This is a genomic window from Barnesiella sp. B2-R-119, assembly GCF_023656675.1.
Taxonomy (GTDB): Bacteria; Bacteroidota; Bacteroidia; order Bacteroidales; family Barnesiellaceae; genus Barnesiella; species Barnesiella intestinihominis.
This window is the reverse complement of sequence record NZ_JAMOKL010000002.1, coordinates 461371-518298: the sequence shown is the minus strand read 5'-3', so window position 1 is coordinate 518298 and position 56928 is coordinate 461371. Positions and strand designations below refer to the sequence as shown.

At 43.2% G+C, this 56928-nt stretch carries 60 protein-coding genes and 2 tRNA genes (2 of these 62 cut by a window edge); 30 read left to right on the top strand and 32 right to left on the bottom strand.

All coding sequences use genetic code 11. From position 1 onward, the window contains the following. From NBH06_RS05450 to NBH06_RS05425, 6 genes are all read left to right on the top strand, one after another. Positions 1-417 carry the 3' portion of a terminase gpP N-terminus-related DNA-binding protein gene (locus NBH06_RS05450; protein WP_250793185.1) on the top strand. It extends 48 nt beyond the left edge of the window, so the window shows 417 of its 465 coding nt (coding positions 49-465); the start codon falls outside the window, past its left edge; the stop codon is at positions 415-417. A gap of 14 nt (positions 418-431) precedes the next feature. After that, positions 432-1991, top strand: coding sequence for a hypothetical protein (locus NBH06_RS05445; protein WP_250793184.1), 1560 nt, complete (start codon positions 432-434; stop codon positions 1989-1991). A 1-nt stretch (position 1992) separates the two neighbouring features. After that, entirely contained in the window at positions 1993-2223 is a 231-nt protein-coding gene (locus tag NBH06_RS05440; RefSeq protein ID WP_250793183.1) for a hypothetical protein, read from the top strand. Positions 2224-2240: 17 nt separating this feature from the next. Further along, on the top strand, positions 2241-2660 hold the full coding sequence (locus tag NBH06_RS05435) for a phage protein Gp36 family protein (protein WP_250793182.1): 420 nt from the start codon (positions 2241-2243) through the stop codon (positions 2658-2660). A gap of 5 nt (positions 2661-2665) precedes the next feature. Further along, entirely contained in the window at positions 2666-3982 is a 1317-nt protein-coding gene (locus NBH06_RS05430) for a phage portal protein family protein (protein WP_250793181.1), read from the top strand. Between the two features lie 125 nt (positions 3983-4107). Beyond that, positions 4108-5307, top strand: coding sequence for a phage head morphogenesis protein (locus tag NBH06_RS05425; RefSeq protein WP_250793370.1), 1200 nt, complete (start codon positions 4108-4110; stop codon positions 5305-5307). A 117-nt stretch (positions 5308-5424) separates the two neighbouring features. Here the strand turns inward: NBH06_RS05425 and NBH06_RS05420 are convergent, their stop codons facing one another. The 16 genes from NBH06_RS05420 to NBH06_RS05345 form a co-directional block, all read right to left on the bottom strand. Continuing rightward, positions 5425-5865 (bottom strand): hypothetical protein, encoded by a 441-nt coding sequence (locus NBH06_RS05420; RefSeq protein WP_250793180.1) that lies wholly within the window; start codon positions 5863-5865, stop codon positions 5425-5427. After that, positions 5862-6419 carry a phage virion morphogenesis family protein gene (locus NBH06_RS05415; protein WP_250793179.1) on the bottom strand — a complete coding sequence of 186 codons (558 nt, stop codon included), beginning with the start codon at positions 6417-6419 and terminating at the stop codon, positions 5862-5864. The genes NBH06_RS05420 and NBH06_RS05415 overlap by 4 nt, the downstream gene beginning before the upstream one ends. After that, on the bottom strand, positions 6412-6654 hold the full coding sequence (locus NBH06_RS05410) for a hypothetical protein (RefSeq protein ID WP_250793178.1): 243 nt from the start codon (positions 6652-6654) through the stop codon (positions 6412-6414). The genes NBH06_RS05415 and NBH06_RS05410 overlap by 8 nt, the downstream gene beginning before the upstream one ends. Positions 6655-6660: 6 nt before the next feature. Continuing rightward, entirely contained in the window at positions 6661-6852 is a 192-nt protein-coding gene (locus NBH06_RS05405; RefSeq protein ID WP_250793176.1) for a molecular chaperone DnaJ, read from the bottom strand. Continuing rightward, positions 6849-7403 (bottom strand): host-nuclease inhibitor Gam family protein, encoded by a 555-nt coding sequence (locus NBH06_RS05400; RefSeq protein WP_250793174.1) that lies wholly within the window; start codon positions 7401-7403, stop codon positions 6849-6851. Before NBH06_RS05400 ends, NBH06_RS05405 begins: the two co-directional genes overlap by 4 nt. Positions 7404-7426: 23 nt before the next feature. After that, entirely contained in the window at positions 7427-7624 is a 198-nt protein-coding gene (locus NBH06_RS05395) for a hypothetical protein (protein ID WP_250793172.1), read from the bottom strand. Beyond that, positions 7621-7809 carry a hypothetical protein gene (locus tag NBH06_RS05390; RefSeq protein WP_250793170.1) on the bottom strand — a complete coding sequence of 63 codons (189 nt, stop codon included), beginning with the start codon at positions 7807-7809 and terminating at the stop codon, positions 7621-7623. Before NBH06_RS05390 ends, NBH06_RS05395 begins: the two co-directional genes overlap by 4 nt. 5 nt (positions 7810-7814) lie before the next feature. Next, entirely contained in the window at positions 7815-8321 is a 507-nt protein-coding gene (locus NBH06_RS05385; protein ID WP_350449412.1) for a hypothetical protein, read from the bottom strand. A 75-nt stretch (positions 8322-8396) separates the two neighbouring features. Next, a complete protein-coding gene (locus NBH06_RS05380) occupies positions 8397-8714 on the bottom strand; it encodes a hypothetical protein (protein WP_250793167.1) in 318 nt (105 codons plus the stop codon). Further along, positions 8711-9004 (bottom strand): DUF4406 domain-containing protein, encoded by a 294-nt coding sequence (locus NBH06_RS05375; RefSeq protein ID WP_250793166.1) that lies wholly within the window; start codon positions 9002-9004, stop codon positions 8711-8713. The genes NBH06_RS05380 and NBH06_RS05375 overlap by 4 nt, the downstream gene beginning before the upstream one ends. Then, a complete protein-coding gene (locus NBH06_RS05370) occupies positions 9001-9177 on the bottom strand; it encodes a hypothetical protein (protein ID WP_250793163.1) in 177 nt (58 codons plus the stop codon). Before NBH06_RS05370 ends, NBH06_RS05375 begins: the two co-directional genes overlap by 4 nt. A 2-nt stretch (positions 9178-9179) precedes the next feature. Further along, positions 9180-9359: a hypothetical protein gene (locus NBH06_RS05365; RefSeq protein ID WP_250793162.1), complete on the bottom strand. Its 180-nt coding sequence runs from the start codon at positions 9357-9359 to the stop codon at positions 9180-9182. A gap of 2 nt (positions 9360-9361) precedes the next feature. Continuing rightward, entirely contained in the window at positions 9362-9982 is a 621-nt protein-coding gene (locus tag NBH06_RS05360) for a P-loop NTPase family protein (RefSeq protein ID WP_250793160.1), read from the bottom strand. Then, positions 9979-10857, bottom strand: coding sequence for an AAA family ATPase (locus NBH06_RS05355; RefSeq protein WP_250793157.1), 879 nt, complete (start codon positions 10855-10857; stop codon positions 9979-9981). Before NBH06_RS05355 ends, NBH06_RS05360 begins: the two co-directional genes overlap by 4 nt. Positions 10858-10883: 26 nt before the next feature. Continuing rightward, positions 10884-12899 carry a hypothetical protein gene (locus NBH06_RS05350; protein WP_407934807.1) on the bottom strand — a complete coding sequence of 672 codons (2016 nt, stop codon included), beginning with the start codon at positions 12897-12899 and terminating at the stop codon, positions 10884-10886. A gap of 9 nt (positions 12900-12908) precedes the next feature. Then, a complete protein-coding gene (locus NBH06_RS05345) occupies positions 12909-13280 on the bottom strand; it encodes a hypothetical protein (RefSeq protein ID WP_250793153.1) in 372 nt (123 codons plus the stop codon). Between the two features lie 73 nt (positions 13281-13353). On the opposite strand from NBH06_RS05345, the gene NBH06_RS05340 reads away from it, so the two are divergent. Then, the gene (locus NBH06_RS05340) at positions 13354-13689 is read left to right on the top strand and encodes a hypothetical protein (RefSeq protein WP_250793150.1); all 336 of its coding nucleotides are present in this window, start codon (positions 13354-13356) and stop codon (positions 13687-13689) included. A 160-nt stretch (positions 13690-13849) separates the two neighbouring features. Here NBH06_RS05340 and NBH06_RS05335 read toward each other — a convergent pair whose 3' ends face one another. After that, positions 13850-14299: a hypothetical protein gene (locus tag NBH06_RS05335; protein ID WP_250793148.1), complete on the bottom strand. Its 450-nt coding sequence runs from the start codon at positions 14297-14299 to the stop codon at positions 13850-13852. A 102-nt stretch (positions 14300-14401) separates the two neighbouring features. On the opposite strand from NBH06_RS05335, the gene NBH06_RS05330 reads away from it, so the two are divergent. Continuing rightward, positions 14402-15100: a S24 family peptidase gene (locus NBH06_RS05330; RefSeq protein WP_250793146.1), complete on the top strand. Its 699-nt coding sequence runs from the start codon at positions 14402-14404 to the stop codon at positions 15098-15100. A gap of 205 nt (positions 15101-15305) precedes the next feature. Continuing rightward, a complete protein-coding gene (locus NBH06_RS05325; protein WP_250793144.1) occupies positions 15306-15851 on the top strand; it encodes a hypothetical protein in 546 nt (181 codons plus the stop codon). Between the two features lie 414 nt (positions 15852-16265). On the opposite strand, the gene NBH06_RS05320 is transcribed toward NBH06_RS05325, so the two are convergent. Next, positions 16266-16505 carry a hypothetical protein gene (locus NBH06_RS05320; protein ID WP_195360660.1) on the bottom strand — a complete coding sequence of 80 codons (240 nt, stop codon included), beginning with the start codon at positions 16503-16505 and terminating at the stop codon, positions 16266-16268. 130 nt (positions 16506-16635) lie between these two features. Continuing rightward, the gene (locus tag NBH06_RS13520; protein ID WP_284703176.1) at positions 16636-16770 is read right to left on the bottom strand and encodes a hypothetical protein; all 135 of its coding nucleotides are present in this window, start codon (positions 16768-16770) and stop codon (positions 16636-16638) included. A 41-nt stretch (positions 16771-16811) separates the two neighbouring features. Between NBH06_RS13520 and NBH06_RS05315 the strand changes: the two genes are divergently transcribed. From NBH06_RS05315 to NBH06_RS05275, 9 genes are all read left to right on the top strand, one after another. Continuing rightward, positions 16812-18401: a SusC/RagA family TonB-linked outer membrane protein gene (locus NBH06_RS05315; RefSeq protein WP_350449411.1), complete on the top strand. Its 1590-nt coding sequence runs from the start codon at positions 16812-16814 to the stop codon at positions 18399-18401. Between the two features lie 31 nt (positions 18402-18432). Beyond that, positions 18433-20151: a RagB/SusD family nutrient uptake outer membrane protein gene (locus NBH06_RS05310; protein ID WP_250793143.1), complete on the top strand. Its 1719-nt coding sequence runs from the start codon at positions 18433-18435 to the stop codon at positions 20149-20151. 13 nt (positions 20152-20164) lie between these two features. Then, positions 20165-22390: a GH92 family glycosyl hydrolase gene (locus NBH06_RS05305; RefSeq protein ID WP_250793141.1), complete on the top strand. Its 2226-nt coding sequence runs from the start codon at positions 20165-20167 to the stop codon at positions 22388-22390. A gap of 9 nt (positions 22391-22399) precedes the next feature. Then, complete coding sequence (locus NBH06_RS05300) at positions 22400-24379, top strand: retaining alpha-galactosidase (protein WP_195632469.1); 1980 nt, start codon at positions 22400-22402, stop codon at positions 24377-24379. A gap of 45 nt (positions 24380-24424) precedes the next feature. After that, entirely contained in the window at positions 24425-26518 is a 2094-nt protein-coding gene (locus tag NBH06_RS05295; protein WP_250793140.1) for a right-handed parallel beta-helix repeat-containing protein, read from the top strand. Between the two features lie 78 nt (positions 26519-26596). Next, positions 26597-28855 (top strand): endo-alpha-N-acetylgalactosaminidase family protein, encoded by a 2259-nt coding sequence (locus tag NBH06_RS05290; protein ID WP_250793139.1) that lies wholly within the window; start codon positions 26597-26599, stop codon positions 28853-28855. Between the two features lie 74 nt (positions 28856-28929). Beyond that, complete coding sequence (locus tag NBH06_RS05285; RefSeq protein WP_250793138.1) at positions 28930-30894, top strand: endo-alpha-N-acetylgalactosaminidase family protein; 1965 nt, start codon at positions 28930-28932, stop codon at positions 30892-30894. Positions 30895-30899: 5 nt separating this feature from the next. Beyond that, positions 30900-31235 carry a glycosyl hydrolase family 28-related protein gene (locus NBH06_RS05280; protein WP_250793137.1) on the top strand — a complete coding sequence of 112 codons (336 nt, stop codon included), beginning with the start codon at positions 30900-30902 and terminating at the stop codon, positions 31233-31235. Between the two features lie 192 nt (positions 31236-31427). Next, positions 31428-32087, top strand: a complete 660-nt coding sequence (locus tag NBH06_RS05275) for a GDSL-type esterase/lipase family protein (RefSeq protein ID WP_250793368.1) — start codon at positions 31428-31430, stop codon at positions 32085-32087. A gap of 149 nt (positions 32088-32236) precedes the next feature. Here NBH06_RS05275 and NBH06_RS05270 read toward each other — a convergent pair. The 5 genes from NBH06_RS05270 to fusA2 all read right to left on the bottom strand — a co-directional run bounded on the left by NBH06_RS05270 (position 32237) and on the right by fusA2 (position 37929). Further along, a tRNA-Gln gene (locus NBH06_RS05270) sits at positions 32237-32307 on the bottom strand. Positions 32308-32400: 93 nt separating this feature from the next. Then, positions 32401-33129, bottom strand: a complete 729-nt coding sequence (locus tag NBH06_RS05265; protein ID WP_250793134.1) for a lysophospholipid acyltransferase family protein — start codon at positions 33127-33129, stop codon at positions 32401-32403. A 141-nt stretch (positions 33130-33270) separates the two neighbouring features. Then, entirely contained in the window at positions 33271-33981 is a 711-nt protein-coding gene (gene rprY / locus NBH06_RS05260; RefSeq protein WP_008861620.1) for a response regulator transcription factor RprY, read from the bottom strand. 2 nt (positions 33982-33983) lie between these two features. Continuing rightward, a complete protein-coding gene (locus NBH06_RS05255; protein WP_008861621.1) occupies positions 33984-35528 on the bottom strand; it encodes a sensor histidine kinase in 1545 nt (514 codons plus the stop codon). A gap of 241 nt (positions 35529-35769) precedes the next feature. Continuing rightward, the gene (fusA2, locus tag NBH06_RS05250; RefSeq protein WP_195331801.1) at positions 35770-37929 is read right to left on the bottom strand and encodes an elongation factor G2; all 2160 of its coding nucleotides are present in this window, start codon (positions 37927-37929) and stop codon (positions 35770-35772) included. A 147-nt stretch (positions 37930-38076) separates the two neighbouring features. Between fusA2 and hemW the strand changes: the two genes are divergently transcribed. Then, positions 38077-39207, top strand: coding sequence for a radical SAM family heme chaperone HemW (gene hemW, locus NBH06_RS05245; RefSeq protein ID WP_250793132.1), 1131 nt, complete (start codon positions 38077-38079; stop codon positions 39205-39207). 95 nt (positions 39208-39302) lie between these two features. On the opposite strand, the gene NBH06_RS05240 is transcribed toward hemW, so the two are convergent. Together NBH06_RS05240 and rlmH are read right to left on the bottom strand one after the other, a co-directional pair. Then, positions 39303-39974 carry a DUF2490 domain-containing protein gene (locus tag NBH06_RS05240; protein WP_021892661.1) on the bottom strand — a complete coding sequence of 224 codons (672 nt, stop codon included), beginning with the start codon at positions 39972-39974 and terminating at the stop codon, positions 39303-39305. Between the two features lie 2 nt (positions 39975-39976). Further along, positions 39977-40450 carry a 23S rRNA (pseudouridine(1915)-N(3))-methyltransferase RlmH gene (rlmH, locus tag NBH06_RS05235; protein WP_250793130.1) on the bottom strand — a complete coding sequence of 158 codons (474 nt, stop codon included), beginning with the start codon at positions 40448-40450 and terminating at the stop codon, positions 39977-39979. Positions 40451-40629: 179 nt separating this feature from the next. Between rlmH and nadC the strand changes: the two genes are divergently transcribed. Next, positions 40630-41478, top strand: coding sequence for a carboxylating nicotinate-nucleotide diphosphorylase (nadC, locus tag NBH06_RS05230; protein WP_008861627.1), 849 nt, complete (start codon positions 40630-40632; stop codon positions 41476-41478). Between the two features lie 92 nt (positions 41479-41570). On the opposite strand, the gene NBH06_RS05225 is transcribed toward nadC, so the two are convergent. Then, positions 41571-42032 carry a hypothetical protein gene (locus tag NBH06_RS05225; protein ID WP_008861628.1) on the bottom strand — a complete coding sequence of 154 codons (462 nt, stop codon included), beginning with the start codon at positions 42030-42032 and terminating at the stop codon, positions 41571-41573. A 332-nt stretch (positions 42033-42364) separates the two neighbouring features. On the opposite strand from NBH06_RS05225, the gene NBH06_RS05220 reads away from it, so the two are divergent. Further along, on the top strand, positions 42365-43729 hold the full coding sequence (locus NBH06_RS05220) for an MATE family efflux transporter (protein WP_008861629.1): 1365 nt from the start codon (positions 42365-42367) through the stop codon (positions 43727-43729). Between the two features lie 12 nt (positions 43730-43741). Further along, complete coding sequence (locus tag NBH06_RS05215; RefSeq protein ID WP_008861630.1) at positions 43742-44185, top strand: methylglyoxal synthase; 444 nt, start codon at positions 43742-43744, stop codon at positions 44183-44185. A 62-nt stretch (positions 44186-44247) separates the two neighbouring features. Here the strand turns inward: NBH06_RS05215 and NBH06_RS05210 are convergent, their stop codons facing one another. Further along, positions 44248-46137, bottom strand: coding sequence for an ABC-F family ATP-binding cassette domain-containing protein (locus NBH06_RS05210; protein WP_250793128.1), 1890 nt, complete (start codon positions 46135-46137; stop codon positions 44248-44250). A gap of 580 nt (positions 46138-46717) precedes the next feature. Here NBH06_RS05210 and NBH06_RS05205 point away from each other — a divergent pair. Both NBH06_RS05205 and NBH06_RS05200 read left to right on the top strand, forming a co-directional pair. Then, the gene (locus tag NBH06_RS05205) at positions 46718-47185 is read left to right on the top strand and encodes a hypothetical protein (RefSeq protein WP_021892655.1); all 468 of its coding nucleotides are present in this window, start codon (positions 46718-46720) and stop codon (positions 47183-47185) included. Further along, positions 47175-47375, top strand: coding sequence for a helix-turn-helix transcriptional regulator (locus NBH06_RS05200; protein ID WP_021892654.1), 201 nt, complete (start codon positions 47175-47177; stop codon positions 47373-47375). The genes NBH06_RS05205 and NBH06_RS05200 overlap by 11 nt, the downstream gene beginning before the upstream one ends. 77 nt (positions 47376-47452) lie before the next feature. Here NBH06_RS05200 and bioB read toward each other — a convergent pair whose 3' ends face one another. Then, the gene (gene bioB, locus NBH06_RS05195; protein WP_155012653.1) at positions 47453-48412 is read right to left on the bottom strand and encodes a biotin synthase BioB; all 960 of its coding nucleotides are present in this window, start codon (positions 48410-48412) and stop codon (positions 47453-47455) included. A 315-nt stretch (positions 48413-48727) separates the two neighbouring features. Between bioB and NBH06_RS05190 the strand changes: the two genes are divergently transcribed. The 3 genes from NBH06_RS05190 (at position 48728) to NBH06_RS05180 (ending at position 50059) form a co-directional block, all read left to right on the top strand. Continuing rightward, a tRNA-Thr gene (locus tag NBH06_RS05190) sits at positions 48728-48801 on the top strand. A gap of 508 nt (positions 48802-49309) precedes the next feature. Continuing rightward, positions 49310-49768 (top strand): TspO/MBR family protein, encoded by a 459-nt coding sequence (locus NBH06_RS05185; RefSeq protein ID WP_008861635.1) that lies wholly within the window; start codon positions 49310-49312, stop codon positions 49766-49768. A 12-nt stretch (positions 49769-49780) separates the two neighbouring features. Next, entirely contained in the window at positions 49781-50059 is a 279-nt protein-coding gene (locus tag NBH06_RS05180) for a GNAT family N-acetyltransferase (RefSeq protein ID WP_195331452.1), read from the top strand. Between the two features lie 13 nt (positions 50060-50072). Here the strand turns inward: NBH06_RS05180 and NBH06_RS05175 are convergent, their stop codons facing one another. The 3 genes from NBH06_RS05175 to NBH06_RS05165 all read right to left on the bottom strand — a co-directional run bounded on the left by NBH06_RS05175 (position 50073) and on the right by NBH06_RS05165 (position 55183). Then, positions 50073-52883, bottom strand: a complete 2811-nt coding sequence (locus NBH06_RS05175) for an AAA family ATPase (protein ID WP_250793126.1) — start codon at positions 52881-52883, stop codon at positions 50073-50075. 182 nt (positions 52884-53065) lie between these two features. Continuing rightward, positions 53066-53764, bottom strand: a complete 699-nt coding sequence (locus tag NBH06_RS05170; RefSeq protein ID WP_250793124.1) for a hypothetical protein — start codon at positions 53762-53764, stop codon at positions 53066-53068. A 15-nt stretch (positions 53765-53779) separates the two neighbouring features. Then, on the bottom strand, positions 53780-55183 hold the full coding sequence (locus tag NBH06_RS05165; RefSeq protein WP_250793122.1) for an endonuclease I family protein: 1404 nt from the start codon (positions 55181-55183) through the stop codon (positions 53780-53782). Between the two features lie 209 nt (positions 55184-55392). Between NBH06_RS05165 and NBH06_RS05160 the strand changes: the two genes are divergently transcribed. The 3 genes in view from NBH06_RS05160 to NBH06_RS05150 are tightly spaced (at most 19 nt apart) and all read left to right on the top strand, a layout consistent with a single transcriptional unit that may run on beyond the window. Beyond that, positions 55393-55941 (top strand): DUF4199 domain-containing protein, encoded by a 549-nt coding sequence (locus tag NBH06_RS05160; RefSeq protein WP_195241866.1) that lies wholly within the window; start codon positions 55393-55395, stop codon positions 55939-55941. Between the two features lie 4 nt (positions 55942-55945). After that, on the top strand, positions 55946-56899 hold the full coding sequence (locus NBH06_RS05155) for a glycosyltransferase family 2 protein (RefSeq protein WP_008861641.1): 954 nt from the start codon (positions 55946-55948) through the stop codon (positions 56897-56899). 19 nt (positions 56900-56918) lie between these two features. Beyond that, positions 56919-56928: the beginning of a nitroreductase family protein gene (locus NBH06_RS05150; protein ID WP_250793120.1), read on the top strand. 533 nt of this gene lie beyond the right edge of the window; 10 of the gene's 543 nt are visible here — the first part of the coding sequence; its start codon is at positions 56919-56921; its stop codon lies beyond the right edge, outside the window.

Here is a 56928-nt window from a genome sequence, read left to right as displayed (position 1 = left end):
TACATGGCCGGACTCGGGCAGAACGAGATCGCCGACAAAGTCGATGTTTCCCGCGTGACCATCTCCAAGTGGTGCAGCACCGAAGGGTGGAAAGAGGCGCGCGCCGCCAAGAATGTGACCCGCCCCGAACTGGTCAACAAACTGCTGCTCACCATCGACACGCTCATCACGCAGGTCAACGAGTCGGAAGACCCGGCGCTCATCGCCGGACTGGGAGACAAACTGGCCAAACTGTCGGCAGTCATCGAGAAGCTCGACAAGAAAGCCAACGTGGTCGATGCCATCGAGGTGTTCATGGCTTTTTCCAGGTGGATCGAGTACCGATCGACCATCGACTCCGAGGTGACCCCCGAACTCATCAAGACCATCAATAAGTATCAGGACCTGTACATCACCGAGCAGATGGGTATTAAATAGGGAGGAAAAAGCCTATGGCTACGCAAACGGAAAAGAAACTGGCATATGAACAGTGGAAAGAGCTCTGCAAAAGGGTACAGTCCATCACGGACACCTCCGTCATGGCTCACGAGACACTTGCCGAACGGGACAGGCGCAAGCAGCGTCTGCTGAACAACTATGCCGCTTTCTGCGAGTACTACTTTCCACACTACCTCACGCTGCGTGACAAGACCACCGGAGAGGTGATCCGTACCGTGCACAATGCTCCCTTTCACAACGCGGCAGCCGTCAAGGTCAGAAACACCCCCGATTTGAAGGCGGTATTCCAATGGCCGCGCGGCCACGCAAAATCGACCCATTTCGACATCTTTATACCGATCTGGCTCATGTTCCAGCCCAAACGTCTCATCAATTTCATGGTGGTGGTCGGCAAGTCCGAGGACAGTGCCGTTAGGCTTCTGGGAGACATACAGGCCGAGCTCGAACACAACCAACGCCTTATCGCCGACTTCGGGAAACAGCGGGGCAACGCCTCCTGGCAGGAGGGGGAATTCAAAGCCGCCAACGGGGTCAAATTCCTGGCCTGCGGACGGGGGCAGTCTCCCCGTGGTCTGCGTGACCGGGAAAGCCGCCCGGATTATATCGTCATCGACGACCTCGACGACGATGAGCTCTGCCGTAACGAGAAGCGGGTGAACGACCTCACCGCCTGGGTGAAAGAGGCGCTCTTCGGAGCCCTCGACGTGGGGCGGGGCCGGTTTATCATGGTAGGCAACCTCATATCCAAAACCTCCGTTCTGGCGAACATCGCCAGGACAAAGGGAGTACATGTGTCCGTCATCAAGGCCGTCGATACAAACGGGGAACCGGTATGGAAGGAGAAGTGGACCAAAGAGGAGGCTCTGGCTTATCGGGATTTCGTGGGGTACCGGGCATGGGAAAAGGAAATGATGCACAACCCGATAGTCGATGGTTCTATCTTCCGGCACGAGTGGATTCGGTTCAAACGGCTTCCCAAGCTCTCCAAATATGAAATGCTGGTATGCTATACCGACCCTTCTTTCAAATCGACCACCTCCAACGACTACAAGGCATGCCGCCTGTGGGGGAAAATCGGGACGGAACTGCACCTCGTCGACTGCTTCGTGCGGCAGGCGACGGTAAGCGAAATGGTCCGCTGGCTGTACGACCTCTACGAGCGTACGCGGGACGAGGTCTCTGTCCAATTCTTCATGGAGGCCAACTTCATGCAGGACATCATTCTGGACGAGTTTTCGGCCGAGGGAAACCTGCGGGGATACCAGTTGCCCATCATGCCCGACAAACGCAAAAAGCCCGAGAAGTTGCAGCGCATCGAGGCGGTAAGCCCGCTTTGGGAACGCGGCTTTGTCTGGTACAACGAACGGCTCAAAGATACGCCCGACATGCAGGTGGGAATTGACCAGACCTTGTCGCTCGAGCGTGGAAGCCGCATACACGACGATGCCCCCGATGCCGACGAGGGGGCGATATGGATGCTGCAACGCAACACCCGGCAAGAGAGTTTTCAACCGGTGTTCGGCAAGAGGCCGACCGCCAAAAATATATGGTAATATGATTGAATGGATTAAACGCGTCATCTTCGCCCGAAAGTACAAACGGGCCGTCAAAAAGGCGAAAGAACTGGCAGAGCTGACAGGCCTGCGCTATTTCGTGATTTACCTTAACGGGAGCTTGAAGGTAGTACCTAAAAAGACCGTCAAGGAATTGGTTCAAAAACATCGTTTTCGCAAGGGGGTGACCGTCGGGGACATTGAGAAACGGGCATTGTTCATCACCAAATAGACGGAAAGGAGGCAGAGATGTTTGTCACGGAAGAGGATTACAGAGTGGTTATAGGCGAGACAGCTCTCAAAGTCATTTCGCAGGTCAGCGAGGAAAACCGCACCAATGCGGAAGCCGAGGCCCGGGAAGAGATAGCCGGGTATCTGCGACCCAAGTACGACTGCGAGGCGGTATTCAATGCCGAAGACGACGACCGCAACCGGCTCATCGTCATGTACACCTGCGATATCGCCCTGTACCACATGAGCGCCTCCATGCCCCAGAAGATGGGCAGCGAGATACGGGAGGAACGCTACAAGCGCGCCATCAAGTGGCTGGAAGGTGTACGGGCCGGGGGAATCATTCCCGACCTGCCGCTGGTCGTAGATAGCGAAGGAACACCCACCGGTGACACTTTCGCATACAGTTCACAACCCAAACTCAGACATAACTGGTAACCACTATGGATATTAAAGGTTTTTTCAGCGGACTTTTCCCGCACCGGCCCGACGACATGCTGCACACGCCTTACGGGGATTTCAATCTGGCGAAGAAAGACGACAAGCGACGGTTCCAAAAAATAGTCATCGATCTCCATCGCACTACCGATGCGCTTACCCGCAAGGACATCAGGGACTGGCGGAACGCCTGGCAGATGGCTATCAACATCGACAGCCCGAACCGGCAACGGCTGTACGACATCTACCGTGACGTGTCGGTCGATTTGCATCTGTCGGGGTGTGTCAAGCAACGCGAAGGGTTCGTCATGGCGAGGAGCTTCAAAATCGTGGATGCGAAAGGCGATGAGAATGAAGAGGCGTTGCACTATTTCAATCAGGAGTGGTTCAAACAGCTGCTGCTTTATGCCCTCGATGCCAATTATTGGGGACATTCGCTCATCGAGCTGGGCGATCCGGTCACCGACAAAGACGGGTATATCTGTTACGACGGGGTATGGCTCGTTCCCCGCAAACATGTCGTTCCCGAATATGGGAGGATTGTCGCGGACCTCGGCCAGGACTGGCGCTCGGGTATCGACTACCGGCAGCCGCCGTTTACCGACTGGCTCATCGAGGCAGGCCGGCCCGATGACCTCGGCCTCTACCTGAAAGCGGCCACGCAGACTATTCCCAAAAAGAACATGCTCGCCTTTTGGGACACTTTCGGGGAGATTTTCGGCATGCCCATGCGTATTGCGCGGACCACCTCCCGGGACAAAGAGGAGATCGGCCGGCTCGACCGCATGTTGCGGGAAGCGGGGGCGAGCCTCTCGATGGTGGCCGGGCAGGATACGGAAATCGAGTTCGTGGAGAGTGGCAAGGGAGATGCCTATAACGTATATGACAAACGTATCGACCGAGCCAACTCCGAGCTCTCCAAGCTCATCATCGGACAGACCATGACCATCGAGGACGGCAGCAGCCTCTCGCAGTCGAAGACCCATTTGGAGATTTTCCAGAACCTCGTGGAGAGCGATTGCGACAAACTCCGCGACATCGTGAACAACCAGCTTATCCCCCGTATGATTCGGCACGGATTCCCCCTCAAAGGGCTGCGTTTCGACTGGGACTATTCGGCCGACTATACACCCGAGCAGCAGGTGGCCTACGAGACGATGATAGCCGACCGTTACGAGGTCGACCCGGAATACTTCGCCGAAAAGTATAACATGCCGGTCGGACAGAGGCGGAACGCCCCGACGATAACCCCGGACGACGATGGGAATGGTGGTGATAACGACACTCGAAAGGACATGCATCCGACCGGTTTTTTCGACTGAGCCCCTCTGATTACGAGGGGCTGCACCACCGTTACCTTTCCCTGATGGGAGACGGCTTGACGCTGGCTTCGGAAGATAGCATCGATGCGGAACTTCGCAAAAGGATAGAGCGGAGCTTCGAGGGCATGATGTCGGCGTTATACCGGGAAACGGGGGCCTTGTTACGCATCGGCATACTGGCAGAGCCGGAGGCGCAGGAGTTTATCGAAGCTCACGCCGGGGTTCTCGATTCCTCTTTCCAAAAAGTGGAGATGTCCGGCCTCATGCGCCGGCGGTTGCAGCGTTCCAACTACATCTTCTCCGGCATGAAGGCTTTCCACGAACTGAACGAGGCATTTCCTTCACTCCTCGACGAGAATGGCAATCGAAAGTCGTTCGAACGGTTTTTGAACGATGTCCGGAAGATCGACAAGACCTATAACTCCAACTACCTTCGGGCCGAGTACAATTTCGTACAGGCATCGGCCGAGATGGCCGGCAAATGGGAAGGGTTCATGCAGGACGGTGACCGATACTACCTCCAATACCGCACGGCTCGCGACGGCCGGGTGCGCCCGGAACACGCCGTCCTTCATGGAGTGACCCTGCCGATAACGGATACCTTCTGGGAGGAGTTCTATCCGCCCAACGGGTGGGGATGCCGCTGTTCCGTAGTCCAGGTGCGGAAATCCAAGTATCCGGCCACTCCGCACGACGAGGCGATGGCGCTCGGCGAACAGGCCTTGCAGCGCGACACGAAGGGAATGTTCCGCTTCAACCCGGGCAAGGAGGGGAAAGCCGTTCCCGATTACAACCCCTATACCGTCAGCCGCTGCCGGGATTGCGATATTGCCAAAGGAAAGTTCAGTCTGGCGAAAAAGGTATTTATTCCCGACAACGAGCTGTGCCAGGCATGCCAATTTATCCAGAATATGATTAATAAGGAAAAGACAGCAAAACTGACAAAAGAAGAACGTCGGGAAATAAAAGCGGCTGTTGAAGAATGGACAGACATTCATTTACCTGAAGTAGAGTTACGAACAGGGAAAGCAAAGCGTCTTTATATCAAAAATACGAATATTAATGAAGATGTCATTCTTAACAAAGGTTTCTTTTCTGAGACTTTCGCTAAGAATTTTTACAACAAAAAACTTGCTGAAACTATGCAGTTAGCCACAAGAATAGGGGAATGGTTCCCATTGGCTGAATTTGTGAGGGTAGAAAAAGGGATCCACCACAATTTTAATTTTAAAGTATTTATTGCCAATGTGGAAGGAGTCTATGTGGAATGCAAGGTAAAAATGACAAGTGAGAATATCTTATATACAATGCGCATAATAAAATGAGGATTGAAAATCCCCCCGAAGTCTGCGCCACAAAGGCCGACGTGTGAGTGGCTCATTCAATCCTCATCGCAAATATATGACAAATTTTCAAAATCGATTCATTTTGAATCGATTTTTTTATCTCATGGATTTAATCGCCACACATCGATATATCTCGATGTTCTCCACGATATCCTCGTGGTTGTGGTTCGTGTCGCTCTCGACCAGGTCGAACTCCTTGAAGGCCTCACCCTCCATACAGCAGAGTGCGGCGTGTATCTCGTCCAGCAGGTCGAACACCTCTAAGCCCTCTTCCTGAAATTGGCTGCCGTCGCTCGTGCCGCCTTTCCAGTCCGTCACCACGTGCAACGCCACCTCCGGCTCGGCTCGATACTCCAAGCCGTTTACTATCGCATTCCATTTGATGGGCCGGAACTCGATAAACACGGCCGGACGCTCCCAGTTCTCCTCCTGCTCGATAAACTCCACGTTATGGTTCCACAAATCGATGTGCTTGATCGCACCGCCGCCGACCTCTTTCAGACGGTCGCACAGCATTCGGTAAAGTTCTTTTCTCATTTCCTCTCTATTGAAAAATCAACATTGAAATATTCATTTAAATTCTCCTCGATGATTTCGCGCACGATGCGCTCCACCTCCGGCCCCGCACCGAGGAATCGACGACGCGGTATGCGAATCGTTGTTCCGGCTCGTTTGATGGCCATAAAACGCCAGAAATCGGCCTCTGTGGAGAGTTGTTGCGTCCGTTTATCATTTCGACGCTCCCCGTTCTTTTTTCGTCCGAAACTGCCGGTTGCCTCGTAGTATTTATACCAGAAAAATCGCTTCATCTTGGCCGTCACCACGATTTCGCCCCCGTCGTTGTGTATGGAAGCATACGGCAGATCGGTGAAAAACGTGATGCTGTTCTCGGTCGTCCGGCTTCGCACACTCCTCCGCAAATTGCCCGTATCGATTAGAAGTGTACCGCCCGGGCGGTTCGGGCTTTTCCGTCTCGCCCACGCCTCGCTGAAAAACGCCTGTCGCTCGAAATTACGGTCGAACTCATCGCCGAGCTCCACCTGTATGTCCCGAAGTATCCGCTTGATTATTTTGCCGGCCTCTTCATTCATAGTCCTCGTCCTTAAAGAGCAAAAGCTGACGGGTCTCCTCGTCAGCTATGTGATTCTTTTCCTTCGCATCGGCATTGAGTATGTTGTAGAAGGTCCGTTCGGTAATGCCATAAACCGGATATATGTACCGTCGCCATATCTCCCGGTTCGGGACTCCCGACTTGACGTAACGGTCATATATCCTGTTTATATCTTCCACACGTTTCTTGTAACTTACTCCGCGCCGTTTTGCCATATGGTTTTATTCTGTCTTTTTGGGTTTGTACGGACGCACATCGAGCGTCATGTCGCAACTCACCATTACCCGGCCGCTCCCCTCACACTGGGGGCAGGGACCCGTTTTCCGAAATAACCGCCCGGAATAGATTTCTCCCGTGCCGTGGCATGCCCGGCAAATAGCGATTTTCGGGGCCTTCCTCATTTTCTGTATCATACCGCCTCTTCTCTTTTGGGTTCCACATAGAACGTTTCGTCCTGCACCACTTGTATGCCGCACTTGGCCATCATCTCGATCATCGATTTGCCTGCGCCAAGAGGGTCCTCGTCGGTCGTCACCATTGCCTCCCGGTCGGCAAGCATTTTGTCTTTGGCCAATTCCTCGGTCAGGCGCACATACCCCGGCAGGAACTCTTTGGTCAGTTGTAACGCACTGGCCCAGGTAAAGCCTTTGAGGGTTTTCAATTTAGGGGTGCCGGTGCGGAAGCCTATAACGCCGTGAGCCATTTCGAGGCTCTTTTTCTTGGCGAACAATTCGGTCTGGTTTTCTATGGCATAAGCCTGCAAGGTGTTGAATGCCTTCTCCTTCTCGCCTTCCAGTTCGGCCAACTTATTTGCATACCTCTCTCGGATCTTCGCACACTGCAACTCGATGTCCGCTATAATTTTCATACTCTGTGCATCAGCCTTCGCATAGATGGCGAAAGCCTCGTCGGCAGACTCTCTGGTCACGCCGGAAATAATCACTTTCTTTTCTCTCTTTGCCATAAATTCATTGGTTTAATGGTTTGTTAATCACTGATAATATTGTTGCTTTCTAAAAGGGTCTTGAACGCTTTGTCCCGTGCGGCCTTGGTCTCATACACTCCGTAAGTTTTCCACCCTCCGTTGTACTTTGTGCTGACTTTGATTTTCGGCATCGGATAGTCGGCTTTTCGGATAATAATGAAGCCGGCCGCTTTCACCTTGTTCTGGTCGTTCAGGGTCATGCATCGTCCTCCTCGTAATTCTGCATTTCAGGCTCTTGACAGACCAATGCCGCCTCGTACTGCTCGTATGTCCATTCGTTGATGTCGCTGAAAAACTCCTCCCGCTCTTCGGCCGACAGCCATGTCGCCGCTTCAAGGAGTTGGATTTTAATCCCGTCAAGGATTTTTCGTGCTTCTGTTTTCATTTCTATTAGTTTTTAGGAGCGTGGGGGTCTATGATTACATAGACGGCCCGGCCCGGTTGCTTCACTTCGTGTTCTTGTCTCTTTTCCGTTTCCTTCACTTTCAGCCCTCCCTTCCGCTCGATGGAGCGCAGCTTTACGGCCAGTTGTTCCAGTTCTTCGGTATCGAGCCGGCCGAAAGGCTTGCCGGCGATCCGGGGATTCAGGCAAAAATCGTTGACCCTTGCCCAGTCCGTGGTGTCGATGCCGATTTTCTGCATGAGTTTCAGACATACGCTTCGGCGGAACCGCAGCTCCTCGCGCAGTTTCTTTCGCCATTCGTCCTGCCCGGTCAGCTGTTCCAGAGCGGCGCAGCACTCGTTGTACTCCGCCCGGGTCATCTCGCGCAGGCTCTCGGTGCGATTCCGTGTATATTGCCTCACGATCGAACGCTTAAATTCTTCCCGGTCGCCATAATAGGGCACTTTGCCGAACAAGGCGTAAAATCGGGCGAAATTCGTGACAGCCGAACGCAATGGCGCTTGCTCCTTTTGCTGAGGCGCATCCGAATTGGGCTTTGCCAAATTGGTTACTTCCTGTTTCATACCCTTCTATTTTAACGTTAGTATATAATCCATTCTTGACCACCCGCCGGAAGCTGAGACGGTTGCCACTTTCCGGGAAAGATACTCTTCTGTAAATTCTGTACTTACGATTTCATCTCCCCTATATTCACATTTTGGCGAGCCGAAAATATGTCCGTGACTTCTTATTCCAATATAGCCCCATTCATTCCGTTTCAGGACTCTATCGATAAACTCGCTCACACTGCACTCTTTGTTCAAAGAGACCATATATGGGGTTGTTTCGTCTCCGGAGGTTTTTCCTATTTGCGTAAACTTAAATTCCAACATACCTTCATTCTTCACTCAAACAATACTTTAATGCCGCACGAGGAGGCCACGTCGAGCTCGAGCTTGGCTCCCTTCGACAACTCCCAGCCTTGCAGCATATAGATATAATCACAACCGAGCAGCAGGGCGATGTCCGCCCGCATGTGCTCCCGCCAATGCGCTTCATCTGGCAGCCCGTTCTTGAACGGGTTCACAGGTTCGTAGCCCTTCAAGCTCAAATAGCGCTCGGCTTGATCGAAAGCCTGACGCCTCTCTTCCAAGTCATAATGGGCTATCGCCCCGCTGATGTACACTTTCTTGTTCATTTTTTTCTGTGGTTTTGTCGTTCGTAAAATTCATTCAATCGTTCTTCCAGTACTACCGTGTAGTTACACAGTTTGCAGCAGCGTCCCTCTTCTTTTATCGGATATGGGTTATACCCGTATCCGATGAACTTCCTGTCGCAAATGCAGCAGATGTTTTCTTGCGTCTTTTCCATGATCATACTATTTCAAATTGTACTACAAAATCATATTCTCTCCGCAGACGGCGAACCTGTGCGATGTTGTCCGGCTCGCTGCCGTAGGGCAGGTAAACACAGCGTTCTCTCGTGTTGACTTTCACGCCCTTCTTCCGGAGTCTATACAGCAGGTTTTTCCGGCGCATTCTCTTTTTGTCCATAATTACAAATTGTTACTTGTTCGTATAAGACCCTCTTCCCATACCACGTAGTAACTCCCAGCCTCGCCGATGGCGCGTCCCTGGCAATACGCCTTGTAGCCTACTACACGCACCTTCATGTCGCAGATATACTTCAGCTTCATTGCTCCACTGCCCATTGGCTGGCTCTTCTTCTCTTGACTAATCCAGATGAAGCTCTTTTTCGGAAAACTGTCCATCAACTCTTTGGCTTTTGAATAATCCCACGGGGCGACCTGGAAAGAGTCTATAATGACAAACTTAGGGCTTTTGGGTTTTTTCAGCCTTTCCACCAATTCGTCAAGGGTGCTTTCCGGCACTACACGAAAGCGCCCCTGTACCTCGTTCATCTTCAAGTAACCCATGCGTCGCTGGAAGCTCTGGTTCACACGCTCCTCATAGCTCATGTATAGTACCGGCCCGTACTTGCACAGCTCTTTGGCGAGCTGCATGACAAACGAGCTCTTACCGCTGGCGCTGGCTCCGCTGATGAACCACGAGGCGTTCTCGGCAGGAAATCCGAACGGTTTGCTCCATCTCTCGTTCCACGGTAGGGTTTTCCATTTCTTGGCCGCTATGTCACGCGGCGTCAAAGCCCGCTTCATTGCGCTGTCATTTTAAGTTTCTCGATCTCCGTGTACACTCTCCTCAGCCCGCCACGTGTCTTACGTACGATTTGTGCGATGTCCGTACCTTCCGGGGCATTGACCTTAGCCACAATCCGAGCCTGCGTCATCAAGAAGGCTTCACGCTCCTTGCCGTCGTCCGGGGTAACCTTGCTGTAACGGTCGCCGTAGCGACTCAGCATCTCGGTATAGCCCACTTTCTTACACTCGATCGAGCGGTTTATCTTTTCCTTCAAGCCGTCCGCTCCCATCATGTACCAAGCGCAACTTCGCTCGGTGGCGTTCCACAGGGCTTTCAGCTCCAAAAACGCCTCGTATTGCAAATCCCCGGCTTCGTCCAATATGATGAGCGGCTTGTCTATCGAACGCAGGTAATACACCAAATCATCGTACATGTCCGAGTAACGCCCCTTACTGTCCACGCCAAACTCGGTGGCGATTCTGCGCACCAGCTTCAATTTGGTTTTTACCTGCGAGCAATCGATATACACGGCATTCTTGTGGGTATGCACATAGTACCGGGCCGTGAAAGTCTTTCCAATGTTAGGCATATCACACAGAATAGACGAAATACTTGACTGCTGGGCAATCTCCAATTGCGAGGTGATATATTCGAAAGTGGCTGTCTTGGCGGCTTTCCACTCCATACCGCCTCGCAGGTTCACCCCCAAACGCCGGGCGATACTTATCCAGTTGGCATCACTCAATACTTTGTCGGTCTGCCCGTTTTTTACGGCACTGTACACCGAAGTGGTGATGCCGAGGGAGGCGGCGTGTTTCGCGTCGCTCGGATAGTTCTCACGGTTCGCGGATATCGCCTCCATGATTTTCTGTTTGTGAGCTTCTGTAATCATAATTCTAACGCTGTTTTAGTGGTGTTCTATAAATCTTCTAATGCTCTTTGTGTGTTACTTATGACTGGCTGCCATTCGTACTCTTCCGGTTCTTCATGACCCTCCGCCGAGGGGAGAATAAGGTTTTCGTCATCATCTGCATCATTGACCTGTGGCCGTACTTCCGCTTTGCCTACTTTTGTGATGGCGTTGTCACGTAGGTATTTTTTGAAGTGGGACACATATTTCTGTTGTTCGATGTAATTTGCCACATCTTCATCCGTCTGTTCAGCTATCACGCGGTTATAGGTTTTGATGGGCCGTACCTTGTCTATGTAGCGATCACCCTGGAACAGGTATATGTCCATAGGTTTCCCTTCCTCATCCGGCAGATAATAAGCCGTTACCTTGCTATTGTTCGGCTCCAACTCTTCCAACACCTCCGGGCCGCTTATCCACCAGTCCTCATGTGCCACGCGGACTGTCGAGTTGCGCCGTATGCTCGTCTCCACCTTTTCACCGATATAGCGGCTCAGAGTAAGGCTGTCGAATGGACGCAAGGTCGGGTTGATTTTTGCCACGAGCACCTCCCAGCGGGTCATACCGGGGTATTTCTTCTGGTTGGGGTGTGGGGAGTGGTTCCACTCCCGGTTGTCTGCTATATCATCGGCTACCAGTTCCTCGAATGTGTAATACTTCTTGTCCTCCCATGTGTGATTGCTGCTGTCGCTGATTTTCTTCTGATCCACACGGCGTGCCCCTTTATTGTACCAACGACCCACTCCTTCGTGGTTCTTATGGGCTATTGTAGTTTTGAACGATCCGTTCAGTGGCTCTGAATATTTCTCCTGCGAGTTTTGCGGGGCGCAGAAGTGTACAAACTTGAACACCTCGTCGGCTTTCAGAAATCCGTTCTTGTACTTGATCATCAAGTGCTGTTCCACTTCTATACCTGCCGGTATACCCCAGCCGTGCCGTGCGATAAGCCGGAACATATCGCGGAAACACTCCACTACCAATGCGTCGTCCTTTCCTCGTCCGTAGGCCATTCCGATACGGCACTGACTCACCACGTCGTAAGCGTAATAGGCATGCACATACTCGTTTCCCTTCATGCGGCGCGGTAAATCCACATCGTCCATCGTTATCTGGCTTAATGCCCATTCACCTCCATGACGGTGCATGTGCGGCATTTGCTCGTGCATGAACGTAGTATAACTGCGCAGGGAATGTTCTACCAGCAGCTTGTTGCTCGGCTTGTTTAAGATGTTGCGAATGGTGCTTTTACTAAGTTCCTTCGGGTTACCGTTCTTGTCGACAAAGTCATCTGGGTCGAATATCTCACCAGTCTCAAAATCCCATACCTCCAATTCGCCACATACGAACTGTATATACATCTCATGCACGTCGCTTCCGTAGGGCTGGTTAGGAAGCACCCTCAGACTCATCACGAGCCGTTCGTCTTTATACGTTGTCTTGCGTTTGTTCTGGTTACCGAACTTACCGCTGATAAGGCACTCGTAGCCGCATTGTTTGTACTCATTTACTTTCTTGCGGAAGCGGAGAGTACTGGCCGGAAGATCGTGTCCGAACTCCTCGCGTAACGTCTCGATAGTAGTGGCCATCATATCCCAGTTGTATTTCTCGCCCATCAGTCTGCGGTAGTCACGGCTGCGGTTATATAGGCGAATGCAGGTATTCAATACCGAGGCGTTCACTGCGTACTTTTGGGCAAGTTCGTCTGAAGCCTTGTCGCTGTGCTGACGGGAGGCCCAGTCCATGAAATAGGTGACGGCAGCCTGGTCAAGCTCGTAGTTCGACAAGATCCAGCAGCGAAGCAGGACGGCGTTGCCGTAGGGGTGTTTCTCTTTGACTTGATCCAAATATGGGGTAGGCAGACTTTCGACAACGACCATGGCACAATTACCCTTTCCTCCTCCGCGTCTGGCTATCTTCAGCTTGTTACGTCTGGCAAGCTGACGACAATAATCCCCTGTCAGAATGCCATCCGCCTCAAGCTCGCGTACAGATATGCAAAGTTTGTTGTCGCAATACTCCATCACCCGCCTCCTTTATTTCAATGCCAATGCCCAGTTTTGGATATTTTTAATATTGCTTACCACCACATTCTCATAGTGGCGCACCTTCTCGCCTTTGTGGAATACATCGCAGCCTCCGTTCTCGAAGGAGAACTCCAGTATCGTATTGTTCGGCAAATACTGGCGCATGTAACCGTCGGCATCGAACAGGCACTCTATTTCGGGTATCTCCACCATGACAATGCCCCCGCGTTCCATCGCCAGCTTGCGGATTTTCCTTGCAAGCTCAGTATCGCCGCGCTTGCTGTCGAAACGGATGGCGTTAAACACCGTGCGCTCCGTTACACCTAATGCCTTCATGATAAACATGCGGTCTTCCTTCGTAATGTGGATGTACTTCTTCATTTTATCTCACTTTTAATGGTTGGTATTCTTGTTTTTAGTACCTTTAAAGCCAAATTTTTAAAAATGAACATATATGGTACCATTAGTATTGCTTACAGTCGACATTGTTCCCCTCGACCAAACAATGGGCGAAGAAGAGCTTCGCGAACTATCTGTTCCCTGTCTAAATCACCTGAAGGAGTTAAAGGGTAGCTTTGACCGCAACGACAACATACAGCTCTGCATCCGTCAGTACGCACAAGAAGATGGACACTGCAAACTGACCGCTCGGCTGGTAATGACGATATCCGTTGGCGCTCAACGCGCACAGCATCTTTGTCGGGTACTTGATTCGTACAGGCAGCTATTCCAGTACGAACTACCCAATTGCATTGTAAACGCTCACTCTGAAATTCTGAAATTTCAGTAGCTGAAAATCTTTTGTTGCTCATATCTTTATGCTTTAACTGTTAATCGTCTTGTGGGGCATGGGGAATCGAACCCCAACGCAAAAACCATTGCCCCGTGTGTCTTTCCACACCGTCCGCCCGTCTCTTGACGCCTTCCGGGCTGTCACGCTCGTTTTTTTATTATCCGGCGACATTCTCGTCTTTACCGATAAAGTCAAGGACCATGATAAACTTGCCGCGTAAATCCCGGATCAATTCCAGTTCTAAAATATGGGCAAGCTGGGTAGTAGCACTGGTAGTATTTAATCGCAATTTTTCGCCAAGCAGGGTATTGGTAATGTTATTCACTTTATTTACCAAATATGACCGGATATCTTCAAGGCTTCCTGAGTTTACCACGGCTTTCAACTTGCGATACTCGGAAAGTTCAAGCTGTACTTTATACATATCTTCCGCATGATCCATAAAAAATGACTCATAATCCTCATTCATAATTCGCGTATAGTTGTCGGCCTCTTCCAATAGGCCATCGATACGGCTTTTTACCCGTTCTGCCACAAATTCCTGCTTTTTTCTCATCGTTTCTTGATTTTCCATCATCTCACTTGTTAATAATCGGTTTCGGTTCATATTCTTTAATCTCTAACACTCGTTAATTTCAAGCCAATTTTGTATATTTGAACGCCCGTTCTTCATTGAACGTGCTGCAAAGTTAAACAAGTTTTCTCGTCTATGCAAGAAAATAAACAAGAAAAATCGCCTATAAAGCAGAGGATCTTGCTTTTTTTGGCAAAAAAAGCGGTTACCCAATACGAATTCTATAAGAATACTGGGATAACAAGAGGTGTATTAGGTCAAAATAATGGTATAAGCGAGGAAAATATATCGAGATTTCTTGCCTATTATCCTGAGGTAAATATAGAATGGCTAATGACAGGTCGAGGAGAGATGCTCGCTGATGACCAAGCCGCACACACTAGACATAAATCAATCGATGCCAACAAACATCCTGTAGCCTCTCTTGCAACAGAACCAGGCAAAGGTATTCCTCTCATACCCATTGAGGCAATGGCTGGCGCACTCACCGGCGAACAATCCGTTCTTGAATATGAATGCGAGCGTTACGTCGTGCCTATGTTCAAGGGAGCTGATTTCTTGATTCCTGTAAAAGGATCAAGCATGTATCCCAAATATAGCTCCGGAGATATTGTGGCATGTCAGTGCGTGCCAATGTCGGACTTGTTTTTCCAATGGAATAAAGTATATGTCATTGATACCAATCAAGGGGCACTCATCAAGCGCATCAAACCTGGAAGCGATGAAAAGCATGTACTAATTGTTTCCGACAATGAGAAATATGATCCTTTCGAGTTACCAATATCCTCTATATACGCCGTTGCACTCGTTATTGGTGTTATTAGACTTGAATAATTTAGTTAATAATATGGAAGTTCTTATTTTCTTCATTGTTATCATCATAATATAGGTATGCTCAAAGGAGAAATAGGACGCTTGAAAGAACAAATACGGCAAATGAAAATCGAAAAAGGAAAAGTTGCATCGGATGCATCCATTTCCGAAATTGCAAATGTAGGATAGAAAACTATTTCAAAATAACATGAAGATAAATTGGAACATGAAAACATTTTTATTGCTGGTCATACCTGCATTGTTAATATCTTGTGACTATAAACAAAACAGTCAGCAAAAAGCCGAAGCCGTAGTTGTTAAATTCATCAATGACAATTTGGAAAACAACGACAGTTATGAAAGTATAATATTTGATAGCCTTGCCCAAGCAAAAATACCATACGAAATACTCCCGACTGGCCGTTATTATCTATCTAAAATGGAAGAACATACAATTGCAGCAAAAGAAAAATTAGAATGGGCTAAAAAGTGGGGAGAAGTAACGGATGTGAGCAAAGACTTAAAGCAAGTTGAAGTTCACACCAAATTAGTTAAAGCTTATGGTGATTCCATTACCATAGCAAAAGCACACTATAAGCAAGACACTACATTACTTGAGCTTCCACACAAATTTAGGTACTATGATGAAAGAAAAAAACGACATGTCATAGAGTATAATCGTTTTATACTTGACAAGGATTTAACTAAAATCATCGGTATCATAATAATGGATAACAAAGGAAAGCTCATTTATTATGGTCGGGCTCAATAATCCCGCACTCATACTCAAGCGTTCCTTAATCCTACTCCCGAAATCCCCGTTACATTCGTTCCCCTCCCTGTGGTGTCCTCTCCCATTACACCATAAGAGTTGTCGGTATTCCCGATTTTACAGGCTTCCCGGGGAGGTAAGGTGGCAAAAAAGGTGGTTTTAAGGGTGGGGGTATCGGTGCAAAAATCGGGGTCGAAATTAAAATTATGGTATTTATACCTCTCTCCTGTGCGTATCCTCAAAACCCACTTTTGTCACGCCAAATATAAAAAAGTGTCACGCCAAACTGTCACACCAAGTGTCACTCCTTTCCCAAAATCGACCATTTTAAGCACAAAAAAGGGAGGCACGACAACCTCCCATAAAAATACCAGCAAAATGCCGTTCATATTGCGTTCTAAACCCGTTGAAACATTATTCCTTAGAATGGCCGCCGGAGCCGCCCGAAATAAGCGTAGATTGCTTTATTATAGCCCGTTTCGTACATACCGTACCGTTCCCGGAAAGCCCTGCGTGAAGTAGATAATTCTTCGTTGCACCCACCTGTTCAGCCGTCAGCACCGTATATACCGCCGAAATGCTACTGAAATACCAGTCTTTCCGCTTCGTTCCGTCTATTCCGTGCGTCAAATGCACATGTATAACCTTTGCCATATTATTACCATTTTTGCCTGTAAATATACCATATAATTATTATATAGAATATATTTGATATTTAATTTATCAAAAACAAGACACAAAAAAAGCAGCACAAATCGCTGCCACTCCCTTACTTTACCCGACCTCAACTCCATGTAAACCTCATGTAAGCCGAAAGTATCTGTACCGCCAACCAAACGAGCCACAACAGCCCCTCCACGTAAACATCAATTAAACCCACGTAAACATTTCGTTTTGTACGCCTTAATGCCGTCGTCATACACAACCCTTTGACCTACAAACCTTTTCTCTTTTTTTTCTATCTCCACCCATATACATTTCGTTCTGTGCCCAGTAACTTTACAGACCACACTTGAATATGAGAAAAAAATACAAAATCATTTTTTTAAAGTACTAGCGGGTTTTACAGATGAACATTATGAAAGCCATTGGATAGGAGCTAATAGGAAGAATATTCCTGATAATAATTTGGAGGAAATAGATGGTGCGACCGGTACTGGCGATTTGAAAGATAATTGGGGAAATTCTGACGAGTGGAGAATGTATTCCTATTTTGGCCGGGCCAACTATGATTTTGATAGTCGTTATTTTTTAGAGTTTAATCTTCGGTACGATGGCTCGTCACGTTTGGCGCCAGGACATCAATATACACTTTTCCCTTCGGGGTCAATAGGTTGGAGAATATCGGAAGAAAAATTTATGGAGTCGATAAGAACTGTGGTAGATAATTTGAAACTTAGGGCATCTTACGGACAATTGGGAAATCAAACCATAAGCCTTTATCAGTATGCAAATGTAATGGCTAATAATCCGAAAGAATATATGTTCGGACATCAATGGGTCCCGGGTTCTTATTTAAATATTTTACCGAATTACGATTTGGGGTGGGAGACTTCTACTATGCTCGATATAGGGGTAGATTTTAATTTGTTCAATAATAGGCTGATCGGTGCTTATGACTGGTATCGAAAGAAGACCGATGGCATATTGTTGGATTTGCCTGTGTCTGGTGTTATCGGTATTCCGGTTTCTGTCCAAAATGCCGGTGTTATGGCAAGTTGGGGGCATGAGTTACAGTTAACGTGGAGGGATAAAGTTAATGAGTTTAATTATGGGGTCACTCTATCTTTTTCGGATCAAATGAATGAGGTTTTGGATTTGAAAGGAACCGGACCTCATATATATGATCGTACGGTAATAGCGGAGGGCAAACCTTTGAATACTCTGTATGGATATAAATGCTTAGGTTTTTTCACCTCGGAAGAAGAGATACAAAACAGTCCGAAGCCCGAGGGGTACGCCTCTCAAATAAAAGTTGGCGATTTGAAGTATGCCGATTTGTCTGGGCCTAATGGAGTTCCTGATGGAAAAATTGATAGTTATGATAAAACCGATATAGGTTGGAGTGCTCCGAGATATATGTTTGGACTGGATTTCTCAGGAGAGTACAAGGGATTTGATTTCAGAGTATTTTTTCAAGGGGTAGGTAAACGAGATGAGTTTATTTATGGGGGTATTGTATTAAATCCGACTTCAAAGAGCTTATTGGAGGATCGCTGGAACCCAGAGCGATCGGTACAAGAAAATTTGGCTCATGCAAAATTACCTCGATATGTAAACGGGCAACAAAATAATTACGAGATATCTGATTTCTATGTAAAAAGCGCAGCTTATTTACGATTGAAAAATTTACAGTTGGGATACACCCTTCCTAAAAATTGGACGAGAAAAATATGTTTTGAGAAGGTTCGGTTTAGTATATCTGCCAATAACTTGTTCACTTTGACTTCTTATCCGTATGTGGATCCAGAGGGTCCTTCGGGAGGAGCATATTATCCACAGTTGAGATCATTCACCTTTGGAGTGGAGCTTACTATAGGTAAAAATTGATTGTTCTATAATACATTAGATACATTTAGTTATGAAACGCTATATATATTATTTTATGATCATCGGTTTGCTTCCTGTTTTTAGTTGTACCGATGGATTGGATTTATATCCGAATGATAAAGTTACAGTAGATAATTATTGGAATACGGCAGAAGATGCTCTTCGTGCAGTGAATGCTACTTATAGTAATACCTTCCCTCAGAGCGATACGTATGGTTGCGATTTACTTTTCTTGGATGCGGCAAGCGATAATACCTATCCTCAACACAGCAATCAGTTTGGTAATTTTCAACAAATTGCATTGAATGCGTTCGAAGCGAACCATGCCGCGTTACAGGAATTATGGAATAGAAGATATGTTACGATAAGACGTTGTGCCGATTTTCTCGTGAATATCGGGAATGTAAATATGGATCCGATTTTAAAAAATCGCTATACGGCAGAGGTCTTGTTTCAACGTGCGTATGCTTATTATTACTTGATAGCTCAATTTGGAGATGTTCCATGGGTCGATCATCCATTGACGATACAGGAGGCATCTTCTATTCGGAGAACAGATAAATATGCGATTGCCAAACAGATAATAAGTGATTTGGATTACGCTGCGGCAAATCTTCCGTCTTCTTATACAAATGAGGAAGACGATGGACGAGTAACGCGTTGGGCTGCATTTGCGTTGAAAAGCCGGATTTGCATGTTTATGGCTGGAGATTATCGCAAATCTTCCCCCGACCAGAAATGGTATTGGGAACAGGCTCGGGATGCAACGGATTCTGTTATTACAAAATCTGGTAAATCTCTTTATACTCCTAATAATCAATTGACCGGTGAAAGTTATAGAAAACTTTTTTATGACGACGCTGCGAGTGTAGGTAGTGGAGAAATAATTTACGATTCTCAGTTTACAAGTGCAGAGCGCGCTCTTTATGGCTTTACGGTGAAGATTGCTTGTATTAGTGATGGAGGTTGGAATTCATGGGTTCCTACCCAATCTATGGTCGATGCATATGAAGTTAAGGTAAGTAATAGCGAAGCTTATCCGATTGACGATCCTCGTTCGAATTATAATCCTGACGATCCGTATGTGAATAGAGATCCTCGTTTGGCCGCTTCTATTTATTATACTGGTACAGGAGGAACGACCTTAGCTGGTAGTGAGTATAATAGTCAGCCCGGGAGTACGAGTGGAGATAAGATGGACCAACACAATGGCTCTCCGACGGGATATGGGTGGAAGAAATATGTAGATCCTAGTTTGATAGGAGTGTGGGATACTGGACATGATTTCCCTTTAATCCGTTTAGCAGAGGTTTATTTGGATGCAGCGGAAGCTCGGAATGAATTGGCAAATTCTCCGTCGGAAGATGCTAAAATAAGAAATTATTCGGGTATGACGAGATGGCGTGTAGGAATGCCCGATTTCCCTAATAATTTGACAAAAGATGAGATGAGAGAGCGAATAAGGAATGAGCGCCGGGTGGAATTGGCTTTTGAAGGTGCTCGCTTTTTTGACATTCGTCGCTGGGGAATTGCTGAAAATGTATTGAATGCCGAAGACGGTTGGATTATTGGTATGAAATTGGATAATGCCGGTGGATACCAGGTTGTAGAAAGTGGTAAATGGAAAGGCCATGTGAAAGTGAGACAACGCACGTTATTTACTTCCGATCAGTATGTTTGGCCTATTCCAAGCAGAGAAATCGAGTTAAATCCTAATTTAGAGGCGGAGCCGTTAATGGAAATCGAATAAATTCAAAATTTTTATGAACAAATATTTTAATATAGCAATTGTAACAGCATTGTCTGTTGCTATTACATCGTTCAAGGGAAATGCGATGTCTGATCTTTCGCAGTATGTCGATCCGTTTATCGGGGTCGATGGCGGCGGAAATGTATTTCCGGGGCCTTGTGTACCTTTTGGTATGGTAAAGGTGGGTCCTGACTGTGGTGGAAAAGATTGGAATGCGGGTTGGGATCGCGATGGGAATATACATGGGTTCAGTAATGTCCATGTGAGCGGGACCGGAGGAGGTTGTAAGTATGGAAATGTACTGTTTGCCCCGATTACCGGGAATCTTGATATGCAAGATTATTCATCTCCTCGAAATAATGAACATGTGGCGTTGGGGCTGTATGAGGTGGATTTGAAAAGATATGGCACATCGGCTAGATTGACGGCTTTGCAGTGTAGTGCAATGCATGAGTATACTTTTCCAGCGAGTGATGATTCAAAAATAATTATTGATTTGGGGAGTTTCTTGTCTTCTCATGAAAGACAATATTTAGTAGGCTCAGAAGTAAGGATTATTTCGGACAAAGAGATTGAGGGATATACTCGGGTTAGAGGAGGTTGGAATATAGGTGAGCCGTACACGGTTTATTTCTACGCTGTGTTTGATACTCCGTCCGATGATTGTGGTACATGGAAGAGCCATCGAGTTGAACCTGGGAAAAGAGAACAATATGATACCAGTGAACCGACAGGTGCTTATTTTTCCTATCGCACTTCTGATAAGCAGAAAGTTACGGTCAAAGTGGGCATCTCTTATTTAAGTACCGGGAAAGCGCGAATGAATTTGTCAGAAATGAATTCGTGGAATTTCGACGAGGTGAGAGCCGCCTGTGTGAGTCGTTGGAACGAGATATTGAACAAAATAGAGGTTAAAGGTAGTGACGAGCAGAAAAAGATTTTCTATACAGCTTTGTATCATAGCTATTTGCAGCCAGTAGACAAGACCGGAGAAAATTCGAAATGGATATCGGACGAATCGTATTACGATGATTACTATTGTATTTGGGATACATTTAGAGCGACACACCCTTTATTCACATTGTTGACGCCTTCTAAACAGGTAGATATGTTGCGTTCTTTGCTGGATATATACCGACACGAGGGATATGCCCCCGATGCGAGGAGCGGTGATGACAATGGCCGGGTGCAAGGTGGATCGAATGTCGATATACTTTTTGCCGATGCTTATGTCAAAGGATTGAAAGGTATCGATTACGAATTGGCATTGGAGGCGATGATAAAGAACGCCGAAGTGTCTCCCGGTGATGACGAGCGAAAGGAAGGACGCGGCGGTATCAGTGATTATAATGAGAAGGGTTTTGTATCGACAAAATTCGAGCGCGCGGGGACTCGTACCATGGAGTATGCCAATTGTGACTATGCCATTGCTACATTGGCTCGTGGACTGAAAGAAAAAGAGATTGCCCAAAAGTATATGGAACGTTCCCGAAATTGGCAAAATTTGTGGAATCCCGATGTGGAAAGTTTGGGCTTTAAGGGCTTTGTGTGGCCTCGTTATAGCGACGGCTCTTGGTGGAGCGAAAATGATTATTCGGTTTTTCAAGGTGGAACATGGCCCGATTTCGTGTACGAGACGTTCTCGTGGGAGCTGTCTTTTTATGTTCCGCATGATGTGAATGCTCTCATCGAGAAATGTGGAGGGAAAGAGCAGTTCACCCGGAGGTTGGATACTTATTTTTCTCATGAGAAATGGGATCAACGGTGGTATATGGGGCTGTTCCAAATCTCGAACGAACCGGGATTTTTGACGCCTACCCTATATAATTACGTGGGTCGACCCGATAAAACGGCCGAGGTCGTGCGAAAGACGTTGAAGGAGCGTTACAATACGACGAAAGAAGGAATCCCCGGTAATGACGATTCGGGCTCAATGTCGTCGTGGTATGTCTTTCATGCTCTTGGTTTCTATCCCAATACCGGGCAGGATTTGTATTTGATATCCAGTCCCACGTTCGAGGAGGCTGTTATTCATTTGGAAAATGGGAGAGATTTATCGATCAAGGCGAAGAAAGCCAGCGATAAAAATATCTATGTTCAGTCGGTTAAACTGAACGGGGAGCCGTTGGACGCATGCTCGTTCAAACATACCGATATTGCCAATGGCGGGACATTGGAGTTTGTGATGGGCTCGAAACCGTCTAAGTGGGGAACCGTCGGAGTGGAAAATCAATTATAAGGAATAATTATGAAAAAAGTATTATCGATAGGACTTGCCATGCTGGCATTTTTCCCCATGTGCGTGGGGGCGAAAGAGTTGTTTGTGGATTCGCCGAATGGCAAAATATCGGTTACGGTGAGCATCGACTCCGTGATTGCGTGGAGTGCCTGTTTTGCCGATACCGAAATTATAGCTCCGTCTGAAATTTCGATGACCTTTCGGAATGGAGAGGCGATAGGCCGTAATCCTAGATTGAAAAAGTTTTCTGTCGAAAAGGTCGATGAGATTATCGATGCTGTTATTTATAAAAAGAGAGAGGTGATAGACCGATATAATGAATTGAAAATGCAATTTCGAAATTATAATTTGTACTTCCGAGCATATGACGATGGTGTGGCCTATCGTTGGGAGACAAATTTTAAATCGAAAGAGCCGGTAGCTGTGCAGTCTGAAAAAGCCGAGTTTTGTTTTGCCGGTGAAGACCACGATGTGACGGTAGGGTATGTGAGAGCCAATGAGAAAGATGTTTATTCTCAGTCTTTTGAAAATGAGTATCGAACGATTAATTTGAAAGGTATGTCTGATTTTTGGCCGGCTTTCGCTCCCATTCTCGTGGGGATGCCTAACGGAATAAAGGTGGCGATTACCGATGCTGATTTGATCGACTACCCGGGAATGTTTTTGAAGAAGACGGGAGATACTCGATTGACGGGCGATTTTGCTCCTTTTGTAAAGAAAGAGGTTCAAGGAGGTCATAATAACCTGCAAGCTCTTGTCGAGGAAAGAGCCGATTATCTGGCGGAAACGACCGGAAAAAGGTTCTATCCGTGGAGAGCCGTGATTATAGCCGAGGAAGATAAAGACCTTTTGAACAGCGATATGGTGTATAAACTGGCGACACCTTGTCAAGTGGACGATGTTTCTTGGATAAAACCGGGCAAACTGGCATGGGATTATTGGTGCGCATGGAACATATATGGCGTAGATTTTAGAGCGGGAGTAAACACTGAAACTTATAAATATTTTATTGACTTCGCTTCTGAAAATAAAATAGAATATGTGTTATTAGATGAAGGGTGGGCAATGAGTACCGATATTATGACTCCCGTAGAGGATATCGATCTTCCCGAAATCATTGAATATGCGAAGCGGAAAAATGTCTCTATTTTGTTGTGGGCAGGGTGGTTGCCTTTGGACCAAAAGATGGACGAAGCGTTGAAACACTATTCCGACCTTGGAGTGAAAGGTTTCAAGGTGGATTTCATGGATAGGGACGACCAACGTGTAGTGAATTTTTGCACACGGTTGGCGAAGAAAGCAGCTGAATATCATTTGCTTATTGATTTGCATGGGTGTTATAAGCCTACGGGATTACAGAGGACTTACCCGAATGTTATCAATTTTGAGGGCGTTTATGGTCTGGAATATTTGAAAGGGGATTATCCTGATATGCCTCGAAATGATGTGACCATACCTTATTTGAGGATGCTGGCTGGGCCGGTCGATTATACGCCGGGGGCGATGGTCAATGCTAACAGGGAAAGCTATAAAGGCATTTGGGGAACACCTATGAGTCAAGGTACACGTGCGCATCAAGTTGCTTTGTATGTAGTGTTTGAAGCTCCGTTGGTTATGATGGCCGATAGCCCTAACAATTATAGAAAAGAACAGGAGACAACCGATTATATAGCACAACTTCCTACGGTATTTGATGAAACCGTTTCCCTTGCGGGGAAAGTCGGTGAATATGCGGCGGTTGCGAGACGGAAAGGTGATAAGTGGTATGTTGGAGCTATCACGAATTGGGATAAGCGGGAAATATCTTTGGATTTCTCTTTTTTAAGCCAGGGACTGTGGAAAGCTGAAATTTTCAAGGACGGGATAAATGCCGACAGGAACGGAAACGATTACAAAATAGAGGAACAAAATATCGTGTCCGGGAAAAAATTGAAAGTAACGATGGCTCCGGGCGGAGGTTGGTCTGCTATAATTTCCCGAATCAATTGAATGATTTTAATTATTTAATACTAATCCTTAAAAATAAGATTTATCATGAAAAAGGTAAAATTACTGATTTCGTCATTGAGTCTTGTTGCGATGAATGTATTTGCGACAGACGTGTATGTTACGGTTTCCGGAGCAGGAAATGGTAGTGGTAGTGATTGGGCTAATGCAAAAAACGACTTGGGAGAAGTTCTCTATAATGCTTCTGCCGGGACGACGGTTCATGTCGGAGCCGGAGTTTATAAACCGACAGTAGATTACAAGGGTAATTCTACCGCACCCAATATAGAGAAGCGGTTTAAGTTGTCAGGCGGTGTTACGGTTTTAGGTGGTTATCCATCTACCGGTGGAGCGGAACGGAATGTACAAGAAAATGAGACTATATTAGATGGTGCTATTAATGATACCGATACGGTCTATACGATTGCTTATGGTTTATTGGGCGAGCAGGATATCGTAGTTGATGGCTTTATTTTCCGTCACGCTACGGGGCGGATGTCGGGACCTGATAACGATTATATGGGTGATTTTTCTGGCGGTGCCGGGGCGATAGTTGTTTTGGGTGGTACTCTGATTCCCGATGCAACTTCTCCTGCTGGAAGTGGATTAACACTTATAAATTGTGTATTTGATGGATTCAAAGCAAAATGGGGTGGTGCTATTAAGTTGCAGAAACCCGATCAGTCAGCAAATCCCAAATTAACTTTGACTAGTTGCTCGTTCTTTAATAATATAAGTGGCCAGAACGGGGGAGGAGTCCTCACCTATAATTGGGACGTAGATGTAGAAAACAGTACTTTCGAGGGAAATTTTGGAGGTAGTGGAGGTGCGATAGCATGTTTTGGAAGTATGATAGTCAATGCAACAGAAAGTACATTTAAAGGAAATTCATGTAGTAGTAATGGGGCTGGTATATTATGTTATGCAGAAGAACAAGATGCCGGAAGTGAAATGACTGTTAGGAATTGTGATTTTATAGAGAACGATGGTTGGGACGGAGTCGGCGTTTATTCGAATAAATCATTAGAAGGTTGTACATTCGATAAAAATACAGGAGGTGGAGCTGGAGCAGTTCGTTTAGATGGTACGTTTACAATTACCGACTGTGTTTTTAACGGCAATGAAATTAACGCTCATCCCGGAGGTTGGTTCGATGGAAGCGTAGGGGCTATAAGTAATTGTATATATACGAATAATAAAAGTGCAGCCGGGCAGAATGGGGTTATTTTTAAAGTTCAAATGGGTGAAGAAATAAATGTAACCAATTGCTATGCTACAGGAAATTCTGGAAAATCTATCGCCGGTATAGGTTGGGGATCGAGCGGTTTAATGAAAAATGTTTCCATTGTAAATAATACAGGCACAGCGATTGCTTTTCAGGGAGCAGCTTATACGTGTCAAAATATGACGATTAGTGGTAATTCCTCTCCGACGAATGGCGGTATTATTGATGGTAGTTGGGAAGGAGCTTCATCTATCAGTATCTATGACTGTACGATTGTAGGTAATTCTTCGGCTGATGGACAGAATGCCATGTATATATCGGGAGGAACTGCGACAATAGATTTTGATAATTGTATTTACGTGGAAAATGGAGATAAAGATGTTGATTATGGTACTGTTTTTGGTTCTTTTGTGCGTAACTATTGTATTTGGGACGATACTCGATATGGTGAGGGCCGGTTCTATCCGTTGGATAGTCCATTCACAGTTGGTACTTATTTAGCTCCTATTGCAGAAGTGGATGGGCAGTATGTTCATTTATTAACGGGTGAAAATAATCCTGCCGTAGGAAACGGATCTCCGAATTCTTCCAATACAGAGGACCAAACAGGAAGAATGCGTCCAGCATCCCCATCAATAGGAGCTGTTGAATATAGAGACGGATCGGGTATCGATGCTGTGGAACAAGCTCAGTTGAATGTGTATCCATCGGTGACTACCGGACAATTGGTCGTAACGAATCCTTTTGCCGGAACAAGTACGCTTTGTGTTTATTCTATTGATGGATCATTGGTAAAAAGGATAAATTTAGGTGTCGGAGATAATTTGTTGAACTTCTCTGATTTGGGAAATGGAACTTATCTTGTATCACTTCATAATGGGGCGATTGTGGTAACATCGCGTATAGTTAAGAGATAAGTTCGTTTTTGTAACCTGTGTCATTGAGTGAAAGTGTCTCTGTGACACAGGTTTTGTATTTTATGTAATTGTTTAATTATGAATAAATTGAAATTTATTGTAGTCGGCTTTTTTGTCGGGCTTTCGTTGTTTTTATCACAAGTTAATTCGGCTGGGCTAACATACAATTATCCGTTATATCCTTATTCGAAAGATTTGTCTCAGACATTGACTTTTAAAGTCATGTTACGTTGTGCTCTTCCTGATCAAATATCCAATTTGGATATGTCTTTGGTTGCTAATTATTTAAGGCAAATAGATTGTATTACAAGAGGAATTCCCAAGATCGTTGTGTTAGGAGGTTTCCAGCAGAATGGACATGATCATACTTATCCGTGGTGGGCTCCGGTAGATGATAGTTTTACAGCTCCGGGTCGTAGGAAAGGGAAAGAAGCTTTGATATGGTTGATGGAAGAGGCTAAAAAATATAATACGACTTGTACTTTCCATGTGAACCCGTTTGATGCATATATGGATTCAGAAAAATGGAATTTTTATGAAGAAAATGACTTGTTGTGCAGAAATACAGACGGTTCTTTGGTAAAGGGTGATATTTGGTGGGATCGCCAAAGCTATTTTGTCAATATGGTAAATGAATGGAATGCTGGGGTGACAAAGCAACGTATAGATGCATTTTTAAATGAATTACCTTTGGTTAAAGAAACCGGAGTTTTATATTTCGATAATTTGACTCAATATCCGGCCAGTCCTAAACATCGGGTGACTCGTGCCGACCAGATAACTGCAATAAAAAAAGCTGCTGAATATTTAAAGGAACAGTATAATATACAGTTGATAGGAGAGTACGCAGATGTGAATTTGTATGGGTTTGATTGTTTAGGTGTAACGTGGGATTGGAATGCCTCTTTAAATATCGATCAGATGGAGGTTCCAGCATATGTAGCTTGTGGAGGACGTAATATATGTCACGATGATTTATTAGGTGCTACTAATGATATCAGTAAACGGAGATTACAAGTTTTTGGTTCGAGTATCCAGTTAGAGGATATTCAATTTCAACAAGATGTTTCGAAAGTGGTAAGGGAGTTTACACATCATACTTTGCCCTATTTTTATATGAATCGTTTATTGAGACAAAATTTAAGCACAAATGGATATGAAATGACTCTTTCTCTCTCGGATAGTGTGGATAGCAAATGGGAAGGTGATAATGTTCATAGACTATATCGGGATAGAAAACTCATGAAAGAAAATTATGATGTGTTTATTCCGGTATATTGGGTAAATCATCTTGAAATTATGGCGTATTCATATCAAGGAAGACGGGGTAAGTGGAGTTTGCCGAGAGAATGGAAAGGTATAGAGTCAGTTGATATATATGAGTTTAATTCTTCTTATTATGACCTTGAATTAAAAGATTCGAATATTGCAATTACAGATAATCAAATCGATTTGAATCTTGAAGCTGGAGTGGCCCAAATATTGGTCCCTGCTGGAACCGATGTTCATGACGGAACGATTTATGATAATCCGGCTTCTGGAGAGATCGATTTTTTAGGGGAAGATTATGAGACACAGGGGAATTGGAAAGACAAGTATGGCAGCCTTGGTTATGATGTATTCGGAGCGTCGAAAGTGTTGTCAGATGGTATTCAATTGGGATATATAGGTGATAATCTCGATGTGTATAATACAAATAGTTCTCGTCGGGTAGCATTACAGACTCCTGAGGAAGATGGGAAAAGAATAGAGGCGGTACGGACATCGAAGTTACATCAGATAATCGATGTGCAAACGGCTGAAAAAAGAATGCTTTCGTTGTATATTGCCGATTATAAAGACAGAAATTGCCAAATGGTAGTTGATGTTATCGATGCCGTGACAAAGCGAATATTGCATTCAAAATTAATCAATTCGTTTCAGTCGGGAATATATCTGAGATATAATGTAAAGGGACATTTACAGTTCCGGTTTACTCGTTTCTTTTATGATGGATACGGAAATCCCGATTATCCGGTATGTAGTGCAGTATTTATAGATGAAGAAGGGGTATCGGGTAAAGAGAATATTCGTTGGAAGGAGGATAATCTGAGGTGTTATCCTTCTGTATTTCGAGATGATTTGACAATCGAGGCTGATGTTTTTACTTCTCCAAAAGTACATATCCAGATACATTCGATAGCAGGGAATTTATTATATGATAAGGTATTTGACGTTTCTGATAACCGAGTGCGAGTTTGTTTGGATAAAGGTGAATTGGGAAGTCAAAATGGGGTTTGCATTGTATCTCTTGTAACAGATAGGTCGGTTTTAAGGAAAAAGGTCGTATGCAGATAAAACTGTCTTTTGGGAATGAATTAGATGTAGAATTATGCCAATTTTATAAATGATTAATTATTAAAATAAAAAAGATGAAATCTGTAAAAATATTATTGTTGTCTTTACTGTTGTTATCACCCTTATCGATGCACCCTATTGGGCTAGATTACCAGTATCCGCTTTATCCATATAAGAGAGATTTATCTCAAACTTTGACGTTTAAAATCATGTTACGATGTGCTTTGGAAGATGATCATCATAATTTGGATTTGGGGGCGGTCGCTAAATATTTGCAACAGATAGACTGTATTTCTCGTGGTCTACCCAAAGTTGTGATATTGGGTGGTTTTCAACAGGGAGGCCATGATCATACTTATCCATGGTGGATGCCAATTGATTCTACTTTGTACGCGCCTGGCGGATTAAAGGGGAAGGATGCTTTATTATGGCTGATGAATGAAGCGAAGAAATATAATACGAATTGTACTTTCCATGTAAATCCATTTGACGCTTATATGGATTCGCCTATGTGGGATATGTATGTGAAGAAAGATTTGTTATGTCGAAATGCCGATGGATCTTTGGTGAAAGGCGATGTTTGGTGGAATCGTCAGAGCTATTTCGTCAATATGGTAAATGAATGGAATGCTGGGGTGACTAAGCAACGGATCGATGCTTTTATAGAACAAGTTCCTTTGGTTAAAGAAACCGGAGTACTATATTTCGATAATGAGACACAGTATCCACCTAGTTTATATCATTATGTGACAAAAGAAGATCAGATATCGGCTATAAAGAAGGCTGCGGAGTATTTGAAAACCGAATATGGTATTCAGTTAATCGGTGAATATGCCGATACCAATCTTTATGGAGTGTGTTCGTTGGGAGTTACATGGGATTGGTGGGCTTCGTTGAATATTAATCAAATGGAAGTCGCTCCTTATATTGCATGTGGTGGTAGAGATGGTACTCATGACGAGTTGTATGGGGGACAGATAGATTTAACAAAACGAAGATTTCAAGTTTTTGGGGCGAGTGTGCAACTAGAAGATACTCAATTTCAGCGTGATCCATTCAAGGTTGCGAGAGAACTTTCACATCACACATATGTTTATTTTTATCTGAATCGATTGTTGAGATTAAAGTATGAAACTAGGGACACATTAGGGATAACATTGACTTTATCCGATAATGTTGTTAGTAAATGGGATAATGACAATGTTCATCGTTTATATAGAGATGGATATTTGATGAAAGAAGGGCATGATGTATTTGTCCCTGTATTTTGGGTAAATCATCTCGAAATAATGGCTTATTCGGTGAAAGGAAGAACGGGGATATGGTATTTCCCGAGAGAATGGACCGGAATAGAAAAGGTCGATATTTATACGTTCAATGAGGATTTTACGGGGCTAAGATTATTGGAACAAGGTAGAAAGATAAATAAAAATCAAATTTACCTGTCGCAAGAGCCAGATAGAGCTCAGATCATAGTTCCTGCTGGAACTGATATGACAGATAGATCGACTATTTATTCTAATCCGCCGTCGGGAACAGCGACGTTTATTTGTAAAGATGTTGAAACTCATGGCAATTGGAAGAGGAAGTATGGGAAAAAGGGATATGATATATTCGGCCATTCTTCAAAATTACCTAAAACTTGTATGCTGTCCTATATAGGTGATTCTCTTAAAGTGTTGGATAACAATAGTACTCGACCTGTCTCTTTGCAGAAAGTAGAAGGAAAAGGACGGATTGAAGCAGTTAGGACCTCGGTTCTTCATCAATTGATCGATGTTACTGTGGAGGAAAATACAAAAGTGTCGTTATATTTTGCAGATTATAAGGAAAAAAATTGCCAGGAAGTGGTTGATGTGATAGATGTCAATACAAAAAGAATATTAGCATCTTATCTTCTTAATAATTTTGAAGAGGGAGTTTATCTATCATTTGGTGTGTCGGGAAATGTTCAATTCCGGATTACTCGTTTCTTTTATGACCATTATGGAAATCCTGATTATCCAGTGTGCAGTGCTATCTTTTTCGATAAAGAATGAATGTTATGAAATCGGTTTGTGTTTATTTGTTTCCCTTGTTGGTTTTAACTTGTTATTCGCAAGAGAGAAGTAATGTTGGAGAATATAATATATTGGATTATGGAGTAAAGAAGGATTCTTCGTTCCTTAGTAGTGAAGCTATTAATCAGGCAATAACAGATTGCTCTGCTAATGGAGGTGGACGTGTGGTGATTCCTGCTGGGAAATATAAATCGGGCACTATTTTAATGAAAGATTATGTTGAGTTGTATTTTGAACAGGGCTCTTATTTATATGCCAGTATAGATCCGAAACATATTTGTCGTCAGCCTCAACCGGAGTATCGTTCAGAAAAAGAATAAGGTGGGTGTATGTTTCGATTTTGATACAGATAAAAAAGATGCATTGATGAAAGATGTTAAACAATATAGTATTGATAAAAATATAGATATAGAAGAATGATATATAGTTTATGTATTAAATTGTAATAAGACGATTAGATTTTGAAAATGATGAAGAAGATATTGCTTTTTGGGGTAAGTATTCTATTCTGTATGGTAGAATTTTATTCATTCTCACAAGATAACGCTCAAAATTGGGCTAATTTTAAGCATTATGCAGAGCAAAATAAGCTTTTGAAAGTAACTGTTATTGTTCCTAAACGAGTGGTATTTATAGGAAATTCTATAACGGAAGGCTGGGTGAATCAACATCCTGACTTTTTTAAACAGAATGGATATGTGGGTCGAGGCATAGGAGGACAAACATCTTATCAAATGTTGTTACGTTTCCGTGAAGATGTAATAAATCTTTTACCGGAAGTTGTCGTTATTAATGCTGCAACTAATGATATTGCCGAGAATGCAGGGGCCTACAACGAAGACTATTCTTTTGGGAATATTATTTCTATGGTAGAATTGGCTCGAGCTAATGGGATAAAAGTAATTCTTACTACGACTTTACCTAGTTCGAGTTTTAGCTGGAATCCGTCTATCAAAGATGCCACTCAAAAAATAACAGCGTTAAATAAGCGCTTGGCTACATATGCGAAAGATAGGCAGATACCTTTTGTAGATTATTATTCTAATATGGTTTGTATTTCCAATGGAGATCAGTTATCTAAATACACGAATGATGGAGTGCATCCTAATTCACAAGGATATGATGTGATGGAATCTTTAATAAAACCAGTCATAGATAAAGTTTTAGATTAAATTCTGATTTGATAAGAATAACGAAAAATTAGTAAATGAGGGTTACCATTTATATATATTAGGCCTCAAAGACCGTATGTTATAACATAAGTGCTTGATTAATAGATATAAAAATAGGGATTAGCATTTTGCTAACCCCTTACTTTTTGTTGTCCGGGAAGGATTCGAACCCTCACAGGCGGAACCAGAATCCGAAGTGCTACCATTACACCACCGGACAAATTTGTTTTGCGAGTGCAAAATTGCGAATTTATTTTGGGACGGCCATTGCGAGCCTTGAATTTTTTATTCGGTTTAATTTTTTTTTACATATCTATCCTTTCAATGGCAATGCCGATTCTATGACGGCGTATGATTTTTTCATGAGGTCTTCTATATCATGCCCTTTATTTTCTTGGGGATAGATGGGGGGGTGTATCGTTAAAATGATTTTTCCGGGTTTAAAATTGTAGGTTGTACGGGGCATAACGGCAAATGCCCCATCGATAGTGAGCGGTGCAACCGGTAAGGAAAATTCAACGGCGAGTTGATATGCTCCTCGTTTGAATGGTCTCATGGCTCCTGTCCAAGTGCGTGCTCCTTCGGGGAATACGACAAGCGACATACCGTTTTGTAATGTCGTTTCGGCTTTTTGCAGGGTTTCTTTTAGTCGGCCCGGAGTACTGTTATCGACGAATATGTGGCCGGCAGCAGCACAAGCGCTGCCTACAAAGGGTATATTGCGCAGGCTTTTTTTCATCATCCATTTGAAATTGTGGTTTAAGTATCCGTAGATGAGAAATATATCATAGGCTCCTTGATGGTTTGATACGAATACATAAGATGTGTTTTTATCGATGTTTTCTCGGCCTTTAACTTCTATTTTGACAAGAGAGAGAATGCAGAATAGTCGGGACCAAATGTGTGCCGGGTAATATCCCCAAAAGTTTCCATTGCCCAACCGGCATCCGATAAGGGTCGTCAATGCTGTGAGAATGGTGAGTATCAGCAGTATGGGCATGGCTATGAGCCATTGATATAGGAATGTGATAATGCGTATCATTGTTCGATGCTATTTTCGTCGTTTACGGGACAAAGGTAATGAATTTGCAGTAAATCGCATTATTTGCAGGCGCTTTTGATGTGGGAATATAGAAAAGGCGACTCAATAAGCCGCCTTTTCTATATTCCTAAACGTTGTAGTTTATTTGGTTTTTGCTTCGACATCTGGGGCAATGAGCTTGTACCCTTTTCCGTGAATATTGATAATTTCAATTGATGGATCGTCTTTGAGATGTTTACGAAGTTTGGTAATGTAAACGTCCATGCTACGAGCGTTAAAGTAATTATCGTCTATCCAAATAGTTTTGAGGGCGAAGTTACGCTCCAAAATTTCATTGACGTGAGCACAGAGCAGACTGAGCAATTCGGACTCTTTGGTGGTGAGTTTAGTACTCTTATCGTCGATTGCCAATACTTGTTTCTGGGTATCGAATGTAAACCGTCCGATCTTGTACATCGTAACTTCTTTTCCTTTTTTACCTTTTACACGACGTAAAATGGCTTCGATACGGAATACCAATTCTTCCATACTGAATGGTTTGGTAATGTAGTCGTCTGCTCCGATTTTGAATCCTTCGAGAATATCTTCTTTCAAAGATTTCGCTGTCAAGAATATGATGGGAACTTCTCCGTTTACCGTACGGATTTCTTGTGCAAGCGTGAATCCGTCTTTTTTAGGCATCATCACGTCGAGTACGCACAAATCGTATTTACCTTTCAGGAATGCTTTGTATCCGCTTTCTCCATCGGAGAAGAGATCGGCCGCATAACCTTTGGCTTGCAAATACTCTCTTAATAACATGCCAAGATTTTCATCATCTTCGCATAATAGAATACGCAATCTTTCTTCCATAATCATTTGTTTTTTATTAGTGGTAGTGTTATTATAAATGTCGACCCTTGATTTATTTCGCTTTCTACTCGAATATCGCCTTTGAGGTCGGTAATGATTTTATGGACGTAAGCGAGGCCCAGTCCGAATCCTTTGACGTCATGGCGATTTCCCGTAGATACGCGATAAAATTTGTCGAATATTTTTTTCAAATCTTCCCGTTTGATACCGATTCCGTTATCTCGAATCGATATTTCTACCTTATCTCCAACAGTTCTTGTACGTATGAAAAGAGATAAAGGTTCTTCTTCCCGTCGATATTTTACGGCATTGTCAAGGAGGTTGAAGATAACATTCGTAAAATGCATTTCATCGACCGAGACAATAGCATCTTCTGCTTCGAGGTCGGCATCGATTACACCGCCGTATTTTTCGACTTTGAGTTTGAATGTGCTCATGACTCCTGCAACGAGGTCGTTGACATCGACGTTGTGTAGTTTCATCAACGTCTTTTGTCTGTCGAACATCGACATTTGCAGGACTTTTTCTACCTGAAATCTCAATCGCTTGGTTTCGTCATTAATGACACCCGATATGTGCTGGAACATGGCCGGACTTTTGGCAACGGAGGGGTCATTAAGCATTTGGGCCGCTAATGATATGGTAGATATGGGTGTTTTGAATTCGTGTGTCATGTTGTTGATAAAATCGTTTTTCATCTCGGTGAGTTTCTTTTGCCGAAATGCCGTGATGATGGTAAACAAGAAGGTTACCAACAGAATGAACGTGAAGGCAAACGAGGGTATCATGAATTTTACCGAACTCGATATATAATCTCTTTTGGTTGGGAAATAGACTTTCAAGTAGTTTATTTTTGCCGGTGGATCATTGGGAAATATTGCTTGTGTGAATAAATTCCCTTCAATTTTGGGATCATATTGATTGGAGCTATATATGATTTTTTCGTTTTTATTGTAAATGGCAAATTGGAACGGAAGGTTCAATCCGTTATTTTCAAATTCTGATTTCAGATAGCTTTCCAATTTTTTGATGTCGATACGTTCCATGACAGGACGGTTACTTGCCTTACTCAGCATATTGAGTATGACTTCGTTCAACAAGCCTTTTTGGTAAAGGTATTGTCCTTTACGGGCTTCCTGCATATTTCGATATGTACTAATGAGCGTATTGTGTTCCTTTTGTCGTGGAGCAGCAGGGGTGATAATCGTACTGGTTTGTTCGCGAAAGGAAAAACTTGCAACCGTTCCATCGGGAGATACGATAGAAAATTGGTGGTGAGTAGAAGCTATGTCTTGTTTGTCTTGCTTTTGCTCATAAGAGGAGAGCATTTTCTTTTCTTCCTCTTCCAGATATTCGTCTAAATAGCGTTGAGTCTCGTCTAGTTCGAGGCTTGTCGATACAGCGTATAGGCTCCTTTTCACGGCTTCGGTAAATTGCTCGTTTCTCATTTTTATCATATTCTCCATGTACATGATTTGTACATAAAGCAATCCGATAAACGTGAGTGCCATAATTACAGCCAGTAGCCAAATTGTCGACTTTTTCATTTTGTTTGCCTCTTTATTTTTTTCTGTTTAACTTGTCGTGGTGTTTAAATGATTTGTTTTTACATCATTTGTACAAATTTATTATATAAACACCGATTCCACTATTTTTGTTTTATTTTATGAAAACCTATTTAGAAGGTTGGGTTTAACACTTACCGGCAAATTTAACAAATAAATGTTTATTTGCAAAAAAAGCCATTGGAAAAACCAATGGCTTTTTAATTATTTAACAAAATCGCGGTCACTCGTCTGTCTGTTCGGCCTCGTAAGCTTTAAGTAGTTTTTCTTGAACGTCAGATGGAACGAGCTCATAAGATGCAAATTTCATAGAGAAAGATGAGCGCCCTCCGGTAATCGAACTGAGAGCTGTTGAATAGGAAGACATTTCCTTTAAAGGTACTTTTGCCGTGATTTTTTCAAATCCTTTTTCACTAGACATGCCCATAATAATAGCGCGTCGTCCTTGCAGATCGCTCATGACATCGCCCATGACATCGGCTGGGGTAAGAACTTCGACATCATATATAGGTTCGAGAATTTTCGGTCCTGCGTTTTTAAATGCCTCGCTGAATGCATTACGTCCAGCTAATCGGAAAGATATTTCATTAGAGTCTACCGGGTGCATTTTCCCGTCGTAGATACAAACTCTGACATCGCGGGCGTAAGAACCAGTGAGCGGCCCTTGTTCCATACGATCCATCAATCCTTTGACAATAGCAGGAATAAACCGAGCGTCGATAGCACCTCCAACAATACAGTTACAAACCACCAATTTTCCTCCCCATTCAAGATCTATCGTTTGGGTATCGCGTACATTCATACGGAATTCTTGGTTGTTGAATTTGTAAGTGTCGGGTGCTGGCATTCCGTCATAATAGGGCTCTACGATGAGATGTACTTCTCCAAATTGTCCGGCTCCACCCGATTGTTTTTTGTGACGATAATCCGCCCGAGACGCTTTAGTAATTGTTTCCCGATAGGGTATGCGAGGCTCTATGAATTCAACGGCAAGTTTATCGTTATTCTCAATACGCCATTTTAAAGTGCGTAAGTGAAATTCTCCTTGTCCCGAAACAATCGTTTGTTTCAATTCTTTGGATTGTTCTATTTGCCACGTCGGGTCTTCTTCATGCATACGAGTGAGAATCTCACTTAATTTTTCGGCATCGGATTCATTGACCGGTTTTATTGCTCGTTGATATTTGGGAGCTGGGTATTTGATAAAATCGAAATGATAATCGCACCCTTTTGCGTTGAGTGTATTACCAGTGCGCACATCTTTTAGTTTTACCGATGCTCCTATGTCTCCTGCTACAAGTTCTTCTACCGGAGTACGAATTTGTCCGCAAACACAGAATAATTGAGCCAAACGTTCGCGTCCGTCGCCTCGATCCACATTAATCAAATCGTCTCCTTGATGTACGGTTCCAGACATTACTTTGAAATAGGATACTTCTCCGATATGAGGCTCGACCGTGGTTTTAAAGCAGTATATACTTGTAGGCCCATTGGCATCGGGAGCGATTTTTTCTCCGGCTGTATTTTCGGGTTTGGGCATTTCGGAGACAAAGGGGACTACGTTGCCGAGGAATTCCATCATACGTCGTACTCCCATATCGCGTAATGCGCTTACACAGAATACAGGGTATATGCTGCGTGTGATGAGACCTTTGCGGATGCCTTCCCGCATTTCATCTTCGGTGAGAGAACCTTGCTCGAAGAATTTTTCCATAAGGGTCTCATCGTTTTCAGCAGCGGCTTCAACTAATTTTTGATTTAATTCCCGGGCTTTTTCCATTTCGCTTTCGGGAATTTCGGATATGGTGGGTGTACCGCCTTCGGGCGACCAGCTATACATTTTCATGAGTAGGACGTCGATCATGGCATTGAATGACGGACCGCAACTAAGCGGATATTGCACTTGTACAATTCGGTTACCGAATGTTTCGTGCATTTGGTTGATTACATTGTCGTAATCTGCCTTTTCACCATCAAGTTGGTTCATGGCAAAAAGAATAGGTTTGTTCAGATTTTCGGCAGTACGGAAGATGTTTTGAGTTCCTACTTCGACTCCATATTGAGAGTCGATGACAATTACTCCCGTGTCTGTTACGTTAAGGGCTGTTATAGCGCTTCCTACAAAGTCGTCTGCTCCCGGACAGTCTATAACATTGAGCTTTTTACCTAAAAATTCGGCATAAAAAACTGTGGAAAAGACGGAATATCCATACTCTTTTTCCACAGGAAAATAGTCAGAGACGGTGTTTTTCCCTTCGACGGTTCCGCGACGTTTTATTACACCACACTCGTAGAGCATAGCTTCTGCGAGGGTGGTCTTGCCTGAACCTTTACTGCCCAATAGAGCAATGTTTTTGATTTCGTGAGATTGATAGACTTTCATGATATTAAAGTTTTAATAAAACAAAAACACTTGGTTACATTTTAACAAAGCGTTCGCAAATTATGAATTATATTTTTAAAAAGCAATGGTAAGAACTATGTTACAAAACATTGTTTATGAATCGAAGTTTTGTATTTTTGTCGAGTAATGGCTGGACTTTATATTCATATACCGTTTTGTGCAAGCCGCTGTGTTTATTGCGACTTCTTTTCCTCGACCGATTTTTCGTTCAAGCGTGGCTATATAGATGCCGTTTGTCGGGAACTTGAATTGAGAATACATGAGCTAAGGGACGAACCTGTTTTTACGGTGTATCTTGGAGGGGGGACTCCGTCCAGTTTATCGCCGTCGGAACGAGGTCGTTTGTTTCGAACTCTTTCCACAGTTGTCGATTGGTCGGTTTGTAAGGAGGTTACTCTTGAAGTGAATCCCGATGATGTGGCACCTCTTTTTATAAGTCAATTAAAGGATACTCCGGTTAACCGGCTAAGTATGGGAATACAGAGTTTCGACGATTCGGATCTTGTTTTTCTACGTCGGCGTCATACGGCTCATGCGGCGATGGAGGCAGTCGATAATTGCCTTTGTGCCGGATATGAAAATATCAGTATAGACCTCATATATGGTTTGCCGGGACAGACCGTAGAACGTTGGACGAACAATTTGAGACAAGCCGTAACCTTGAATGTTCCGCATATTTCAGCATATAATTTAATTTATGAGGAAGGTACGGCGTTGTGGAGAATGAGGGAAAAAGGACTGGTGAAAGAGTGTGAGGAAGAAGAATCCTTACAGATGTTCGAGACACTTATCGATGTGTTGGGTTTTTCTGGATATGAGCATTACGAGATTTCCAATTTCGCCCGCTCTGGGCGTTATGCACTTCATAATACATCTTATTGGAAAGGTGTACCGTATCTGGGTTTAGGTGCGGCGGCTCATAGCTACGATGGGAAGAGCAGGCGTATCAACCCTTCCTCATTGTCGGAATATATGGAGGCTTTGCAAACGGGACATGTTGCATATATGGAAGAGAAAGAGACGGTCGATAGTTTATATAATGAATACATACTTACATCGCTTCGTACCTGTTGGGGATTGAATCTGAAAAAACTCGAAGACGACTTTGGAACTGAGCGCATGCAATATTGCTTGGAACAAGCTCTGCCTCATATCCGTGCAGGGCGACTCGTGGTGACCGACGATGTCATGTGCATAACTCGTAAGGGTCTTTTTACTTCCGATGATGTTATGAGCGATTTGTTTTGGGTGGATTGAATCTCGAAGATTTTTCAATCTCGCCGTTTCTCCTTGAATTTGTGGAGTCGTTTTTCTGTCTCCCCAAAGTGTATCGCAAGATGGAATAGGGAGGATTATAGTTTCAATTTATAACCTAAGGAGATAAACGTATTGAGTTGTTGGGGTGTCTTACTCATGAGATGTTCTTCTCGAACTTTGCATTCGATGGAATTTTTTTTGTCTATTCGATATTCTACCCCTGCATCATACCATATTCTATCCAATTCTCCTGACTGTTTACCATTCAGAAAAAGAAATATATCGGTATGGATAAACGGAGTCCATCGGCTGTCGGGTATGGTGTAACTGAGAAGTATTTTGTTTCGCCATTTGTTCGATGGTTTGGCCGTCCCTATGGTATAGGTGGACTCAAATCGGGAATTCAGCGATAGGGAGAATCGGTGTACAGGATAGGAAAAAGTGGCTCCCAGTTGATAACGATGACGATTCTTATAAATATTCGGAGCCGTCTGTTGATTCATATAGTAGTACAACGCATTTAATTTGAGGTATTTCGGGACGGCAGTATAGGAGACGACCGCAATGGGCATGTATCGTTCGTAATATTTACCAAGTGTCCATACGTTTTGCTGTATTTGCAGATTTATCCGATTTATTTGTTTGGATACCGTAAAATTCCACAACGTGCCTATTTCACTGCTGTATTCTTTTGCGTTTGTCGGGAAAGTAAAGAGAGAAAGTGAGATAATGAAGACGGATAGAATTTTGTAATGAAAACGATTCATATTTATTCGTGGTGATAGGGTTCGTTATTGAGAATAGTCATAGCCCGATAGAGTTGTTCGGTGAAGATGAGGCGAATCATCTGGTGGGAAAAGGTCATCTTTGAAAGAGAAATTTTTTCTTGTGCCGTATTGTATATGCGTTGGGAAAAACCATAAGGGCCGCCAATGACAAATATCAAGCGTTTGGCAACGTTTGACATTTTCTTTTCCAAATAGGAGGCGAACTGCGTGGAGGTAAATTCTTTTCCATGTTCATCGAGCAGGACAATGTAGTCGCCGGGCAGGAAACTTTTTAAGATGAAATCGGCTTCTCGCTCTTTTTGTTGGTCGGTACTCAGGCTTTTGGTGTTGCGGAGTTCGGGAATGACAGCGATTTCGAACGGCACATAGTGGGCCAATCGTTTGCTGTATTCTTCGATTCCTTGTATAAAATGAGATTCGACTGTTCTCCCGACAACCAATAGCACTATCTTCATGAAGAATTTAAATTTGTTGCAAAATTAATATAAACAAAGAGTAAAATCAAACTTGTTCGAACGTTTGCATCGTGTTGTTTTTATAATGTGGAAATTGGTTATCCTCGGTATAATCAAATTTATTTGTACCTTCTCCCGGATTGTGCTATTTTTGCATAAGAATAAAAAACTATTGGTGTATGAAAACGAAAGAGCAGTTGATAGATGAATTGATAGATTTGGCTTTTGCCGAAGATATAGGAGATGGTGACCACACTACTTTGTGTTGTATCCCGGATACGGCGATGGGGAAGTCGAGGTTGTTGATCAAGGAGCCGGGTATCTTGGCCGGAGTAGAGATTGCCCGAAAAATATTCCACCGATTCGATCCCGATTTGAAAATGACGGTTTATATCGAGGACGGGACTGCGGTAAAACCCGGCGATGTGGCTTTTGTGGTCGAAGGACGCGTACAATCATTATTGCAAACCGAGCGTCTTATGCTCAATGTGATGCAGCGCATGAGCGGTATCGCTACGATGACTCACCGGTATGTGAAAAAACTCGAAGGATTGCATACTCGCATTCTCGATACCCGCAAGACAACTCCGGGCATGCGTATGCTCGAAAAAGAGGCTGTGAAGATAGGTGGTGGCGTGAATCATCGTATCGGATTGTTCGACATGATTTTGCTGAAAGATAATCATGTGGATTTTGCCGGTGGTATAGAGAACGCTATCTCTCGTTGTCATGATTATTTAAAGGCCAAAGGCAAGGATTTGAAAATTGAGATAGAGGTGCGTAATTTGGACGAATTGAAAGAGGTTATGCGAGTGGGCGGTGTGGACCGTATTATGCTCGATAATTTCTCGCCTGAATTGACAAGAGAGGCTGTGAAAATTGTGGGTGGGAAATATGAAATAGAGTCTTCGGGAGGTATTACTTTCGATACGATTCGAGATTACGCTGAGAGTGGTGTCGATTTTGTCTCGGTGGGTGCTCTCACTCATTCGGTAAAAGGTCTCGATATGAGCTTTAAGGCTTGTTGAATCATTAGTTTGCTACATAAAATAAACGAGGCCATTTCTTTATTAAAGATGGCCTCGTTTATTTTTATTTCGAAGAATCGAAAAGACGGTTATTAATTATTAAGGACTAAACGAAATACCATATCTCCGGGCTGTTGCTCGATAAAATCGCTGTATTGCACATAAAAAGCTACGCTTCCCGGCATGTAATCGTAGGTGTAAGTTTCGGTCCAAAGCAGCGCATTATCCCCGTCTGCCTCGCCTTTATGTATCGTATAAGGTAGAGGGGTGATGACTTCGTTGTCTGCCCCCGGAGATTGTACCAAGTACCCCAAGACATATCCGTCGATATACAAATCGTCTGTAATATCTTTATTTTGGAACTCATACATGTAATACGTATTTAATCCGTCGGGCGATGTCACAAGTTGCCAGTCTTGCGATTTTACTGTGTAGGTGTAGTACTTCCAAAACATTCCTTCGCCCGGAACTCCCTGAGGACCTTGTGGTCCCATAGGACCCTCGCAGGAAAATAAAGTCAAACTCAATATAACCAAGAATAAAAACTTTTTCATAATTCTATTTAATTAATGGTTTCATGACAAACATAGCGAAAGGTGAGTGCAGGGGCAAACGGAAATCATATTTCCGAATTGGCTCTGCTGAACCGTATCCTATATTCTACAAATATAGATAAAGTATTTCAAATATAACAAGAAGTCTCAAAAAACGGTTCTGATTTCAGATATTTTTATTTTTTATGATAGTTGAATGGACCAATAATATTTTATGTGAAAAATATAGGGCGTAGCTATTTGAAGTATCTTTATGTTATAAAATGCTTATGCTCCTGTTTTAGCTCCTGAATAATTCGTACCTTTGTATCGTAATTGTGAAATTAGAGATTATGGCAGAGCGTAATTCGCCGTTGATACTTGGAACCGAGCCGATTGGCAAGTTGTTGATTCAGTATTCTGTACCGGCTATTATAGCGATGACTGTTACATCGCTATATAATATTATAGATAGTATATTTATAGGTCATGGGGTGGGTGCATTGGCTATCGCAGGTTTGGCAATTACTTTCCCGTTGATGAATTTGGTAGTCGCTTTTTGTACATTGGTCGGTATAGGCGGTGCTACTATCAGTTCTATTTTTTTAGGCCAGAAAGATAAAGTGCGAGCAACGGAGGTCGTACATAATGTTTTGATTATGTGTATAATCAATGCTGTTTGCTTTGGCGGTTTGACTTTTTTATTTCTTGATTCCATATTATTGTTTTTCGGGGCAAGCCACGATACATTGCCTTATGCTCGTGATTTCATGCAAGTAATTTTACTGGGGACTCCTATAACTTATGTGTTTATAGGGCTGAATAACGTAATGAGGGCTACGGGGTATCCTCGTAAGGCAATGTTTTCGTCATTGTTGACTGTGGGGTGTAATATTATTTTGGCTCCGATATTTATATTTTCATTCGATTGGGGAATACGGGGTGCAGCGTTGGCAACAGTCGTGTCTCAGACTGTCGCTATGGTGTGGGTGCTCGTTCATTTTGCGAACAAAAAAAACTTTATTCATTTTGACCGTCGGTACTCCCGGTTGAAAGTGCGGGTAGTCGCTAAAATATTTTCCATAGGCATGTCTCCTTTTTTGATGAATGTTTGTGCCTGTGTGGTGGTGATTTTTATTAATAATGCGTTGCAACATACTGGTGGAGATTTGGCTATCGGTGCTTATGGTATTGTGAACCGTACTTTGATGTTGTTCGTTATGATCGTTATGGGAATCACACAGGGAATGCAGCCTATCGTGGGGTATAACTATGGAGCCAAGCAATATGACCGTGTTCGCAAAACATTGCGATATGGGATTACGGCGGGTGTGGTCGTTACTACGGTGGGCTTTGTATTGAGCGAATTATTTCCCCATGCTATTGTAGCGATGTTTACAACCAGCGAGGAGTTGGTCGATTTGTCTGTGACCGGTCTTCGTATCAGTTGCGCCATGTTCCCGTTTGTCGGTTGCCAGATTGTAATTTCCAATTTCTTTCAGTCGATAGGTAGGGCTCCGGTATCTATATTTTTATCCTTATCGAGACAATTATTGTTTTTATTGCCGTTGTTGTTGATTTTACCGACTTACTGGTCTACGAACGGAGTTTGGTTGAGTATGCCTATCTCTGATTTTATCGCATTCGTGATAGCTGTTATGGCCTTGTGGATACATCAACGGAAAATCAGACAAAAATTTCAAACTGTTCAATCTTAAAAAAATAAAGCTATGAAAAAAAGATTAACTATCGCGCTAGTGGCGCATGATAATCGTAAGGCCGATATGGTAGAGTGGGTGAAACATAATGCCGAGTTGTTGTCTCATCACCATTTGGTTTGTACAGGTACTACCGGCCGATTGATTAAGGAGGCATTCGACGAATTGAATATTCCGGCCGATGTGACTTGTATGAATTCGGGTCCGTTGGGGGGAGATGCCGAAATTGCCGCATTGGTGGTTCGTCATCAAGTCGATTTGGCTATCTTTTTGATCGATGATTTGAATCCTCAACCACACGAGGCCGATATACAGATGTTGCTTCGTCAGTGTAGAGTACACAATGTGCCTATCGCTTGCAACCGATACAGTGCCGATTTGATGATTACCAGTACTTTGTGGGACGATGATTCTTATAAACCCACAGAACCGAAATACGCTTATTTTCAAAGGTGAGGTTTGAGCATGTGATATAACAAAAGGCGATAGAGATACGGTCTATCGCCTTTTGTATATAACTACCCTTCGATTTCACTTAGTTCGAGCCAGCGTAATGTCTTTTCATCGAGGTTTTCGTTGATTCCCGGCAATCTTTTGGATTGCAGCGTGAGTTCCTCTATGCTTAAGGTTCCGCTGCAAAGGTTCGTTTCGATTGTTTTTTTCTCTTCTTCCAGCGCAGCGATTTCCATTTCTAATTGTTCCAGCTCTTTTTTCTCTTTAAAAGAAAGGCGTCGTCGGGTATTGTCAGATGTATTTCTTTTTTCGGCAGTAGTCTTTTTATTGTCTTGCTTTGCTTTTTCTGCCTGTTCGCTTTTAGCCTTTTGTTCCTGTGTTTCTTTCCATTCACGATAATCGGTATAGTTACCGGGAAAGTCTTTTAGTTCTCCGTTTCCTTTGAACACAAGTAGGTGATCTACTACTTTATCCATGAAATATCGGTCGTGGGAGATGACAATGAGACACCCTTTGAAATTACGGAGATAATCTTCAAGGACGTTAAGAGTAACGATATCCAAGTCGTTGGTCGGTTCGTCCAGTACCAAAAAATTGGGATTACTGATGAGTATCGTACATAAATATAGGCGTCGGCGTTCTCCTCCACTTAATTTATATATATAGCTGTGTTGTGTCTCGGGGGTAAAGAGAAAATGCTGCAAGAATTGAGATGCGGACAGCTTACGTCCGTCGCCAAGTGAAATTTCTTCTGCTATATCTCTTACGGCATCGATGACCTTCATCTGTTCATTAAAATGTAACCCATCTTGGCTATAATAGCCGAACTTTACCGTTTCTCCTATATCGAATCGTCCTCGATCGGGTTGAATTTCACCGACGAGCATTTTGATGAAGGTCGATTTTCCGGTTCCGTTGTTACCTACGATACCCATTTTTTCATAGCGGGCAAAAGTATAATCGAAGTTCTCGATTATTTTTAGGTCTCCGAATGTTTTACAGATACCTTTTGCCTCGAATATCTTTGAACCGATGTATGACGATTTTACTTCGAGCCGTACTTGCCCGTCTGATTTTTCTTGACGGGCTTTCGCTTGTAATTCATAAAAAGCATCCACACGGTATTTTGCTTTTGTGCCCCGGGCTTGCGGCTGTCGCCTTATCCAGTCCAACTCGGTCCGCATTAAATTGCGGGCCCGGTCGATTTCGGCATTATGTATTTCTATGCGCTCTTCCCGTTTTTCAAGATAGTAGCTGTAATTACCGTTATAGTTGTATAGTGTATGATTGTCGATTTCGACAATTTGATTGCATACTCGATCAAGAAAATAGCGATCGTGCGTGACCATCAATAGGGTTATGTTGGTGCGGCGTAAAAATTCTTCCAACCATTCGGTCATATCGATGTCCAGATGATTCGTCGGTTCATCGAGAATGAGCAAGTCGGGTTCGGTAATTAAGACATTGGCTAACGCCAGTCGTTTCAGTTGTCCGCCGGACAATTCTTTTACAGGCTGATCGAAGTTATTGATTTTGAGCTGCGAAAGAATTTGTTTGGCTCTTTGCTCGTAATCCCATGCCTTGTAGTGGTCCATGCGGTCGAGCAGTTCTTGTAGGCCGATAGGATCATCGGTTTGTAGGGCCTGTTCGTATTCGGCTATTAAACGAACAGTGTCATTGTCGGACTGGAAACAGGCTTGTATAACTGTGAGTTCTGGCGGATAGGAGGGGGATTGTTCCAAGTATCCTACCCGTAAATTATTCCGGAATACAATGTTTCCACTGTCATAATTTTCTTTCCCCGCCAGAATATTCAGTAAAGTCGTTTTCCCCGCTCCATTTTTGGCAATTAATCCTATTCGGTCTCCTTCACCGATACCTAACGATATATTTTCAAAGAGAATTCGGTCTCCGAACGACTTTGTAAGATTTTCTATTTGTAAGTAGCTGATCATTACTTTGTATTAAATACCAGTCAAATTTACGATAAATGTTGTGATTGGACAAATGGGAAAGAGCAGTCTTCATGAAAGTTTTAACGATTTAGGGTGTAATAGAAAAATTGCGCGAGTGCTTTGCATTGTTAATTTATTCTTTTTTCGAATTCTAAGGCTTGTATCGGGTTAAAAATCTTTTTTGTCAAAAAAATAACCCTAAAAAGTTTGAGTTTAAGAATAAAGTTTTACCTTTGCAAAGTTTGATTGTGCTCAATGATACAAAAGTCTTGAGTTTTACCAATCTTGTTATCCTATCTATCTACCTGAAACACAACACACAAACGCCGACATTATCCGTTATTGCAAGACTGTTAAGCATTTGGTCGGAAGTGCAGAGTCTTGCGGGAAAAATCCATTTTTTTAGATAATAGGTTTGAATGAAGATTCCCACGCCATGTTGGAAGTGTTCAGAGGCTTCATAGCTTTTCTGTAAGATTTTTTGTAAAAAAAAGTCGCTTATATTTGTCCATATGTAAAATATACTTTACATTTGTGCCATAGCTATTTCTTTTATCGATTACTTAAAATAATTGTTATTATGGAAAAAATCTTTTTGTTGCCTAATGGCTTTAAGAAAGTCGGCTGGATTATTCTGGTTCCAACATTTGTGCTGGGAGTACTGATGACGATAGACGGTTATAATGGTTTTCCATCTTTCTTGCTACCCGAATGGATTCCTTTGGCTATGAAAAGAGTACTGACTTCGGATTGGGTTGGAAAAATATTGAATAATGTCGCCATTATAGGCATTTGCTTGGGTTGTTTATTTGTGGCATGTTCACGTGAGAGAGTCGAAGATGAATTAATCGGGCGGATAAGATTGAACTCGTTGTTGATAGCCTTGTATATCAATTCGTCTGTTTTGATTATTTTATCTCTTTTTTGTTACGAGCTTCTGTTTTTGAATGTCTTGGTCTTTAATATGTTTACGAATATTATTATTTTCTTGATTGTCTTTGAAATGAAATTGTGGAAACTTAAAAAGTCGTTGAGAGATGAAGAATAGAATACGAGTGGAGCGTGCCGAACTTCGTATAACCCAGCAGCATTTGGCCGATGTAGTAGGGGTGAGCCGACAAACCATCAATGCAATCGAGACTGGTAAATTTGTGCCTTCTACGGTGTTAGCGTTGAAAATAGCCCAAGTATTCAATAAATCGGTAGAGCAAGTTTTTCAACTGGAACCAAGTGACTGAAATGGAATGTTCTGTGAAGAACAGGGAATTTGGATAAACGAGAAAAGCCTGTCGCATGCGACAGGCTTTTTATTATATTATAGAGGATCGTATCCCGCTTCTCGGGCTAATGATTTGTCTTCGTTTACTCCCGATCCCAGCGTTGTGAGCATGTCGCCCATCAATAGTCCGTTTACTCCGGCCGATAGTGCTTGCTTTTGTGTTTCTCTGGATAATCTCGCCCGCCCTCCGGCAAACCGAATGAACGTCCGTGGCAGTATGAATCTGAAAATTGCGATTGTAACTAAAATCTCCTCGTCGCTGATGGGGGGCATGTGTTCCAAAGGTGTTCCCGGTATGGGATTCAAGATATTCATGGGAACCGAACAGACCTCTAATTCTTTTAGTTCAAAAGCCAATTCGATGCGTTGTTTCATAGTTTCTCCCATACCGATGATTCCACCGGAACAGATTTCCATTCCTAACTCTTGGGCTGTCCGAATCGTTTCTTTTTTTTGCTCAATGGTATGTGTGGTACATAGCTCGGAAAAATAGGACGAGGCTGTTTCTAAGTTGCAGTGGTAGCGTTTTACTCCGGCGGCTTTCAGTTTTTCTAATTCTTCTCGTTTCAATAGTCCCATAGAGGCGCAAAGGTGTAAGTGGGTTTCTTCTCCCATTTTTCGATAAATATCGCAGAAATAGTCTATTTCCGAGGCTTTTATCCTTCTCCCACTGGTGACCAAAGACAATCTTTTTATTCCTTGTTGTTCGTTTAAACGGGCAATGGATATAGCTTCATGTATGGGTATAGCGTCGTATGTTTCTATTTGGGTGTGATGATGGGCCGATTGGGCGCACCATTTGCAGTTTTCGGGACAATGACCAGAACGGGCATTGATGATCGAGCAAGTATCGAGCGTTTTATTACAGAATTTTTTACGGATTTCGTCGGCAGCAGCATATAGGTCCGAACGAATGGCTTTTTGTGCTAATTCTAATGCTTCGTCGGGGGTAATTTCTCCGCCGGCAAGTATACGCTCTTTAATTTTTTGCAACATGATTCCTTTTTTGTGAATGGACTATTATTTATAGGATACAAATGTAAATTTTTTTAGGAACAATACAGGCCAAGACTTCTATAAAATTATGGAGAAAAAATTTATTGTGAAATATGTTTTTTTTAATTCTTTCGTTTCTAAGTAGATAGAAAATTTTGTGTATTTTTTTGTGGAATGCTATTGTTATCTAAGAAAAAATATCTACTTTTGTGCCCGGGTAAGTCCTATACGGCCAGCTCCCTGTGAATCCCCCAGGGTTTGACCACAGCAAGGGTAGCCGGTTGTAGCGGCGCGATGTAGATAGCTTACCCACCTGCCGATATAGCTCAGTTGGCCAGAGCACGTGATTTGTAATCTCGGGGTCGTGGGTTCGAATCCCTCTATCGGCTCAAAGGACACTCTAAAAAGAGTGTCCTTTTATTTTTAGATTTCAGGCATTCTTCTTTTGGAATATCGGGGCTCAGTCGATTTTTAGGTTCAGTAGAAAATTCATGGGGATAGCCCTAAATGTTAGTGAATGAGGGTTGATTTTGTTATTTTCACTGCGGGTATTTTCTAACCCCTCCGTCACTACGTGCCACCTCCCCTATATTTTGCTACGCAAAACACAGAGGAGGAGGTTTAATACCCTTCTATCTCATTATTTATCGAATGAGACGGATCGTATTTGTCTTTCTCCCCTGCCATGTCCAGTGGCATTGAGGGGTGTGGCGCAGCCATAGGAGAAGTGGCACGAAGTGACGGAGGGATTGAGAAGATATCATATAATCTTTGATTGAGGAGTTAGATGTATAAAACGGGTAATCCCCATTAATTATCGACAGAGCCGGAATATCCAAGAACTTTAATTATTTATATGTGTTTAAATTACAACTATTGTTGTTAAATGTCTTGGTTATGAAAAGATTCGCATTTTATCTCCTTCCTATACTATTGTGTTTTGCAGTAGGATTGTCGGCCAGTTATTTTCAGTCTGATTCTATTTCTGAGTGGTATCCATTGCTGAATAAACCGGCTCTTACTCCGCCTAATGGAGCTTTTCCTATTGCATGGAGTATCATTTATATTTGTATGGGACTTTCATTGGGGCGCTTGATAGAAAGGGGTGCGAATAAAACCTTGTCGGTGTTATGGGGGATACAGTTAGTCGTTAATTTCTTATGGAGCTTATTATTTTTCGCATTTAGAAATCCGTTTTTGGGATTGATAGATATTTTATTACTCGATATTTTAGTGTGGATTTATATATCAAGGGCATATCGAAAAGAGAAAGCGGCGGCACTGTTATTTGTGCCATATTTCTTGTGGCTTCTTTTGGCTACATATCTTAACGGATATGTATATTTGTACAATTAAAAAATTCTTCTTATGGAAATAATACATGATTTGTCGAGAAAACAGTTTCAGACTGTCGCTGACGGGAAAACAGCATACGTGTCGTATGATCTTGTCGATGGTTGCTTGAATATAGAACACACGATTGTCCCCCGGGAAATCGAAGGGCGGGGTATCGCTGCCGCTTTGGTGAAGGCGGCTTATGACTATGCGCTTGATCATGACTTACTTCCGGCTGCGACATGCCGGTATGCGACAGTCTGGTTGGATCGGAATCCTCAATACAAAAATAAGGTTTCGTCTATGAAATAGTTTAGAGGTCTTTTCAGTAAAAGCCGATTCTATTTCTAAGAGTCTGTCTCTCATCTATTTCAAAGCAAGCTACATCGGCATGTGTGATTCTGTTTCGTGAAAATTTTATGCCCGCCTCACCGAGTCGGAGATAGGCGTTTTGCATAATGGTTCGCGATATGATTTTCATGGTTCGGGCGTTTGCATAACAAGAATATTGGTCGGAACAAAGGTATTCTATGTAATGCTGCATGATACTTTCTGCTTTTTGTTCAAAAGAGAAATCTTTGTCCGATAGCATTTGTTTCAGGATTTCGAATAACTCTTCCGAGGTATAGTCGTCGAAAATTAAAGTGTGGTCGACTTCGTGAGCGCCGTTGCCAATTAACTGTTCTACCAAATCTTGCCGGGGAGCCCGGTTTTCGGCAATGATGAGAGCATGAGCTCCGGGCAGGGCAGAGGTGTATCCTGCCAACTTGATTCGTAGTTGTTCGCTATCGAATGTGTTGTATGCATTTTTGAATTTCGGAGAGTCGCCATCGATGAATAAAAGTCCCTGTCGTGACTTTTTCATGGCATCTTGTAGAACTTCGTCCACTTTATAGTCGGGGACATTGTAGAGCTGTTCTCCTTTTATTTCTATAAATTGTCCGTTACCGAGTATGTTCATGGCTTTCAGTAAGTCGGACATAATTTCAGCGACTGTGCTTTTCCCGGTTCCTGTATTTCCAGCAAAGCTCCATTTCAAAGGGATTTCCCCAAAGAAATTTTTTCCGTTCTCGTGTAATAGCCGGGCGATCTTTACAAAGTTATGGATTGCGGCTTTTACATTGGATAATCCGATCATTCTGTCGAGTCGGGTTAAGCATTCATCTATGGTTTGTTCATCGAATTTCTCCGAAGATATGATTATTTTTTCATCGGTATTATCGGGTATATCTTCTTGTTCGATGGTGACGAGCGACCGTTTGTCGGGATTCCCCGAATCGTATATTCCGCTTTGAGCCAAACGAGTGGCCATAGCCGGAAGTATTTTCGAAGAGATAAGTCTGTTGACATAGCGGGCGTTCCCGAAATGGCGGTCTCTGTTTCGATGGTCTTTTTTTATCAGTTCTAATAGGGCTTGACGAGCAGAGTCGGTTATTTCGTACCCTTCGCGTTGTATGGTGAGGTCGGCTATCTCCAATAATTCTTCGGGTGAATAATCTTCGAAGTGAAATGTAAAAGGAAATCGGGATTGCAAGCCGGGGTTCGATTCCAAAAGCAGTTTCATTTCTGCTGGATATCCGGCGAGAATAACGATTGTCCCGAAGTTGTCGTCCGACAGTTTCGGTAATAATGTTTCTATGACTCTGTTTCCGAAGTCGCGTTTGTCTCCATCTTTGTCATTGGTAAACAGACTGTAAGCCTCGTCTATGAAAAGGACCCCTCCTTTGGCGGCTTCGATGGCAGCTTCGGTTTTTTGTTCGGTCTCTCCCAACCATTTGCCAACTAATTTGCTACGGTCGGTACGTATGACGTGACCTTTTTCGAGTAACCCCATTTTGTGGAAAATCTCACCGATAAAATCGGCAACGGTTGTTTTCCCTGTTCCCGGGTTTCCGGTAAAGACCATGTGAAGAGGTGGTATCGAGGCTTTTAACCCGGCTCTTTTGCGTGCGGCCAATAGTTTTACATAGTTGAGATGTTCGGCAATGCTCCGTTTCAGATTGTTTAGCCCGATCATCTCTTGTAAAGAGTCCATGGCGTCTTTTTCTTTTGTCGGGTCTATCTCTTTTTTTTCTCCGATCGGGGGACGTGTCTGTATGTTGAATAGATTATATTCTCCTTCTTCTTCGTTTCCAATGCGAAACGGGGCATTCAATACTTTTTCTCCTAAGAAATAGATCTCGACGGCATATTCTCCGTTTTCATAATCCGAGAAGTCGACGGGTTCTTGGAATGTCCATAGCCGGTTTCTTTCTTCGTCGTCTTGTGAAATGAAAGTTCCGACCGTTTCGTATTTGGTTAATCCGGTTTGAGTACGGATTTTTATTTCATATTCATACGATTTGTCCGTGTCTTTTAGTTTGCTTATCCCGCAGAATCCGATATAATAGTTGCTATGTATACTAGGGTTTATACTTGTGTAGGAGATGATAGGACGGTCTGGGTCGGGAGCGATGCTTTCGTTTTTGAACAATAGATAGTTGTTTACCTCGAAACATTCGTCGTATTTTTGGGGCAAAGATATAAAAGTCGCACTTTTGGTTGTATATTCTTCTTTGTCGGAGAGTCGGGATAGGCAGTAAATCCATGAGCCTTCTCTGTTTTCTCTTTCAGGAAGAGCGAAATATGCCGATGGACTGGCGTAGTTTTCGGTGTCGATCGGCATGGAAATTTGAGTTTCTATGTAGGAGCTTCCATCGGGGGCAATTAGTTCTGCTAAAAAAGTTTCGTCCCAAGCATCTATTGTAGCAGATTCGTTTTGTCCTATGCATTCTGTCGAAATGAATAGATATTCTCCTTCGTCAACACCGAATTGTGTGCGTAGTGAATCTTTGGGTATTTGTTCTTTTGTGTCGCATATGGAGAAAAAAGTATTTTTAAAGATGATATGATGGCTGGTATTAGACGGGGAATTATCGCTTTCTTCTTCATCTTCCGTCTCCTCTTCTGATAATTGACTTTGAATAAACTCGTCGAGTAAACGATCAAATTCGTCGTCCGGTAAATCATTGTCGTTTTCGGCTTGTAATTCACTATTGGATAATGAATCCAATACAGATTCGGTTTCGTCGATATTATCTTTGATAGATTGTAGCAGCTCTTCGAGGCGTGCTATTTTTTTGTCCTTTTCGTCCATAGATCGGGTGTTTTCCGGTATGAGTTTGTGGGGCGAAGATAGTTATTTGTCATTAAAGAGGCAAATCGGTAGTTATCGAATGAATTCTATCAGTTTGTATTTTGCATCCCATGTAATTAAAAACGGGATAAATTTTCAAATTTTATCCCGTTTTTAATGTGCGTGCTTGGCTATGAAAATTTTTAGAAAATTTCTGTAACAATACGAATGTCGCTTCGGTCGGTAAATTGTAAAGTGAACCAGATCTTCCCGGCATCGTTTACTTTTTCTATGGAAACCGTGCAAGTCTCGTATTGTATGGGTGTATTGTCATTGTCACGGGTAGCCATGATTCCGTTGTTCAAAATCCCTTTTTGGGAAAAATCGCCTTGTGCAGAAAATCGTAAAAGTTTCCCTGTTTCGACATAAGTAAATCCATAGGAGCGTGTCGATTTGCCGGTCGGAGAGCCAGTTATATCCATGCCGGGCTCGCAGCTCACTTGGAGTCCTGCCGTTTCTTCCGTTTTGACGGTCGAGCCGGATATCCATGATTCTATTCGGGGCGTGGAGTCGATAGTAAAACCCATTTGATAAGAGTTTGCCGAAATGGTAAACGAGTAGTTGTGGCTTTCTCCTGAGTCGAGGATAACGGTTAGAGTCGCTTTCCCTTCTTTAATAGCTGTCACTGTGAGTATTTTTCCCGACAATTCATAAGAAATTGCGGAGTTATTGGTCATTATGGTATAACTTGTCGAGTTGGGTAGCTTGATAGATACCGACTCGTCTACCCGTAAAATAAAGTCGGTTGGTTGACTCTCGTTCTTATCGTCTTTACAGGCCGAAAAGAAAAGGAGGGCTGTTGCGATTGTTAGGATATAACGGATATATTTAGCTGCATTCATGATTGATAGTAATTTTTATTCTATGATTTGTACACGCATTTTCCCTGTTCCGTAAATAGTCGTGAATTGTATTGTGTGAAGCCCTGCGGACAATTCGGAAGGAGTGAGATGTGTGGCCGGTTTTCCGTCCACAGTCCATTGTGTATCCAAGTTCATGTTTAGCATCAGGCGCACTGGTTCGTCGCTTTTCTTGTAGGTCGATTTTATGTCGATGATTCTCAAATAGGAGGCATCGGACAAGAGTACAGTTCCAGAAATGGTTATGTCTACGGGGGCAGATAATTCGTCGCTCGATAATCGGAGTGTCACATTACGAGTCCCGATCGACCGGGGAGAAAAGGTTATGGCGAGGTTGATTCCGGTCGTGTTTAATTCATGAACCGGCAGATTGGACATTCCCAAAGAAAAATCTCCCGAATCGTTATTCAATAGTTTTGCTGTAATATCTGTTGTCAGATTTTTCCCTTTGATGTATATCTCTTTATCTTTCGATGTTTCGGTTCCGATGTATCCGAATTCGATTTTGTCGTTCGATATGCTGATACTTGGGGCGGAGGTGGATTGTCCCGAAAAACTGAATTCATAATTTGTCGAGTCGCCCCAGATATACTCTACCATATTGGGATAGTCTATGAAAGGATTTCTGTTTCCTTGAAAACTGTATACGGCGTTGTTGCGGTCTATTTCTTTTTGACTGACAGGGTCTTGTCGATGCCATTTCAGTAATAGGGACTGTCCATAGGTATTCAGTGTGGGGTAACTGTTTTGAGCGAACATGGATAGGGCAGAAGACTTCCATGAATAGTCTTGATAGCAGGTTACGAAGTATAAATACATGCGGGCGAAATCGCCTTTGTATTCGTCTGCGGGTTCAAACAGGTTGGTTGCTCTACCGTTGGCTTGTCCGGTTCCCACTTTGGTGACTCCATTGTCGAACGAAGGAGAATCGACCACACCCAATGGATAATTGCTTTTGGCCATGTTGGCATCGGCATCGGAAGGTGTCAGGTGGTGTAAATCGTAGGAACCGTCGTATTTAAATCGGGTGAGAGCGTTGGTTTCGTTGTAATTGGCGGCATCTCCCCACCAACTTTTGGGTACGCTGTGCTCGATGTTCATGCCTTTCGTTGCTCCGCTCGAAAAACTATAAGAATTGTTGGAATACATATCCCATACTTTTCCGTTGGGGCGGACATCGCTTTTTTTAAAGACCGTCCATGTACATGCTATTCTGTTGTAATCGCGAGACCCATAGGGAAGCCGGGTATGGTTTTTCAGAAGATTATGTAGCTCTGTTTTTAGTTCAGCGCCGTTTTTCCCTTCCAGAGAGTTGGGATAATAGTCTCGGGGCATATCGGCCAGCAAAGAGAAAATAGAACCGCATATAGCGGTGAAAATCATTACATATCGTTTATTCATGCTGCTTTAATAAAAAGGGGTTCAAAGGTAATCAGAAACAATGGAACAGCCAAGTCTTTTATTTGTTTTAGGTTTTCTTATTGTTTGGCACTCTTTCTTTTCGATATATATTGTCGATATTATCTCTATTTTTGGCTTTTTCCCACATAAATATTGCTGCAAAAGTGATACCTTTGTAGCCTATATGTACATTGGAAAACGATATTTTAATGGAGAAGAATAATACACAAAAGGGAATCGTTCAATTCGCTATGGAAGCGGGAGCCTATATGGGGCTCTATTTCGTGGTGAAATTTATATTTGCTGTGTTGAGTTTGAATTATCCTTTTTGTAATGTCGTTTCTACTATAATGTTGCTATTTGTCCCGTTGGTAGTTTTCTTCATGATGCGTAAGTTCAGTAATCAAAATGAAGGAGGCAGCTACTTCTCTCAATTGTGGATGATGGGTATTTTGCTTTTCTTTTTTGCCTCGCTTATCAGTGGTTTGGCACAGTATATTTATTATGTTTATATCAATCCAGAATATATAAAATCTCAGCTTTCGGCTGCTGTAACTTTGTTGGAATCATTAAATATGACAAGTGACCCTTCATTGTTGGAGGCTGTAAAAACCGGTTTGGAACAGGGGAATATTCCGTCTCCTATGGCAGTCGTTATTCAGCAAATGTGGGTGAATGTATTTTTCGGTTCTTTATTGTCGGCAGTAATGGCATGGCTCGTTTCTGTTTGGTTTAAGTCAAGTAAAACAAAGAAATAGGAATATGGATATTTCGGTAATAGTCCCTTTATATAATGAGGCGGAGTCACTTCCTGAATTGACTGCGTGGATCGAGCGGGTAATGGAGGAAAACAAGTTCTCGTATGAAATTTGGTTTATTAACGATGGGAGTACCGATGACTCTTGGCAAGTGATTGAGTCGTTGCGAGAAAAAAATTCTCGTGTTAAGGGTGTGAAATTCCGGCGGAACTATGGCAAATCTCCGGCGCTTTATACCGGATTTCAAAGAGCCGAAGGCGATGTCGTTATTACTATGGATGCCGATTTGCAAGACAGCCCCGATGAAATCCCCGAATTGTATCGTATGATTGCGGTCGAGGGGTATGACCTCGTTTCGGGCTGGAAGAAAAAGCGTTACGATCCGTTATCCAAGACTATCCCCACTAAATTGTTCAATGCGACAGCTCGTAAAGTGTCTGGCATAAAAAATCTGCACGATTTTAATTGCGGGCTGAAAGCGTATAAAAAAGAGGTGATAAAAAATATAGAGGTTTATGGCGATATGCATCGTTATATTCCTTACTTGGCTAAGAATGCCGGATATAATAAGATTGGGGAGAAGGCTGTCCATCATCAGGCTCGCAAATACGGTAAGACAAAATTCGGATTGGATCGTTTTGTAAACGGGTATCTCGATTTAATTACGCTATGGTTTTTTTCGCGTTTCGGGGTAAAACCTATGCATTTTTTCGGGCTGTTGGGTAGTTTGATGTTCTTTTTAGGACTTATTTCTGTCATTGTTGTGGGGGCGAATAAGTTATATTGTTTATATAATGGTTTACCATATCGGCTGGTAACCGATTCTCCTTATTTCTATTTGGCGTTGACAGCTATGATTTTGGGTACTCAATTGTTTCTTGCCGGTTTTTTGGGGGAACTTATTTCTCGAAATTCGAGTGAAAGAAATAATTATCAGATAGAAACCGAATTTAAGTAATTAACGTAATCTTGAATTTATGAACGGTT

Bases quoted from the DNA above. Each gene is read 5' to 3' on its own strand.
- NBH06_RS05265 (WP_250793134.1), bottom strand. From the start codon at position 33,129: ATGATACGCATTATCACATTCCTATATCAATGGCTCATAGCCATGCCC.
- NBH06_RS05170 (WP_250793124.1), bottom strand. From the start codon at position 53,764: ATGAATGCAGCTAAATATATCCGTTATATCCTAACAATCGCAACAGCC.
- NBH06_RS05295 (WP_250793140.1), top strand. From the start codon at position 24,425: ATGAAAAAGGTAAAATTACTGATTTCGTCATTGAGTCTTGTTGCGATG.
- NBH06_RS05335 (WP_250793148.1), bottom strand. From the start codon at position 14,299: ATGAACCGAAACCGATTATTAACAAGTGAGATGATGGAAAATCAAGAA.
- NBH06_RS05405 (WP_250793176.1), bottom strand. From the start codon at position 6,852: ATGATACAGAAAATGAGGAAGGCCCCGAAAATCGCTATTTGCCGGGCA.
- NBH06_RS05305 (WP_250793141.1), top strand. From the start codon at position 20,165: ATGAACAAATATTTTAATATAGCAATTGTAACAGCATTGTCTGTTGCT.
- NBH06_RS05425 (WP_250793370.1), top strand. From the start codon at position 4,108: ATGATGTCGGCGTTATACCGGGAAACGGGGGCCTTGTTACGCATCGGC.
- NBH06_RS05375 (WP_250793166.1), bottom strand. From the start codon at position 9,004: ATGAACAAGAAAGTGTACATCAGCGGGGCGATAGCCCATTATGACTTG.
- NBH06_RS05225 (WP_008861628.1), bottom strand. From the start codon at position 42,032: ATGAAAAAGTTTTTATTCTTGGTTATATTGAGTTTGACTTTATTTTCC.
- NBH06_RS05430 (WP_250793181.1), top strand. From the start codon at position 2,666: ATGGATATTAAAGGTTTTTTCAGCGGACTTTTCCCGCACCGGCCCGAC.
- NBH06_RS05175 (WP_250793126.1), bottom strand. From the start codon at position 52,883: ATGGACGAAAAGGACAAAAAAATAGCACGCCTCGAAGAGCTGCTACAA.
- NBH06_RS05275 (WP_250793368.1), top strand. From the start codon at position 31,428: ATGGTAGAATTTTATTCATTCTCACAAGATAACGCTCAAAATTGGGCT.
- NBH06_RS05155 (WP_008861641.1), top strand. From the start codon at position 55,946: ATGGATATTTCGGTAATAGTCCCTTTATATAATGAGGCGGAGTCACTT.
- bioB (WP_155012653.1), bottom strand. From the start codon at position 48,412: ATGTTGCAAAAAATTAAAGAGCGTATACTTGCCGGCGGAGAAATTACC.
- nadC (WP_008861627.1), top strand. From the start codon at position 40,630: ATGAAAACGAAAGAGCAGTTGATAGATGAATTGATAGATTTGGCTTTT.
- NBH06_RS05180 (WP_195331452.1), top strand. From the start codon at position 49,781: ATGGAAATAATACATGATTTGTCGAGAAAACAGTTTCAGACTGTCGCT.
- NBH06_RS05300 (WP_195632469.1), top strand. From the start codon at position 22,400: ATGAAAAAAGTATTATCGATAGGACTTGCCATGCTGGCATTTTTCCCC.
- NBH06_RS05240 (WP_021892661.1), bottom strand. From the start codon at position 39,974: ATGAATCGTTTTCATTACAAAATTCTATCCGTCTTCATTATCTCACTT.
- NBH06_RS05285 (WP_250793138.1), top strand. From the start codon at position 28,930: ATGAAATCTGTAAAAATATTATTGTTGTCTTTACTGTTGTTATCACCC.
- rlmH (WP_250793130.1), bottom strand. From the start codon at position 40,450: ATGAAGATAGTGCTATTGGTTGTCGGGAGAACAGTCGAATCTCATTTT.
- NBH06_RS05435 (WP_250793182.1), top strand. From the start codon at position 2,241: ATGTTTGTCACGGAAGAGGATTACAGAGTGGTTATAGGCGAGACAGCT.
- NBH06_RS05205 (WP_021892655.1), top strand. From the start codon at position 46,718: ATGGAAAAAATCTTTTTGTTGCCTAATGGCTTTAAGAAAGTCGGCTGG.
- NBH06_RS05310 (WP_250793143.1), top strand. From the start codon at position 18,433: ATGAAACGCTATATATATTATTTTATGATCATCGGTTTGCTTCCTGTT.
- NBH06_RS05340 (WP_250793150.1), top strand. From the start codon at position 13,354: ATGGTACCATTAGTATTGCTTACAGTCGACATTGTTCCCCTCGACCAA.
- fusA2 (WP_195331801.1), bottom strand. From the start codon at position 37,929: ATGAAAGTCTATCAATCTCACGAAATCAAAAACATTGCTCTATTGGGC.
- NBH06_RS05415 (WP_250793179.1), bottom strand. From the start codon at position 6,419: ATGAATGAAGAGGCCGGCAAAATAATCAAGCGGATACTTCGGGACATA.
- NBH06_RS05420 (WP_250793180.1), bottom strand. From the start codon at position 5,865: ATGAGAAAAGAACTTTACCGAATGCTGTGCGACCGTCTGAAAGAGGTC.
- NBH06_RS05395 (WP_250793172.1), bottom strand. From the start codon at position 7,624: ATGACCCTGAACGACCAGAACAAGGTGAAAGCGGCCGGCTTCATTATT.
- NBH06_RS13520 (WP_284703176.1), bottom strand. From the start codon at position 16,770: ATGACGACGGCATTAAGGCGTACAAAACGAAATGTTTACGTGGGTTTA.
- NBH06_RS05160 (WP_195241866.1), top strand. From the start codon at position 55,393: ATGGAGAAGAATAATACACAAAAGGGAATCGTTCAATTCGCTATGGAA.
- NBH06_RS05215 (WP_008861630.1), top strand. From the start codon at position 43,742: ATGAAAAAAAGATTAACTATCGCGCTAGTGGCGCATGATAATCGTAAG.
- NBH06_RS05445 (WP_250793184.1), top strand. From the start codon at position 432: ATGGCTACGCAAACGGAAAAGAAACTGGCATATGAACAGTGGAAAGAG.
- NBH06_RS05290 (WP_250793139.1), top strand. From the start codon at position 26,597: ATGAATAAATTGAAATTTATTGTAGTCGGCTTTTTTGTCGGGCTTTCG.
- NBH06_RS05370 (WP_250793163.1), bottom strand. From the start codon at position 9,177: ATGGAAAAGACGCAAGAAAACATCTGCTGCATTTGCGACAGGAAGTTC.
- NBH06_RS05400 (WP_250793174.1), bottom strand. From the start codon at position 7,403: ATGGCAAAGAGAGAAAAGAAAGTGATTATTTCCGGCGTGACCAGAGAG.
- NBH06_RS05410 (WP_250793178.1), bottom strand. From the start codon at position 6,654: ATGGCAAAACGGCGCGGAGTAAGTTACAAGAAACGTGTGGAAGATATA.
- NBH06_RS05280 (WP_250793137.1), top strand. From the start codon at position 30,900: ATGAAATCGGTTTGTGTTTATTTGTTTCCCTTGTTGGTTTTAACTTGT.
- NBH06_RS05320 (WP_195360660.1), bottom strand. From the start codon at position 16,505: ATGGCAAAGGTTATACATGTGCATTTGACGCACGGAATAGACGGAACG.
- NBH06_RS05365 (WP_250793162.1), bottom strand. From the start codon at position 9,359: ATGGACAAAAAGAGAATGCGCCGGAAAAACCTGCTGTATAGACTCCGG.
- NBH06_RS05355 (WP_250793157.1), bottom strand. From the start codon at position 10,857: ATGATTACAGAAGCTCACAAACAGAAAATCATGGAGGCGATATCCGCG.
- NBH06_RS05220 (WP_008861629.1), top strand. From the start codon at position 42,365: ATGGCAGAGCGTAATTCGCCGTTGATACTTGGAACCGAGCCGATTGGC.
- NBH06_RS05200 (WP_021892654.1), top strand. From the start codon at position 47,175: ATGAAGAATAGAATACGAGTGGAGCGTGCCGAACTTCGTATAACCCAG.
- NBH06_RS05390 (WP_250793170.1), bottom strand. From the start codon at position 7,809: ATGAAAACAGAAGCACGAAAAATCCTTGACGGGATTAAAATCCAACTC.
- NBH06_RS05345 (WP_250793153.1), bottom strand. From the start codon at position 13,280: ATGAAGAAGTACATCCACATTACGAAGGAAGACCGCATGTTTATCATG.
- NBH06_RS05330 (WP_250793146.1), top strand. From the start codon at position 14,402: ATGCAAGAAAATAAACAAGAAAAATCGCCTATAAAGCAGAGGATCTTG.
- NBH06_RS05210 (WP_250793128.1), bottom strand. From the start codon at position 46,137: ATGATCAGCTACTTACAAATAGAAAATCTTACAAAGTCGTTCGGAGAC.
- NBH06_RS05185 (WP_008861635.1), top strand. From the start codon at position 49,310: ATGAAAAGATTCGCATTTTATCTCCTTCCTATACTATTGTGTTTTGCA.
- rprY (WP_008861620.1), bottom strand. From the start codon at position 33,981: ATGGAAGAAAGATTGCGTATTCTATTATGCGAAGATGATGAAAATCTT.
- NBH06_RS05325 (WP_250793144.1), top strand. From the start codon at position 15,306: ATGAAAACATTTTTATTGCTGGTCATACCTGCATTGTTAATATCTTGT.
- NBH06_RS05440 (WP_250793183.1), top strand. From the start codon at position 1,993: ATGATTGAATGGATTAAACGCGTCATCTTCGCCCGAAAGTACAAACGG.
- NBH06_RS05255 (WP_008861621.1), bottom strand. From the start codon at position 35,528: ATGAAAAAGTCGACAATTTGGCTACTGGCTGTAATTATGGCACTCACG.
- hemW (WP_250793132.1), top strand. From the start codon at position 38,077: ATGGCTGGACTTTATATTCATATACCGTTTTGTGCAAGCCGCTGTGTT.
- NBH06_RS05360 (WP_250793160.1), bottom strand. From the start codon at position 9,982: ATGAAGCGGGCTTTGACGCCGCGTGACATAGCGGCCAAGAAATGGAAA.
- NBH06_RS05165 (WP_250793122.1), bottom strand. From the start codon at position 55,183: ATGAATAAACGATATGTAATGATTTTCACCGCTATATGCGGTTCTATT.